We start from the raw sequence: 52,779 nt of genomic DNA on the forward strand, positions 1-52,779 counted from the left end.
TAGGAGTACCCGGGTACACCGTTGTCTCTCTTATCCTGTTCTTCGGCGCGGGCGGATCCCGACGGCGGCCCGGCGGAGCTCCGCCCGGGTCGCCACCGCGACGGTCTCGCCGCCGGCCGGGTCGTCGATCGCCACGGTGATCGATCCACCGGCCGGCGGGGACGCCAGTCCGAGCATCCCGAGGGACCCGAGCAGATCCCGGCACTGCGCGGCGGAGACCAGCCACCCGTCGAGCTCCGCCGGAGCGGCGCCGGGCGATGCGTCCGGAAGCAGGGCGGGCAGCGCCGCGTGGATGTGCAGGTGCGCGGTCACCGGCGGGCGGCTGGTGTCCCACGGCCGGAGGATCAGATCGAGTGCGCACGCCGAGCGCAGCACGCCCATCGGCCGCTCGTCGCCCTCGGCCCGCATCCAGCGGGCGTACTGGTCGACCGCGTCCCGCGCCGCGTGGACCGCGGGCAGCGGGCCCTCGATGACCAGCCGGCCGAGATCATCGGCGGTGCGCTCGACATGCACGTCGGCTCGGCGCTCGGCCTCCTTCCGGCGGCGCTCCTTGGCCTCGGCGTCGACCCGGTAGAGGTGGTAGCGCACCCGATCGCCCAGCCGTGACGGCGGGCAGTCCTCGGCACCGGGCAGCACCCGCGCCTGCACCTCGGCGGCAACGGCATCGGAGGCGTCACCCAGCAGGTCGAGCAGGATCCGGGCCTTCCGCATGGTCAGCCGCCCGGCGAAGAGCTCCGACCACGTCGCAGCCAGCTTGGTGGTGAGCAGGATCGACTCGACCGCCAGCCGGGAGGCCTCGGCCTCCGAGCAGAGGCGGATGGTGGCCAGTTCGGAGACGAAGTCGTCGGACACGTGCGCGAGCGCGGCGGGGCACCCCGCCCGCGAGCTCCGCCCCGGACCACCGCGCGGACCGAAGTCGGCGTCGCGCTCCACCGAGCGGCGGCGCGCCAGCTCCGCGATGACGGCGGCCTGCCGGGCGTACTCGCGGGCCATGTGCGCATCAGCGGACCAGATGTCGGCGACGAGTTCGAGTTCACTCGTCTCCTCCGACGTCACCTCCGAGGGCACGAACGGGATCGGCTCGCCATCCAACGGCGAGCCCGGCACCCCTTCGCTCCACATGCCTGCACGCTATGGGCGGGGTACGACAGTTTCCGCAGGTCAGGCACGACCCGGAGCGGCACCACCGCAACCTGTAGGGGGCGGCGTCCCCGGGGCGGTGGCAGGATCACCGCATGAGCCGACCACCGCACCCCCGGGTGGCCGCCGTCGCCCAGCTGCTCGCCGAGGCCGGTGCCACCGGCCAGGTGCGCGTCCTCCCGACCGAGGTCCGCACCGCCGCGGCCGCCGCCGCCGAGCTGGGCGTTCCCGTCGGCGCGATCGTCAACAGCCTGGTGTTCCTCGCCGACGGCTCACCCCTGCTGGTCCTCACCAGCGGCGCGCACCGAGTCGACGTCGACCAGGTCGCCGCCCTGCTCGGCGTCAGCTCGCTGATCCCGGCTCCGGCCGAGGAGGTCCGCCGGCACACCGGCCAGCCCGTCGGCGGCGTCGCCCCGCTGGGCCACCCCGCTCCCCTGGGCACGCTGGTCGACGTCGAGCTCGCCCGCCACGACCGGGTGTGGGCGGCCGCCGGTCACCCCGCCGCGGTGTTCCCGACCAGCTACGACGAGCTGCTGCGCCTCACCGACGGCACGCCCGTCGAGGTCGGCGCCGAGGTGGGCGCACCGTGACCGGCACCCGCCCCGCCACCCGCATCGTCGAGCTCCCCCCGCCGTGGATGCGCGAGCACATGCACGAGGTGCTGGCCATCTACGGGCTGGCCATGGGCTACGACTCCGGCGTCGTCGCCGGCCGGTACGGCTACGCCATCCAGCACACCGAGCGCCCCGGCTTCCGCGCCGTGGGCGCGTTCGCGCAGACACCCGAGGGCGAGCGGCTGGTCGGCTTCGGCTACGGCTACCTCATCGCCCCCGGGCAGTGGTGGCACGACCAGGTGCGCGCCGCGCTCGACCGGCGGACGGCGAAGAAGTGGCTGCCCGGCGCCTTCGAGGTGTGCGAGCTGCACGTCGACCCGGGCTCCCAGAGCCAGGGGCTGGGCCGGCAGTTGCTGCACGCGCTCGTCGACGTGCCGCACCCGGTCGCCCTGCTCTCCACGCCGGACGCCGACACGAAGGCCTTCCGCTTGTACCGGGCCGACGGCTTCGTCGACCTGGCCCGGAACTACCACTTCCCCGGCGACAGCCGCCCCTTCGCCATCCTCGGCATCCAGCTGCCGCTGCATCCGCGCGACGGGTCGCCGGCGAACTCCCGAGCGTGACCACTCCTCCTCCTGCACACGCCGACGTCGTCGTCATCGGCTCCGGTCACAACGGCCTGGTGGCCGCCTGCTACCTGGCCCGCGCCGGCCTCGCGGTGGAGGTGGTCGAGTCCGACGACGTGCTCGGCGGCGCTGTCTCGACCGTGGAGCGGTGGCCCGGCGTGCAGGTGGACCGCGGCTCCAGCGCGCACGTGATCATCCGGCACAGCGGCATCGTCGAGGAGCTGGACCTGGCCGCGCACGGGCTGCGCTACCTCGACTGCGACCCGTGGGGCTTCGCACCCGCACCGAAGCCGGGCGACGCCGGTCCCGACGGCCGCCCGCTGGTCCTCTCCGTCGACCTGGACGCCACCTGCGCCTCCATCGAGGCCGCCTGCGGTCCCGCCGACGCCGCCGCCTACCGCCGGTTCGTCGAGGTGTGGGGGCCGCGCAGCCGTGCCGTCGTCGCCTCCTTCGGCCGGGCTCCGAACGCCCGCGGCCTGATCGGCTCGTTCTGGCCGCTCGGCGCGCCCGCCGAGGGCCGTCCGCGCACTCCCGGCGGCGAGCTCGCGGTCGACTTCCTGGGCTCGGGCGACGCGCTGCTGGACAGGTGGTTCACCAGCGAGCGGCTCAAGGCGGCGCTGGCCTGGTTCGGCGCGCAGTCGGGACCGCCCATGTCCGAGCCCGGCACGGCGGCGATGGTCGGCTGGGTGGCGCTGCTGCACGATGTCCCGCCCGGGCACCCGGTGGGCGGCTCGGGCGGCCTGACCCGCGCGCTGCGCCGCCGGCTGGAGTCCGACGGCGGCCGGGTCACCCTCGGCGACGGCGCCGAGCGGCTGCTGGTCGAGGACGGCCGCGTCACCGGCGTCCGCACCCGGTCCGGGCGCACCGTCCGGGCCGGCGCCGTCGTCGCCGCCTGCCACATCGACGTCACCCGCCAGCTCGCCGGGGACGACGCCCCGCCGGTGCTCGCCGACGCCGCGCCGCCGATCGGCAACGGCTTCGGCCTCGTCGTGCGCGCCCTCACCGACGCTCTGCCCGCCTATCCCGGCGTCGCACCGGAGCAGGCGCTGCAGGGGCTGCAGCTGCTGTGCACCGACCGCGGGCAGCTGGCCTCCGCGCACGGCGACTGGCGTGCCGGCCGGGTTCCCCGCGAGCCGGTGCCGCTGGCGATGTCGTTCTCCGCGAGCGATCCCACCCTGGCCCCGCCCGGACGGCACGTGGTCACCATCTGGGGCCAGTGGTACCCCTACGCGATGGCCGACGGCGGCGACTGGGACGCGCTCGCCGATGCCGAGGCGCGCCGCCTGATCGAGGCGGTGGACCGCTACGCCCCCGGCTTCGCCGCCTCGGTGCAGGAGACCTACGTGCAGACCCCGCTGGAGCTGGAGCGGGAGCTGTCCCTGCCCCGTGGCAACGTGATGCACGTGGAGATGGGCCTGGCCAGCATGTTCATGCTGCGGCCGGCGCCCGCGCTGTCGGGCTACCGGGTCCCGGGACTGCCCGGGCTGTACCTGGCCGGGGCCTCCACGCACCCCGGAGGCGGGGTCTCGGGCAACTCCGGGCGGACGGCGGCCCGCGTGCTGCTGGCCGACCGGAAGGGCCCGCGCGCCGCGGCCGGCCGGGTGCTGGGCCGGCTCCGGGCGCTGCGCGGATGACCGCGACCGTCGTGCCGGCGACCACCCCTGGGCGGCTGCTCCCGCCGGTGCTGGCCGTCGCGCTCGTGGGCACCGCCATCGCCTATCCGCTCACCGACGGAGCAGCCCGGGACGTCGTCTCGTGGACGATCGTGCTGCTCGGCGCCACGCTGTCGGTGGCGCACGCCGCGATCAGCCGGGGACTGCGCACCGGCCTCGGGGTGCTGGGGGTCGTGGCCCTCACCGCCGTCGCGTTCGAGGCGGTCGGCCTGGCCACCGGCTATCCGTACGGCAGCTATACCTACAGCGACGCCCTGGGCCCCACGCTGCTCGGCGTGCCGTTCCTCGTGCCGCTGGCCTGGCTGATGATGGCCTGGCCCAGCTGGCTGCTCGCCGGGTACCTGGCCGACCGGCGAGCGGCGCGGATCGGCTGGGCGGCGGGGATCTTCGCGGCGTGGGACGTCGTCCTGGACCCGCAGATGGTGCAGGCCGGGTACTGGACCTGGGCGCACCCCACCCCGGGCCTGCCCGGCATCGACACCGTGCCGCTCACCAACCTGGCCGGCTGGCTGCTCGCCGGCGCGGTGCTGATGACGCTGCTCGACCTGCTGGTCGCGCGCACCGGGGAGCCGCCCCGGATCGGTCCGGCCGCCCCGCTGCTCGCCCTGGCCTGGATGACCCTCGGGGGCGCGCTGGCGCACGCCGGTTGGCTGGACCTGCCCGGCTCGGCCGCCTGGGGTGCGGTGCTGGCGGTGCCGGTCCTCGTCGTGCTGGTCCTCCGGCGGCGACGGGCATGAGCGGCCGCGCCGTGCGCGTCCTGTCCGCGCTCGCCGGGATCGGCGCCGCACACGCCGCGGTGAACACCGTCCTGCTGCGCCGGCCGCCCGACGATCCGCCGGCCAGCCCCTTCCCCGTCACCGTCGTGCTCCCCGTGCGCGACGAGGCGCACTCCGTGGGCGACTGCCTCGCCGCGCTCCTCGACCAGCGGGGCCTGGACCGGCTCCGGGTGGTCGTCGTGGACGACGGCTCCACCGACGGCACCGCCGACATCGTCCGCGCGGTGCACGACTCCCGGGTGCGGCTGGTGACCGCTCCTCCCCTGCCCGAGGGGTGGCTGGGCAAGCCGCACGCCTGCGCCGTCGGCGTCGCCGCTGCCGACCGCCGGCAGGACGAGGTGCTGGTCTTCGTCGACGCCGACGTCCGTCTCTTCCCCGACGCGATCACGTCCGCCGTCGCCCTGCTCGCCGCGTCCGGCCTGGACCTCGTCTCCCCGTGGCCGCGCCCGCTCGCGGCCGGTGCCGCCGAGCGCCTGGTGCAGCCGCTGGCGCCCTGGCTCTGGACGACGACGCTGCCGCTGCGGCTGGCCGAGCGCTCCCCCCGACCGTCCCTGGCCGCGGCCAACGGCCAGTTCCTGGTCGTGCGCCGGGACGCCTACGAGCGGGCCGGCGGTCACGCGGCCGTGCGGGGCGAGGTGCTGGAGGACATCGCGCTGCTGCGTGCGGTGAAGCGGGCCGGCGGGCGAGGAGGCCCGGTCGACGGTTCGCAGCTGGCCGCCTGCCGGATGTACGAGGGCTGGCCGCAGGTCCGCGAGGGCTACGCCAAGTCGCTGTGGGCCTCCGTCGGGAGCCGCCCGGCCGCCGGGGTGGCCGCCGCGGCGGCCCTGACCGCGGTCTACGTGGTCCCGCCGGTGGCCGCGCTCGGCGGGTCCCGCGCCGGGCTGGCGGGCTACCTGGCGGGAGTGGCGGGTCGGCTGCTCAGCGCACGGACGTCGGGCAGCCGGGCCTGGCCGGACGCTCTGGCGCACCCCGTCTCGGTGCTGCTGCTGGACCTGCTGATGCTGCGCTCGGTGCGTGGGCGGCGGCACGGGACCCTGCACTGGCGGGGGCGGCCGGTCGAGCCGGCCGCGCAGTCGTCGGCGACGATGGGGCGGTGACCGCTCCCGACCCGTCCCGGCCGCGCACCTCGTTCGACCCCGCGGAGATGGAGGTCGGCGCGTTCTACCGGGTGCTGAACTCCGTCGTCGTGCCGCGACCGATCGCGTGGGTGTGCAGCCGCTCGGCCGAGGGCGTGCACAACCTGGCGCCGCACTCCTTCTACACCGTCGCCTGCGTGGATCCGCCGATCGTGCAGTTCACCTCGGTGGGCCGGAAGGACTCGCTGCGCAACGTGGAGGCCACCGGCGAGTTCACCGTCAGCCTGACCCCCGAGGCGCTGTTCGAGCAGATCAACGCCACGGGCACCGACTTCCCGGCCGACCGGAGCGAGGCCGAGGAGGCCGGGGTGCGACTGGAGCCGGCGGAGAAGGTGGCCGCGATGCGGGTCGCCGACTCGCCGGTCACCCTCGAGTGCACGCTGCACTCGACGCTGCGCCTCGGCGACAGCACCGTCGTGTTCGGCCGGGTGGTGCACGTCAGTGCGTGGACCGAGGCGGTGCGGGACGGCCGACCGCGGATCGAGCACCTGCGGCCGCTGGCCCGCCTGGGCGGCAACGAGTGGGCGACGATCGGCGAGGTGCGGGAGATCCCCCGCATCCCCTACCGCGTGTGGGCCGAGGACCCCTCCATCGGGCAGCGTTTCCGAGGAGAGTGACAGCGGACCGGTCGCGGGGGCCGGAGGCCTTCCGACCGGAACGCACGGGCGCGCTCGACGCAGCAGGGGCACGGCACGTGGCCGCGGTGTCGTCCGGGGGACGACAGTGTCAGGGCAGGTGCGCCCCGATCTCGTCGGCCGCCTCGGCACCGAACGCCTCGGCGAAGCGGGCGAGGAAGCTCTCCCGCGGCAGGTCGTACTCCTGCGTACCGATCACCTCGACGGCCGCGGTGGCGACGGCGGAACCGAGCTGGGTGGCCCGCTCCAGGGACAGCCCCCACATGCGCCCGGCGATGAACCCGGCGCGCAGGGCGTCGCCGCCGCCGGTGGGCTCGACCGGCTTGGTCTCGGGCACCGCGATGACCTCGAGCGGCTCCTCACCGGCCCGGCGCACCAGCACGCCGTCGGCGGCACGGGTCGTCACCCAGGAGCCGACCCGGTCCAGCACCTCATCGGCGGTCCAGCCGGTCTTCTGCAGCAGCAGGGCCGCCTCGTACTCGTTGGTGAACAGCACCTCGGCGCCGGACACGAGGTCCATGATCATGTCTCCGCCGGCCCAGGCCAGCTGCTGGCTGGGGTCGGCGGCGAAGGCGTAACCGCGGTCCCGGCACTCCTGGGTGTGCCGCACCATCGCGGTCGGGTCGTTCGGGCCGACGACGACGAGGTCGGGGGAACCGACGCGGCCGACGACGGGCGCGAGCTCGATCCGCGAGGCCTCGGCCATCGCGCCCGAGTAGAACGACGCGATCTGGTTGTTCGCCTGGTCGGTGGTGCACACGAACCGCGCGGTGTGCTTGAGCTCCGACCAGTGGACGCTGCCGGTGTCGACCCCGTGCCGGGAGAGCCAGGCCTCGTAGTCGGCGAAGTCACTGCCCACCGCGCCGACGAGAACCGGCGTCAGGCCGAGCAGCCCGAGGCCGTAGGCCATGTTGGCGCCGGCGCCGCCGCGGTGCTGCACCAGGTCGTCGACCAGGAAGGACAGCGAGACGTTCTCCATCTGACCTTCGACGAACTGCTCGGTGAACAGACCGGGAAAGGTCATCAGGTGGTCGGTGGCGATGGAGCCGGTGACGACGACGGGCACGGTGGCGCTCCTGGAGAGGGTGGCTGGCGTCGGCGGCACGCGGCCGGCTGCGGGGGCCTGGGAGGGGTCGGGCACTGCACACCTTAGGAGCCGCCTGCGGCCCGGGCCCCGGCGAGGTGCGCGGTCGGCCGCTCAGTCGGGCGGAGGGACGTCCGCCTCGCCTGGCCCGCCGAGCTCCCCGCGGAGCCACACGCCGAGTTGGACGACGCCGACGGCACCCAGCAGGGCACCGACAGCGGCACCGCTCGTGACCACCACGCGGCCGGCCTCCAGCCCCGCGACCTCCAGTCCGGAGACCACGCCGGCGCCACTGAGGGTGAGGCCCGCCATGACCACCCGCGTGGGCCGCTCCCACAGCGAGATGGGGCCGGTCCGGTGTACGCCCGCCTGTCCGGCGCGCGCCCGCAGGTAGTCGGGCAGCCAGCAGAGCGCGCCGAAGCCGACGGCGAGCCAGCCCGGCGCACCGGCCGCCCAGAGGGCGGCGGCATAAGCGGCCTCCGTCAGCCGGTCGACGACGGAGTCCAGCACGTACCCGCGCTGCGAGGCCCGGCCGGTTCCGATGGCCAGGGCGCCGTCGAGGCTGTCCAGGAGTCCGGAGAGGCCGACCAGCAGCCCCGCCACCACCAGCCAGGCACCGCCGGAGGTGGCCGGGAGCACGGCCGCGGCCGCGACCAGCGCGCCGGCGGCCGTGGCCACCCACGGCGGAAGGGCGGCGAGCGGCCTGGCGAGCGTGTGCGCCAGCGTCAGCCAACCCCGGACCAGCGGCGCGCCGGTGTCGGCACCGCCGTGCCAGCGCGACCACGCGGCGAGGTACTCCTCCCGGTCGAGCACGGTGGGCCTCCTCTCTCGCGCCGCTCCGGCGCTCCAGCAGGCACAGTAGGGGTGTGTTCGCCGGTCTCTCGCCCGCCCGCCGTCGCGTCGTCCTCGGGCTGGCCGCGCTCCTGGTCCTCGTGGCGGCCGCCGTCGGGACGGCGGTCGTGCTCGGCAACCGGGACGAGCCCGCGAGTCCCGGCGCGTCGGCGCAGGAGCGCCCGGGCCCGGTGCTGCTCGTGCCCGGCTACGGCGGGAACACCGCCGTCCTGCGGCCGCTGGCCGACAGGCTGGCGCTCGAGGGCCGGGACGCCACCGTGGTGCAGGTGCCCGGCAGCGGAACCGGCGACCTGGCAGAGTCGGCCGTCGCGCTCGACGAGGCGGTGACGGCCGCGCTGGCGCGCACCGGCGCGGAGTCCGTCGACATCATCGGATACTCGGCGGGAGGGCTGATCGCCCGCCTGTGGGTGTCCGGCGCGGGTAGCGATCGGGTGCGCCGCGTGGTGACGCTCGGCTCCCCCCATCACGGCACCGACCTGGCGGGCCTCGCCGGCTCGGTCCTGCCCGGGCAGTGCCCCCTCGCCTGCCAGCAGATGGACCCCGCGAGCGACCTGCTGGCCGAACTCAACACCGATGACGAGACCCCGGACGCCGCCGGCTGGGTCTCCTTCTGGACCACGCAGGACCGGACGGTGACCCCTCCGGACTCCGCCCGGCTCGCCGGCGCGCTGAACGTGGCCGTGCAGTCGGTCTGCGCGGACGCCGTCGTGAGCCACAACGGGCTCCCCACCGATCCGCTGGTGCAGGCGATGGTGCTCGCCGAGCTGGGTGCCGGCGACGTCGTGGAACTGGGCCCCGACGACTGCGCCGATCTCCGGGACGGGGCTCCGGCCTAGCTGGTGATGTCCTTGGTGGTGAAGCTCGCCCACGCGGCCGACAGGAGCGCGCCCACGTAGACCCCCTGCAGCGCCAGCCCCCGGGTGACGTCGCGCCAGAGGATCGGTTCGCGGAAGAGGTCGACGAACGACAGCCAGTACCGGGTGGGCAGGTAGGGCGCCAGCGGCGAGGCGGCGTCGAGGGTGAACAGCAGAGAGGACGCCACGAGTACGGCCAACGCCCCCATCGTCGCGCCCAGGGGTGAGTCGGTGAGCGTGGAGAAGAAGAGCGCGAACGCCGCCACGCCCAGCATCGACACCGCCACGTAGCCGATCGCCAGCAGGGTCCTCCACGCAACCTCCTCCGGTGTCAGGGAGGTCCCGGACACGGAGGTGCCGCCGGCGACCGGCTGCGCCTCGAACAGCGTCGTCCCGATGACGTAGCCCACGGCGGCCACGACCAGCACCGTCACGAGCACGAACGCCAGGACGGCGACCAGCTTGGCCACCAGCAGCCGGGTGCGCCCGGCGGGGCGCGCCAGCAGGTAGCGCAGCGTGCCGGCCTGCGCCTCCCCGGCGATGGCGTCCCCAGCCACGACCGCGACCGCGATGGGCAGGAACAGCGGGAGGACGATCGCCAGCGCGGCCAGCGGGTACAGCGTGCCGTTGCTCAGCACGGCCGAGAGGAACGGCGGACCCTCGCCGGGCCGGGGCGCCAGGTCGGTCAGCACCAGGAGCACGGCGACGAGCACGGGCAGGGCGTTGAGCACCGCGATGGTCGCCCAGGTCCGCGGACGGCGGAACGTCTTGCGCAGCTCGACCAGGATCACGGGTGTGCCTCCACCCGGTCGGGGCTGGCGGCGGTCCTGGCCAGCACGACCTCCTCCAGGGTCGGCCGCTCGATGGCCAGCCCGGTGACCGGCACGCCGCCCCGCACGAGGAGCGCGTTGACCTCGGCCGGGTCGCTGCCGCGGACGACCAACCGGTCCCCGGTGACGGAGGTGAGCCGCCCGTCGAGCAGCGCCCGCGCCTGCTCGGGCGCAGGCGTCACCACGACCGTCGCCCCGGTCGGCGCGGTGAGGGTCGCGAGCTCGTCCTGCAGCACGAGGCGCCCGCGGTCGAGCACGCCCACCCGCGAGCACAGCTGCTCCACCTCGGCGAGCAGGTGGCTGGACAGGAAGATCGTCGTCCCGCCGCGGTGCAGGTCGATCAGGAGCGCGCGGATCTCCGAGATGCCCTGCGGGTCCAGCCCGTTGGTCGGCTCGTCGAGGACCAGCAGGTCGGGACGGCGGAGCAGCGCGCCGGCCAGCCCGAGACGCTGGCGCATGCCCAACGAGTAGGCCTTGACCGGACGACGGCCGACCCCGCCGAGCCCCACCTGCTCCAGCACCGCGGCGATGCGACGGGTGCGCGTCCGCCACGAGCCGCCAGGCCCGGACGCGTCGAGCAGCGCGAGGTTCTCCCGGCCGGAGAGGTGTCCGTAGGAGGCGGGGCCCTCGATGAGGGCGCCGACGCGGGGCAGCACCCGTTGCCGGGCCCGCGCCGTCCGTGCGCCGAGGAGCTCGATGTCGCCGCTGGTCGCCAGCACCAGACCGAGCAGCATCCGGACGGTGGTGGTCTTGCCCGATCCGTTGGCGCCGAGAAAGCCGTACACGTCACCGGCGCGGACGTCGAGGTCGATGCCGTCCACCGCCCGCAGCCGGCCGTAGCGCTTGACCAGGCCGCGGGTGGCGATGACCGCGCTCACGGCGCCGGCCGCAGGTCGGGCACCTCGGCGGCCGCAGTGGCGAGGGCGTCCACGGTGACCGTGCCGGTGAGCACGTACGGACCCTGGCCGGGCACGTCCACGACCATCAGCCCCACCGGTCCGGCCGCCACCCGGACGCTCGATCCGTCCACGACGGCGCCCGGGGCCTGCGCCAGCGTCGTCCGCAGCCCGCTCGCGAGGCGGCGGGGCAGGGGGGCCACGGTCAGCAGGGTCACGCCGCGGCCGTAGAGCCCGATGCCCGGCGGCACACCCTGGAGCGTGCGGCGCGGCAGACCGGCGAGCTGGGCGGGGAACGGGACGGTCCGGATCCGTCGCCCGGCCTCGAGCAGGACCTCGGCCTCCTGCGCCGACCGCACCCGGGCTCCCGGCGGCGGCGCGAAGGCGGTGGTGGCCGCCGCCGGGGTGCCCAGGTCCAGATCGAGGAAGCGGGTGTCCATGGCGGCGCGATCAGCCGCGTCGGCGAACAACTGGACCTGCAGGGGCAGCCCGGTTCCGCCGTCGACCCAGACGTCGACGTGGGATACGGAGGAGGCCGGCTGACCGGGCACGAGCCGCAGGCCCAGCGCGTTCCGGCCGGCCACCCGGCGGGCACCGATGCGGGTCACCTCCCGCTCGGTGGCCTCGGACAGCAGCCGCCGGCCCAGGGCGCTCGGCAGCAGGTCCGGCGGCGCGGGCAGCGCGAGGGGGCCGAGGACCGCCCGGGTAGCGGTCGCCCGCTCGTACTCCCAGGTCCACGTACCGGTCGCGTCCCGGCGGATGCCGGTCTCACCGCCGGCGGTGACGACGTCGACACGGTTGTCCGCGGGGCCGCGCCACCACACGCGCATCGTCGTCCGGTCGCTGAACAGGTCGGCCACCGACCCGAGCTGCTCGGTCACCGGCAGCGCCAGGCCGCCCGCTGACTCCGCATAGCCGGAGAACCCGACGTCCGCGCTGGCAAGGACGGCGGCCCGGAGCTCCACTGCGCCCACCGGCTCGTCGGCGGCCGGCAGCGCGCCGATGAGCGAGGGCAGCGCGACGAGCGCGCCCACCAGCGCGGCGACGACCGCCCAGCGCGCGACCGCGCCGCGTCCGCCTGCCGCCACGCCGCCCACGGTACGACGGCAGGCGGGACGGCCGGTCTACCGGACGCCCTCCCACAGCGTCCGCTGCTCGGCTCGCGGGTCGGTAACCACCCCGGTGAGCTGCCCGTACACCTGGACCGGGCGGGTGGCCAGGTCGTAGGCCGGCCATCCCGGGTCGCCGGTCCGCACGAACGCCACCCAAGCCGCGTGCATGGTGTCGGCCAGGTCCTGCGGCGCGGCCGGTCCGGCCAGCGGCTCCACTCCCTCGCTGGTCAGGGTGTCGAAGACGAAGGCGAGCTCCAGCGCGTGGCACGCCCCGAGGCGGCCGTCGAATTGCGGGCTCGGCCACGCGAACTCGTACATGAAGGTCCGCCCCGGTGCGCCGCTGCGCGCCTCGGCCAGCCGGACCGCAGGGATGCGGAAGAACCAGTCGGTGGCCGCCTTGACGAGCAGGTCGCCGGGGCCGGCCGAGGGCGCATCGGCCCGGTAGGCGTCGATCGTGGCATCCGCGGGCACGCCGTAGCCCGCGAGCGCCAGCCGCAACAGGTCCTCGCTGACGAAGTCGACCACCCCGTTCGGCACGAGGAACAGGGTGTGCTCGTCACTGTTGGTGCCGACCAGGACGTCGACGTCCGAGCCGGCGCCGGCCGCGACCGCGGTGATGGGCAGCGACGGCAGGACGTCGCCGTCGATCACCGGCTCCCAGACCATGGCGTTCACCGTGATCTCACCCCAGCGCGCCGGGTCCGGCACCGTGGCTGCCTCCTGCGACAGCGCCCGCTGAGCGGTCACCAGCTGCTGGATGGGCACCGCGGCCAGCGCCTCCCGGGTGAGCGGGACGCCGAGCCGCTCGGCGAGGTACCCGGCCACCCGTCGCGCCGTCCCGGACGACAGTGCGTGGTGCCCGGCTCCGCTCTGGGCCACCGCGCGGCCGAACAGCCCGGCCGCTCGCGGCATCGACAGCAGCGACGTCACGCTCATCGCGCCCGCCGATTCCCCGGCGATGGTCACCGTGCCCGGGTCGCCACCGAACGCCGCGATGTTGTCGCGCACCCATTCCAACGCTGCCACCTGGTCCAGCAGCCCGCGGTTGGCCGGGCCGTCGTCGTCGAAGTGCAGGAACCCGTCGACGCCCAGCCGGTAGTTGATCGTCACGAGCACCACGCCGTCCCGGGCGAACGCCGTTCCGTCGTACTGCGGCACCGCGCCGGAGCCGTTGACGAACGCCCCACCGTGGATCCACACCAGCACGGGGAGTCCGTCGGCAGCGGGGTCCGGTGTCCAGACGTTGAGGTTCAGCACGTCCTCGCCCGGCACCACCGGCTCGGGCAGCAGCAGGTCGACCGGAGCGGGATAGGGCGGTTTCGGCGCGGTGGGGCCGTAAGCGGTGCAGTCGCGGACGCCGTCCCACCGCGGGGCCGGCACCGGCGCGGCGAAGCGCAGGTCGCCGAAGGGTGGCGCGGCGTACGGGATGCCCTTGAAGGCGACGGCGGGGCCGACGGCGGTGCCGCGGACCGTTCCTGACGTGGTGACGACCTCGAGCTGCATGCCCGAGGTCTATCGGACCCAGCGCCCCCCGCGTCGACCCGGGGTCCTCCGGAGCTGCCGGTCTCGAGGCGGCAGGTCAGCCGGGGCCGGCGGGAGCGCTGCGGAGCACCAGGTCGGTCCAGAGCCGGAGCACCCGCCGGTCCAGGCCCACGTCCTCGCGCAGCACGCTGGTCAGGGCCAGACCCCGGTAGAGGGCGAGCAGTCCCTCGACGGCGGCGCGGTCGAGCCGGAAGCCGGGCACCAGCTCGGCCAGCAGCTCGCGCACCGCGGCGCCCACCCGGCGCTCCTCCGGCAGGAGCGCGTCACGGAGGACGGGCTCGGTGCGGGCGGCCGACCACAGCTCCAGCCCGGCGAGGAACAGCGGACCGGACATCACCTGGTGCAGCAGGTCCACCTCGTCGGTCGCCCTCCCGGAGACCGCCTCCTCCCGCACTCGTCGGATCTGACCGTCGGCCACGTGCGAGACGGCGGCGACCAGGAGGGCCTCCTTGGTGGCGAAGTGGTGGAGCAGCGCCCCGCGTGACACGCCGGCGCGGTCCTGCACCCGCTGTGTCGTCGTACTCGCGTAGCCGTGGTCGACCAGGCAGGCGATCGTGGCCGCCAGGAGGCGCCCGCGCGTGTCCGCGCGCCGCTGTTCCTGGGTGCGCCGCTGCTCCGTCACCGGTTCAGGGACGGCACGGGAAGGGCGTCTGAGCGCCGGCCGGGATCACGGCGCCGCGGGGGGCTCCGTGCCGGCCGGCTCGGGAGCCGGTCGGCGCAGGTCCGGCTCGAGGTAGATGACGGTGGCGATCGGGACGGCCTCCCGGATCCGGCGCTCGGCGTCGTCGATGGCCGTGGCCACCTCTTCGGCGGACGCGCCGGCACGGAACGCGACCTTCGCCGCCACGAGGACCTCCTCGGGTCCGAGGTGCAGCGTCCGCATGTGGATGATCGACTCGATGTGGCCGCCGGGCAGCGCCGCCTCGATCGCCCGCCGGTTCCTGGGGCTCACGCTCTCGCCGACGAGCAGCGAGTTCATCTCGACCGCGAGCACGACGGCGATCACCACGAGGAGCAGACCGATGACCGCCGATCCCGCGGCGTCCCAGCGGCCGTCCCCGGTGACCAGCGTGAGCGAGACCCCGGCCAACGCGAAGAGCAGACCGAGCAGCGCGCCGAAGTCCTCCAGGAGGACGACGGCCAGCTCCGGGGACTTCGTCGTCCGGACGAACTCCGGCCAGGAACGGTTCCCGCGGACCTTGTCCGACTCGCGGACGGCGGTTCGCAGCGAGTAGCCCTCCAGCGCGATCGCCACCAGCAGGACCGCGATCGGAACCCATCGCCACGAGGTGATGGGCTCCGGCTCGGCCCACTTGTGCCAGGCCTCGTAGAGGGCGAACAGCCCGCCGAGCGTGAACAGCACCACGGCCACGATGAAGCCGTAGACGTAGCGCGCGCGGCCGAAGCCGAACGGGTGTTCGCGGGTCGCCGCCCGCTTGGCGCGCTTGCCACCGATCAGGAGCAGCACCTGGTTGCCGGTGTCGGCCACGGAGTGCAGCGACTCGGCCAGCATCGACGAGGACGCGGTCAGCAGAAAGGCGACGAACTTGGTGACGGCGATGCCCAGGTTGCCGAACAGCGCGGTGACGACGGCGGTGGTGCCTCCCTCACTGGCCACGGACGGACCCTAGGCGCCCGGCGCTCTCCGGGCACGATGAGCAGACAGCAGCCAACCGCCCCGACGGCCGAGACCTGGAAGGCCGCGGCGCCGCAAGCACGACGACCGACAGTTCGACGCGGCGCGGCAGCAGCGCCCCGACGGCGACGAGCGCCGACCGCAGGCGTCCAGGAGTCCGATCCCTCCCCGGAGCCCGACCCGGCCGATCCAGGTACCGGTGCCGACCCGCCCGACCCGGGTACCGGTGCCGACGTGGCCGACCGGGTGACCACCACCGCCGACGGCACCGACGACGCGACCGGCACGCTCACCGCCACCACACCCGGCGGGCTTGTCGCGACCACCACGCCGCCGCCTCACTGAGTCCGCGGGTGTCACCCGCGACGGGACGGGATACCTGGCCCCGCATGGCTGCTCCCCTCTCCGACGCCGTGGTCGTCGACGTCCTGCGTCGGGTCGACCGGCTCCTGACCCCGCTGGCCACCCGGCTCGGCCGCCCGCCGACCCTGCCGCGCCGCGAACGCGACGAGTGGTGGGCCGACCGGGTGTCGCGTGTGGCGGCGGGGGTGTCCGCCGCACCGCGGTTCGCCGGCAAGCTCGCCGACCTGCTGCCGCTGCAGAACACCGTGGGGACGGCGGTCCAGTCGCTCGTCGTGCTCGGGGTCGCCGGCGAGCACGGGGTGGAGGCCCCGGCCGAGCGGGTGTCCCTGCTGGCGACGGTGCTGCTGGACCGGGACCTGCCGGCCGAGCGGGTGACGCCGCTGCTCGCCCGGGCGAAGGGCGCCTACGTCGAGGGGACCCTGGGCCCGCGCGAGGAGCGCACCGGCGTCTCGGGTGCGGCCAAGACGCTGTGGCGGGCCGCCCGGCTGCTCGCGCGCATCGACGACGCCCTCGACGCCCGGCCCAAGGGCCGGCTCGGCGCTCGCGTGCTCTCCAACCTGCCGGTCGTCGGCCTGGCCGGCGGCTACTTCGCCGAGCGGGAGGGGCTCCGGCGCGCTGCGGCCCGCGCGGCCGACGTGCTCGAGAACCCGGTCAGGGCGTGAGCGGGCCGGCGGCACCCACCAGGTTCGAGAACACCTCACGGGTCGCCGTCGACCGGTTCATGGTGATGAAGTGGATGCCGGGCACCCCCTCGTCGAGCAGGGTCCGGCACAGGTCGGTGGCCACCTCGACGCCGAGGTCGCGGACGGCGGCCTTGTCCTCGGGCCGGTCACCGTCGGCCGCCGCGAACCGGTCGGCCAGCTCGGGCGGGAACGCCTGACCGGAGAGCTGCACGATCCGGGTGATCTGCCGGACGTTGGTGACCGGCATGACCCCGGCGAGGATCGGCACCTCGCAGCCGCGTGCGGCCACCCGGTCGCGCAGCCGCAGGTAGTCCTCGGCGCGGAAGAACATCTGGGTGATCGCGAAGTCGGCGCCGGCCCGGCACTTGGCCACGAACTGCTCGATGTCGGAGTCGGGGTCCGGCGAGCGCGGGTGCTGCTCGGGGAACGCCGCGACGCCGACGGAGAAGTCGCCGATCGAGCGGATCAGCTCGACCAGCTCCGAGGCGTACTCCAGCCCCTCGGGGTGCGCGACCCACTCCGCCTGGGGATCGGCGCCGGGCGGATCGCCGCGCAGCGCGAGCACGTTGCGGACGCCGGCCGCCGCCAGCCGGCTCACGATGTGCCGCAACTCGGCGACGGTGTGGTCCACGGCCGTGAGGTGCGCCAGCGGGGTCATCGTCGTCTCGGCGGCGATCCGCTCGGTCACCGCGAGCGTGCCCTCCCGGGTCGATCCGCCGGCGCCGTAGGTCACCGACACGAACGACGGCCGCAGCCGCTCAAGCTCGCGCAGCGCCGTCCACAACTGGGCGTCCCCCTCGGCCGTCTTGGCGGGGAAGAACTCGAACGACATGGTCGACCGCTCGGTGGCCAGCAGCTCGCGCACGGTCCGGGTCACGGCACCCGAGGGTACGGAGGTGCTGCACCGGGCCGACGGGCAGCACCGGAATCCGCTGCATCCGGGCCGAGGTCCCCGGCGGAAGTAGGGCGAGGAGCAGGCAGGGCGCCCGAGGACGAGGAGACGGCGATGGACCGGAGCACGGCAGTTGTCCCGCTCGCAGGGTGGAGCCCCACCGTGCTGGGCGATACTGGCCGCATGACCGCCGGGGCGCAGGAGCGCGAGCCCGTCCGCCCCGCGTCGCCGCTGGCGGCCGCCGACCTCGCGCGGGTCAGGGCCGCCGTCGGGGAGGCGCTCACCGCCTTCCTCGACCAGCAGCGGGCCACCCTCGCCGCGATGGATCCCCGGCTGGCGCCGGTCGCCGACGAGGTGTGCGCCCTCGCCGAGGGCGGCAAGAAGCTCCGGCCGTCGTTCGCCTACTGGGGCTGGCGCGGTGCCCGCACCCAGGGCCAGGGCAGCGGGGAGGACGACGGGGATGTGCTGCGCGCGGTCGCGGCCCTGGAGTTCGTGCACGCCAGCGCGCTGGTGCACGACGACGTCATGGATGCGGCCGGCACCCGGCGCGGCCGGCCGACGACCCACATCGGCTTCGCCGACAAGCACACCGCCGAGGCGCTGGACGGCGACCGCGACCTGTTCGGCGTCGGCGCGGCCATCCTGGTGGGCGATCTGGCGTTGGTCTGGTCCGACGAGATGCTCCGCTGCTCCGGGATCTCCGAGGCCGCCCTGAGCCGGGCCCGCGCGATCTGGGACACGATGCGCACCGAGGTCACCGCCGGCCAGTACCTCGACCTGCTGCGGGCGGCCGGCGGGCTGCCCGGGCCCGACGGCGCGCTCACCGTCGCCCGCTACAAGAGCGCCGGCTACACGGTGCAGCGCCCGCTGCAGCTGGGCGTCGCCATCGCCGGCGGCGGGCCGGCCGTCGTGGAGGCGTGCAGCGCCATCGGCCTGCCGCTGGGCGAGGCATTCCAGCTGCGCGACGACCTCCTCGGGGTGTTCGGCGACCCGTCGGTCACCGGTAAGTCGGCCGACGACGACTTGCGCGAGGGCAAGCAGACCCTGCTCATCGCCCTGGCCGAGGAGGCCACCGACGACGCCGGCCGCCGGCTGCTGGGCGACCTGCTGGGCAACTCCGACGCCCGCACCGAGGACTTCGACGCGCTGCGCGGCCTGCTGGTGTCCACCGGCGCGCGCGACCGCGTCGAGGAGCGGATCGCCCTCCGCACCGCCGAGGCCCGGGCCGCGATCGCCGACGCCCCGATCGCCGACGACGCCCGGGCCGCGCTGGACGCGCTCGCCGTCGCGGCGACCACCCGCGCCGCCTGATGGTGCGCACCGTCCCGGGCCGGACCGACCGCGTCGTCGTCGTCGGCGCCGGTCTGGCCGGTCTCGCCGCCGCCCTCCGGCTGCGCGGCGCCGGCCGTGAGGTCACCGTGGTCGAGCGGGCCGACGGTCCCGGCGGCCGGGCCGGGCGGATCGAGCAGGACGGCTTCGCCCTCGACACCGGCCCGTCGGTCTTCACCGCCCCGGAGGTGCTGGCCGACACGCTCGCCGCCGTCGGGGAGGAGCTGGAGGACCGGCTGGAGCTGCGCCCGCTGGAGACCAGCTACCGGGCGCAGTACGCCGACGGCACGCACCTCGACGTGCACGCCGACCCGGCGGCCTTCGCCGACGAGGTGGCCGCGCTGTGCGGTCCGGCGGAGGCGGCGGCGCTGCGGCGCTACCTCGCCGACCTCGCCGAGCTCTACCGGCTGCAGCTCACGACGTTCATCGACCGCAACCTCGACTCGCCACTGGACCTGCTGGGCCCCGAGCTCGGGGCGCTCGCCCGACGCGGGGGCTTCGGCCGGCTGTCGCGACACGTGGAGAAGTACTTCGCCGACGACCGGCTGCGCCGGCTGTTCAGCTTCCAGGCCCTCTATGCCGGGGTGTCGCCGTTCCGCGCGATCGCCGCCTACGCGGTGATCGCCCAGCTCGACATCGGCGCCGGTGTCTGGCACCCGGTCGGCGGCATCGGCGCGGTACCCCTGGCGCTCGCCGGCGCAGCCGCCGACGCGGGCGTGACCTTCCGGTACGGCGGATCGGTCGCGGAGCTGGAGACCAGCGGCGGCCGGGTGGCCGCCGTCCGCCTGACCGACGGCGAGCGGCTGCCCGCCGACGCCGTCGTGGTCACCACCGACGCCCCGCACACGCTGGTGCCCGGCCTGCGCGGTCCGCGCCGGCCGGTCTACTCCCCCTCGTGCGTCGCGCTGCACCTCGGCGTACGCGCCGATGTGCCCGGCCAGGCGCACCACACGATCAGCTTCGGCGCGGCGTGGCAGGAGATCTTCGCGGAGCTGACGCGCGACGGACGCCCCATGAGCGATCCGAGCCTGCTGATCAGCATGCCGTCGGTGACCGACCGGTCCCTGGCCCCCGAGGGCGGCCAGGTCCTCAGCGTCGTGGCCCCCACCCCGAACCTGGACCGCCGCAGCGGGGGCAACCCCGACCTGGACTGGGACTCGCTGGCACCCCGCTACCGGGACGAGCTGCTGGAGACGCTGGAGGCGCGCGGTTTCACCGGCATCGACGGCGCGATCGCGGTCGAGCACCTGGACACCCCGCGCACCTGGGCCGCCCAGGGCATGGCCGCCGGCACCCCGTTCGCCCTGGCGCACACCTTCGGCCAGACCGGCCCGTTCCGGCCGAGCACGCTGCCCCGGCGCGGACCGGAGAACGTGGTGCTGGCCGGATCGTCGGTGCAGCCGGGTGTCGGCGTCCCGATGGTGCTGATCAGCGGCCGGCTGGCCGCGGAGAGGATCACGGGATGACCGCGGGCGACGACCGGCAGGCACAGCTCGCCGCCGCCTACCGGCACTGCGCCGCGATCGCCGCCGAGCACGGCAAGAGCTACCACCTGGCCACCCGCCTGCTCACCCCGGACCGGCGGCCCGCGGTGCACGCGCTCTACGCCGCCGCCCGGGTAGCTGACGACTTCGTCGACCACCCGGACGCCGACCCCGCCGGGGACCTCGCGGACTGGTCGCGCTCGCTGCTGGCCGAACTGGAGACCGGCTGGTCGGAGGACCCGGTGCGGCTGGCGCTGGTGCACACCTACCGGCGCTACGACATCCCGCTGGAGCACCTGGTCGACTTCCTGGCCGCCATGACCAGCGATCTGACGATCGCCGGCTATCCGACGATGGACGACCTGGACCGCTACATGTGGGGCTCGGCGTCGGTCATCGGGCTGCAGGTCCTGCCCGTGCTCGGCACCGCCCCCGGTGTGGCCCGTGAGGAGGCGGCTCCGCACGCCATCGCGCTGGGCGAGGCCTTCCAGCTGACGAACTTCCTGCGCGACGTCGGCGAGGACGTCGACCGCGGCCGGGTCTACCTGCCCGCCGACCTCATGGCCGCGCACGGCGTGACCCGCGAGCAGCTGGCGGAGAAGCGCTTCGACGACCGCTTCCGGCAGCTGATGCGCGAGATGGTGGCGATCGTCCGGCGCCGGTACGACGACGCCGCCCCGGGCACCCCCCTGCTGGCGCCGGAGTCGCGGGACTGCGTGCGCGCCGCGACCGACCTGTACGGCGGGATCCTGACCGAGATCGAGCGGGCCGACTACCGGGTGCTCGACCGCCGGGTGTCGGTGTCGAAGCCGCGGCGCCTGGCGGTGTTCGCCCGCCGGTTGACCGCCGCCCAGCTGGCCAGGGTGAGGGTGACCATGGCGAAGCCGAAGAGCAGGTCCTCAGCCGGCGCGTAGGCGATCCGCGGCCCCCAGATCGCGCGCTCGTCGTAGACGACGACGTCCAGGCCGGTCAGCACGCCGTTCATCAGCAGCTGGAACGTCACGATGATCGCGTAGGCCACCCAGAACACCGGCCGGGTGACCATGCGGGTGCGGTAGACCATCAGGTCCACGACCAGCACGGCGAGGACGGCGGTGACCGCCAGGGCGCTGTAGGTCACGCGTCCGCCTCCCTGCTCATGGGGCCGACTCCGCGCCCCGGTCCGCTCCTCGCTCGTTCCTCGCTGCGATGCTCCCGGGGCTGTCGTCGACCGGCGCCGGATAGCCGGCGTCCCATCCGGTGACACGGCGCACCGCCTCCAGCGCCAGGACCGAGCACAGCGGGACGACGAGGAAGAACAGCACCTCCTCGACCGGGATGCCGCCGGGCAGCCGGACGTCGAGGGTGCGGGTGGCGGAGTAGTCCCAGTGCCCCTGCGCGATGGCGTAGAGCACCCATCCGACGAAGACGGCGAACTCCGGGACGACGGCCACCAGCAGCCGGCGCCACCGGGCGTAGACGCGGACCCGCAGGATGAGCTCCAGCGGTGCGGTGACCACCAGGCAGCCGGCCAGCAGCCCGAGGTAGGTCAGCTGCTCCACGGCACCACCTTCGGCACCGGACCGCCGCGCGGATGCACCCGGGCTAGAGCGCCAGGGCCTGGGCCCGGCGGGTGACCTCGGTGTGCCGGTTGTCGCGCAGCGCCTGCACCGGCGTGCCGGGCAGCGACTCGTCCTCGCGGAAGAGCCAGTCGAAGGCCTCCTCGTCGGTGAAGCCGCCGTCCTGGAGGACGGTCAGCAGACCGGGGAGGTGCTTGAGGACGACGCCGTCCTGCAGGAAGTCGGCCGGGATCTTGCTGTTGCCGCTGCCCGGGACGGCCATCAGCTTGCGATCGCGCAGCAGCTGACGGACCCGGTTCGGCGAGGTGCCCAGCAGCTGGGCGACCTCCGCGGGGGTGAGCGTGTCCATAGGCTCTCAGCCTATGGCGAGCGACAGCGGGACCGACAGTCGGCTGCCGGGTCAGCGGCGGCGGACATCCGGCGAGGTCACCCCCGAGGACCCGGGAAGGGAGCCGCCGTTCCTCGACCTGGACCGGCTGGAGGCCCGGGCGCGGGAGCACCTGCCCGCCGACGTCTTCGACTACTACGCCGGTGGCGCCGAGACCGAGACGACGCTGCGCGAGGCCCCGGGCGCCTGGCGGTCCTGGCGGCTGCGGCCCCGTGTCCTGCGCGGCGTCTCGACCGTCCGGCTGGCCACCGAGCTCCTGGGCAGCCCCGTCCGGACCCCGATCGGCGTGGCGCCGTGGGCCTACCAGGGCATGGCGCACCCGGGGGGCGAGCTCGCCACGGCCCGGGGCGCCGTCGCCGCGGGCGCCCTCATGACCGCCTCGACCAGCGCCACCTCCACCCTCGAGGAGGTCGCCGTCGCGGCGGCCGGCACCCCCGCGTGGTTCCAGCTCTACCGGCTGCACTCCACCAGCCACACCGACGACCTCGCCCGCCGTGCCGGCGACGCCGGTTACCGGGCGCTGGTGCTCACCGTCGACCTGCCCCTCCTGGGCCGGCGGCACCGCGACCTGCGGCACGACTTCGCCCTCCCGGCCGACCTGCGCATGGCCAACCACCCGGCCACCGGCGACGAGCGGCCGACGCTGGACGACCTGGCCACGGCGACCTGGACGTTCGACGACATCGCCCGCTTCGGGGAGCTCTCGGGCCTGCCGGTCGTCGTCAAGGGCGTCCTCCGGGGTGACGACGCCGCGCGGTGCGTGCAGGCGGGGGCGTCGGCGGTGTGGGTCTCCACCCACGGCGGGCGCCAGGTCGATCCCGCCGTCGCCAGCGCGCACGCCCTGCCGGAGGTCGTCGACGCGGTCGCCGACGACGTCGAGGTCTACGCCGACGGCGGCATCCGGACCGGATCGGACGCGCTCATCGCCCTTGCCCTCGGAGCCACGGCGGTGTTCGTCGGCCGGCCCACGATCTGGGGGCTGGCCGCAGGCGGCGCCGAGGGCGTGGCCCGGGTGCTCACCGGCCTCACCGACGAGCTGGCCCACACCATGGCGTTGTGCGGCCTGGACGACGTCCGGTCGGTGCCCCGCGACTCGGTGGCGGCCGCGCGCTAACCTTGGCCCGGGCTGTGACTGGCGCGTCGAGGTGGGCCACCACCGGGGAGCGGCCCGCACCACCACCGCCGTGCGCCTGGGCACCGACCCGTCGACACGAGCTGGAGCCCTCATGACCGCCTTCCCCCGCACCGCCACCGGGTTCGACGCCACCACCGCCTCGGCCGCCTACCGCAGCGCGCTGGAGGTCATCGGCGCCGTCGAGCCCCGGGTGGCCGACGCCATCGGCGCCGAGCTCGCCGACCAGCGCTCCTCGCTCAAGCTGATCGCCAGCGAGAACTACGCCAGCCCCGCGGTGCTGCTCACCATGGGCAACTGGTTCAGCGACAAGTACGCCGAGGGCACGGTCGGCCACCGCTTCTACGCCGGCTGCCAGAACGTCGACACCGTCGAGGCGCTGGCCGCCGAGCACGCCCGCGAGCTGTTCGGCGCTCCGCACGCCTACGTGCAGCCGCACTCCGGCATCGACGCCAACCTGGTCGCGTTCTGGGCCGTGCTCGCCCAGCGCGTCGAGTTGCCGGCGCTGGAGAAGGCCGGCGTCCGGCACGTCAACGACCTCACCGACGAGGACTGGTCGACGCTGCGGCACGCCCTGGGCGACCAGCGGATGCTCGGCATGTCCCTGGATGCCGGCGGCCACCTCACCCACGGGTTCCGGCCGAACATCAGCGGCAAGATGTTCGAGCAGTCCTCCTACGGCACCGACCCGTCGACCGGCCTGCTGGACTACGACGTCGTCCGCGCCCGGGCCAAGGAGTTCCGCCCGCTCATCCTCATGGCCGGCTACTCCGCCTTCCCCCGCCGGATCAACTTCGCGACGATGCGCGAGATCGCCGACGAGGTGGGCGCCACGCTGATCGTGGACATGGCGCACTTCGCCGGGCTGGTCGCCGGCAAGGTGTTCAGCGGCGACTTCGACCCGGTTCCGCACGCGCACGTCGTCACCAGCACCAGTCACAAGTCGCTGCGCGGGCCGCGCGGCGGTTTCGTCCTGGCGCAGCCGGAGTTCGCCGACGCCGTCGACCGCGGCTGCCCGATGGTGCTCGGCGGACCGCTCCCGCACGTCATGGCCGCCAAGGCGGTCGCCTTCGCCGAGGCCCGCCGGCCGGAGTTCGCCGACTACGCGCAGCGCATCGTCGACAACGCCGCCGCGCTCGCCGAGGGGCTGAAGCGGCGCGGCGTGCGGCTGGTCACCGACGGCACCGACAACCACCTGGTGCTGCTCGACGTCAGTTCCTTCGGGCTCACCGGTCGGCAGGCGGAGTCCGCACTGCTGGACTCCGGCATCGTCACCAACCGGAACTCCGTGCCGGCCGACCCCAACGGCGCCTGGTACACCTCCGGCGTGCGGATCGGGACGCCGGCGCTGACCACCCGCGGCTTCGGGCAGGCGGAGTTCGACCGGGTCGCGGAGCTGATCGCCGACGTCCTGGGCGCCACCACGCCCACCGCCACGAGCGCCGGCGCCCCGTCCCAGGCGAAGTACACGATCGCCGACGGCGTGTCAGACCGGACCCGGTCCGCGGCAGCCGAGCTGCTGGCCGAGCACCCGCTGTACCCGGGCCTGGACCTGGGCTGATCCGGATGCGCGCGAGGACGGGCGGAACCCCCACCTCCGGTTCATCCGCACCACGGGTCACGCCGGTCCCCCGCGCCGCGTGGGAGGGCGCCCTCCGGCCCCGGCGCTCCTACACTCAGTCGTTGTGGACACCGCCGTGACCGACCCCGTGGTCGGACTCGTTCTCGAGGGGCGCTATCGCCTCGAGGAGCGGGTGGCCCGGGGCGGGATGTCCACCGTCTACGCCGCCACGGACCTCCGGCTGCACAAGACCGTCGCGGTCAAGGTCATGGCCGAGCACCTGGCCCACGACCCCACGTTCGTCGACCGGTTCACCCGCGAGGCGCGGGCCGCGGCCATGCTCAGCCACGCCAACGTCGTCGGCGTCAGCGACCAGGGCAGCGACCAGGGGCTGGTCTTCCTCGTCATGGAGCTCGTCCGCGGCCGCACCCTGCGCGACCTGCTCAGCGCCCGCGGACGGCTCACCGTCGCCGAGGCCTTCGCCGTCCTCGAGCCCGTCCTGGCCGGCCTGACCGCCGCGCACCGTGCCGGGATCGTGCACCGCGACATCAAGCCCGAGAACGTCCTCATCGGGGTCGACGGAGTGGTCAAGGTCGCCGACTTCGGCCTCGCCCGCGCGGTCGTCGGCACCGGGCAGACCAGCCAGACCGGCGGCGTGCTCATCGGCACCGTCGCCTACCTCTCGCCCGAGCAGCTCGAGCGCGGCCGCGCCGACGCCCGGTCCGACATCTACGCCGCCGGCATCGTGCTCTACGAGATGCTCACCGGGCAACCGCCCTATGGCGGCGACACGCCGCTGGCCGTGGCCTACCAGCACGTGCACCACGACGTCCCGGCGCCGTCGGTGGAGGTTCCCGGCCTCCCCTGGCAGGTCGACGAGCTCGTCGCCCGCACCACCCGGCGGGACCCGGCTGGCCGCCCCATCGACGCCGGGGCGTTCCTGGCCGAGCTGTCCGACGTGCGCCGCGACCTGGGGATCGACCCGGTCCCGGTGCCCACCGGCCAGAGCACCGCCGGCCCCGGCACGCTGCGACCGACCAACCGCCCCACCCGGCCGCGCCCGTCCGACCGGCACCCCAGCAACCCGGGCACCGAGGTGCTCGGCGGCCGGAACGCCCGTGGGGGCCGCACCAGCATGCTCCCGGGCATGGGCGCCGGTCCCACCACCGACGTGCAGGGCCGCCGCCCCGGACCGGCCCGCCCGCGTCCCGGCGTGCCCGACCACATCCGCAAGCGCCGCGCCCGGTTCGCCATCGCCGTCGTCCTGCTGCTGGCGGTCACCGCCGGCGCCATCGGCTGGTGGTTCGGCGAGGGGCGCTGGACGAGCACGCCGGAGCTGGTGGGCACCGAGCAGGCGGCGGCCCTCGATCTGCTGCGGGAGGCCGGCCTCGACCCGGACTGCTGCGAGGAGGTCTGGAGCGAGGACGTCCCTGCGGGCACCGTGCTGTCGACCGAGCCGGCGGCCGGCGCCGAGGCGATCCGCGGCACCGACGTGCGCCTCGTCGTCTCCAAGGGCAAGGAGCGCTACACGGTCTCCCCCGACCTCGTCGGCCTGCCCGTCGAGCAGGTGGAGACCGAGCTGGAGGACCTGCCGGTGCAGGTCACCCGCGGTGAGGACTACGACGACGAGGTCCCCGCCGGGCACGTGATCCGGTTCGACCCGGCAGCGGGCACCGAGCTCAAGCGCGACCAGGTGGTGACCGTGGTGGTCAGCCAGGGCCGCGCGCCGGTCGCCGTCCCCGACGTCACCGGCCAGAGCCCGGAGCAGGCGACCACAAACCTGGAGTCCCTCGGGTTCACCGTGGAGCGCGTCGGGGACGGGCGCAGCGACGCGGTGGACACGGGCGAGGTCATGGCCATCGACCCGGCTCCGGCCGCGGGGCCGGTTCCCTTCGGCAGCACCGTGCGGATCCAGGTGTCCGCGGGCCTGCCGCTGGTCGCCGTGCCCGACGTCGTCGGCAAGAGCGGCGACGAGGCGGCGCAGATCCTGCAGGCCGCGGGTCTCCAGGTGGAGGCCACCCGCTTCTTCGGCAACAGCGTGCTGCGGCAGACCCCGGCGGCCGGCGAGCAGGTCGAGCGCGGCACGTCGGTCACCATCCTCCTCACCTTCGGATAGGCACCCGCTCCCTTGTCGAATCCCGCACCCGGGATGCCGCCCGTCGGGGCGCACATCCAGATCAAGGGCGGCCTGGCCAAGGGTGGGCTCGCCTACACCGACGCCGTCGCCGCCCGCGCCGTCCAGGTCTTCGTCGGCAATCCGCGCGGTTGGAAGCTGACCGACGGCGACCCCGGGCAGGACGCGCTGTTCACCGCCGGCTGCTCCGAGCGGGGGGTCCCCTCGTTCATCCACACGCCGTTCCTGGTGAACGTCGGATCGCCCACCGAGGCCACGGTCGAGCAGTCGATCGCCTCCATCGCGCACAACCTGCGCCGCGGCGCCCAGCTCGGCTGCGACGGCGTGGTCGTGCACGCCGGGTCCGCCGTCGGCGAGGACCGGTACGAGGACGCCCTGCGGCAGTTGCACGAGCGGTTGCTGCCGGTCCTGGAGGCCGCCGCCCCCGACGGGCCCCGGCTGCTGATCGAGCCCACCGCGGGCGGGGGCAGGGCGCTGGCGGCCACGGTGGAGGACCTGGGCCCCTACTTCGCCGCGCTCGAGCAGCACCCGCTGCTGGGTGTCTGCTTCGACACCTGCCACGCCTGGGCGGCCGGTCACGACCTGGCCGTGCCCGGCGGGATGAGCGCCACCCTGGAGGCGCTGGAGGTGACGGTGGGGCCCGGCCGGCTCGGCCTGGTGCACGTCAACGACTCGCTGGACGCCTGCGGCTCCAAGCGTGACCGGCACACGACCATCGGCGCGGGCACGATCGGCTCGGGCCCCTACGGGACCGGCCCGTTCGCGGAGCTGCTGCGGCACCGCACCACGGCGGGGGTGGCCATGGTCGTGGAGACGCCGAGCCTCAGGGACGGCGACCCGTGCGGTGGCCACGCCGCCGACATCGCGCTGCTCAACTCGCTGATCGGCGACCCCGCCACCACCTGACGCGGTTGCGCCGCGAGTGCTACGTAGTCGTGGCCATCAGCCGCTGATCGCCACGACTACGTCGCACTCGACGCGACAGGAGGACAGGCACCCGCGAGCCGATCGTCACCGACGGCATCGCCCAGGGGACCGCCGCAGCCCGAGGGAGGCCCCAGGCGCCGCATGCGCCCCACCCTCGGCCCGGCGACTTGACCTGGGTGCGGAACGCCTCTTGGCTGCCGAGTTGCGTCCGCCGCCGGGCGGGTCCTGAGCGAGGAGAACCCCGTGCACATCCGCAGGAACCTGACCATGGCCGCCATCGCGGCACTGACCGTCACCTCGGTCAGTACCGGAACCGCCGGCGCCGCACCGCAGACCCCCGCGCTCGCCACCTACATCGTCACCGTCGCGCCCGGCGCCGCCCCTGCCGCCGTCGCAGCGCGCGCCGCACACGGCTTCGGGGGGCGGGTGGAGCACGTCTACACCGCAGCCCTGAACGGGTTCGCCATCCGGGTGGCCCCGGCCGCGGCCGACCGGCTGTCCAAGGTCCCCGGGGTCGTCGCCGTCGAGCCGGATCAGGTCGTTCAGGCGCGGCCGGTGAAGCAGCCGGCCCCGGTCGACTCCGGTGTCTCGTGGGGACTTGACCGGATCGACCAGCGGACGGGGACCGATGGCCTCTACACCCCCGAGGCCACCGGCACCGACGTGACGGCCTACGTCATCGACACCGGCATCGCGCTCGACCATCCCGACTTCGGAGGGCGCGCCGTCACCGGCTTCGACGCCGTCGACGGCGGATCGGCCGATGACTGCAACGGCCACGGCACCCACGTGGCCGGCACGATCGGCGGGACGACGTACGGCGTGGCCAAGAGCGTCTCGCTGGTCGCGGTCCGAGTGCTGAACTGCTCGGGCTCCGGCACCAACGCAGGCGTCATCGCCGGGATCGACTGGGTGACCGCCCACCACGTGGCGGGCACACCTGCGGTGGCGAACATGAGCCTCGGGGGCGGGGCCAGCACGGCGATCGACACCGCCGTCGCGAACTCCATCGGCGACGGCGTCAGCTATGCCGTGGCCGCCGGCAACGGCAACCAGGGCGGCAAGCCCCAGGACGCCTGCAACTACTCCCCCGCGCGGGTCCCGGGCGCGCTGACCGTCGGTGCCACCGACCGGAACGACGCGCCCGCCTCGTTCAGCAACTACGGCCCCTGCGTCGACCTGTTCGCACCAGGCGTCGGGATCACCAGCGACTGGTACACCGGCGGCACCAACACGATCAGCGGCACCTCGATGGCCACGCCGCACGTGGCTGGCGTGGCCGCGGTGTACCTGCAGACGGTGCCGACGGCCACTCCCACGGAGGTCAGCGCCGAGCTGCACCGGAACGCCAGCCCGCACGTCGTCAGCACGAGCAGGACGGCGAACAACGACCTGGTGTTCACCGACTACTGAGCTGCGGCTCCACCAGGGGCCGGGTCGTCCGCATCGCGGGCGGCCCGGCCCTTGGCTGTCAGCGGTCGAGCAGCTCCGCGAGGACGTCCGCGGCGCGCTCGACGGCGGCCCGGTCCACGTCGAGGTGGGTGACCAGCCGGACGCGGCTGGCGCTGACCTGGCTCACCAGCACGCCCTGCGCCTTGGCCGCCTCGGCGATCAGCGGCGCGGCCACGCCGTCGAGCACCACCATGTTGGTGTGCACGCCGGCCGGGTCGACGCCGAGCCGCTTCGCGAGCAGGCGGGCCAGCTCGTGGTCCTCGCCGAGGCGGGGCAGGTGGTGGTCCAGCGCGTAGGTGCACGCGGCTGCGAGCACGCCGACCTGGCGCATGCCGCCACCGAGCCGCTTGCGCCACAGCCGGCCGGCGGCGATCCGGTCGGCCGAGCCCACCAGGACCGACCCGACGGGTGTGCCCAGCCCCTTGGAGAAGCAGACGGAGGCGGTGTCGGCCAGCCGGCCGTAGGTGGCCAGGTCGATGCCGGAGGCAACCGAGGCGTTCCAGATGCGAGCGCCGTCGAGGTGCACGGCGACGCCGGCACCGCGGGACCAGTCCCACAGCGCCTGCAGCTCCTCCAGGGGCTGAACCAGGCCCCCGCCCCGGTTGTGGGTGTTCTCGACCGCGATCGCCGCGGTCGCGGTCAGGTGCCAGTCGCCGCGGGGCCGCACCTGGTCGATGAGCTGGGCGGCGTCCAGCCGACCGCCGGCGGAGACCACCGTGCGGGTCGAGATGCCGAAGATGGCGGCGGCGGCACCCATCTCGTAGGTGACGACGTGCGCGTCGGCGTCGCAGAGGATCTCCTGGCCCGGCTCGCAGACCAGGCGCATGCCGATCTGGTTGCCCATGGTCCCCGAGGGCACGAAGAGCGCCGCCTCGTGACCGAACATCGCCGCCACGCGCTCCTCGAGCGCGCGGACGGTGCGGTCCTCGCCGTAGACGTCGTCGCCGACCTCGGCGTCGGCCATGGCCCGGCGCATGTCCTCGGTCGGCCGGGTGACGGTGTCCGACCGCAGGTCGACCAGCTCAGCAACCCCGGTCATCCCCGCAGCATCTCCGCGACGAGGAAGGCCAGCTCCAGGGACTGCCCGGTGTTCAGCCGCGGGTCGCAGGCGGTCTCGTACCGGCTGTTGAGGTCCTCGTCGCTGATCTCCATGGCGCCGCCGAGGCACTCGGTGACGTCCTCCCCGGTGAGCTCGACGTGGATGCCGCCGGGCCAGGTGCCCAGGGCGCGGTGCACGTCGAAGAAGCCGAGCACCTCGTCGACGACCCGGTCGAAGTGCCGGGTCTTGTAGCCGGTGGAGGACTCGTGGGTGTTGCCGTGCATGGGGTCGCACTGCCAGACCACCTGGTGGCCGCTGGCGGTCACCTTCTCCACGATGCCGGGCAGCACGTCGCGGATCTTGCCGTTGCCCATGCGGCTGATCAGCGTCAGCTTGCCGGGCAGGCCGTCGGGGTCGAGCCGCTCGACGAGCTCGGTCGCCTGCTCGGGCGTCGTCGTCGGGCCGATCTTCACGCCGATCGGGTTGGCCAGCTTCGAGACGAACTCGATGTGCGCGCCGTCCATCTGCCGGGTGCGCTCCCCCACCCACACGAAGTGGGCACTCAGCGCGTAGGGGCGGCCCTCGTGCATGCGCAGCAGGGCGCGCTCGTAGTCGAGGATCAGCGCCTCGTGGGAGTTGTAGAGCTCCACCCCGCGCAGGGCGTCGGAATCGATGCCGCAGGCCTTCATGAACGCCAGTGCCCGGTCGATCTCCCGGGCGATGACCTCGTACCGGACGCCGGCCGGTGAGCTGGCGACGAAGTCCTTGTTCCAGTCGTGGACGGCGTGCAGGTCGGCCAGACCGCCGCGGGCGTAGGCGCGGATCATGTTCATGGCCGCCGCGGAGTTCGCGTAGGCGCGGACCAGCCGGTACGGGTCGGGGATCCGCTTCTCCAGCACCGGCTCGAGGTCGTTGACCATGTCGCCGCGGTAGGAGGGCAGGCCGAGGGCATCGGTGTCGGAGGACCGGGGCTTGGCGTACTGGCCGGCGACCCGACCCACCTTGACCACCGGCACGCTGGCGCCGTAGGTCAGGACGACGGCCATCTGCAGCAGCGTCCGGGTGGTGCTCTGCAGGTGCGGCTCGGTGTTGAGGTCGAAGGTCTCGGCGCAGTCGCCGCCCTGGAGCAGGAAGGCCTTGCCCTGGGCGACGTCGGCCAGCTGGGCGCGCAGCGTGTCGACCTCGGTGGGCGCGACGATGGGCGGGACCGTCGAGAGCGTCTGCAGCACCGCGTCGAGCGCCGCCCGGTCCGGCCACTTCGGCTGCTGGGCGATCGGCAGTTCCCGCCAGCGGTCGAGGCCGGGCACCGGCTGGGCGGATTCGAGAAGACTCACGCCCCGAGGGTACGGCGCGCCCATCCCATCGAGAGAGACGCGTCCCACTTCCTGGACCGCGGTGGTGGTCGGAACGCCTCGCCGGGGTGGAGCCACTCCACCGTTGCGCCCCGCCTGTCACAAGACGTGTCGAACCGGTCACGAACCGTTCGGTTCGGGTTCCGCCACCGCTCTCACCTGCCGAGAGCTGTGGGAGCAGCGGCGTCCGACCGCTGCACACGAGCGGAGGCCGAAGAATGCGCTGGACTGTCCTGCCCTCCTGGGCGGCGCCCTCGAACTGGGGCATCCGCACCAAGGTGGTCGCGCTGGCGGTGACCAGCGTCGCGGTGACCGGCACGGCCATGGGCGTCGTGAGCGCCTGGCAGAGCAGTGGCTTCGCCGACGACGCCGGCCGTGACATGGACGCCCTCGTCGAGGAGGACATCACCCGCACGGCGACCGGGATCTACGACGTCGTCGCCACGCAGGGCGCCTCCACCTCGGCGAAGGTCGACAGCGACCTCGGCGTCGCCCAGTACGTCGTCGGCCAGTCCGGTGGTCTCCGGCTGGACCCGCGCGGCATGGTGGCCTGGGAGGCCAAGAACCAGCTGACCAGCGAGGTCACCCCGGTCGTGGTCCCCCGCATGCTGGCCGGCAACGAGTGGCTCGGCCAGAACAAGGACGTCGCGGTGCCCACGCCCGTCGTCGACACGATCAAGTCGATGGTCGGCGGCACCGCCACCATCTTCCAGAAGCTCCCCAGCGGCGACATGCTGCGCGTGGCCACGAACGTCGTCGCCGCCGGCGGTTCACGGGCCATCGGCACGTACATCCCGGCCACGACGCCGGAGGGCAAGCCCAACCCCGTCGTCGCCACCGTCACCGGCGGGCAGACCTACCGCGGCAACGCCCTGGTGGTCGACTCCTGGTACGTCTCGGCCTACTCGCCGATCTTCGGCCCCGCGGGCGACGTCGTCGGCATGCTCTACGTCGGCCAGAAGCAGCAGAACCTCCCGGCCCTGCGGGAGAGCCTGGAGGCCACCGAGGTCGGCGAGACCGGGCACGTCGAGGTCTACGGCGGCAGCGGTGACATCGCCGGCTCGGTGATCATCAGCCCCGAGGGGGTCCGCGACGGCGAGTCCATGCTGGAGGTGACCGACGCCGACGGCCGGGCCTACGTCGAGGAGATCGTCGAGGCGGCCGTCGCGCTCCAGCCCGGCGAGCAGGCCACCGTCCGCTACGACGACCCCGAGGCCGGGGCCACCACGGTGCGTGTCTCCTACTACCAGCCCTGGGACTGGGTGATCGCCACCGTCGCCCGCGACGCCGACTTCACCGGCCCCAAGGAGGCCCTGGCCGAAGGCCGGTCCTCGATGGGGTGGGCGCTCGTCGTCGCCGTCGTCGTGATCGCCCTGCTCGGTGGCCTCATCGCCCAGCTGGTGGGCCGCCGGCTCACCGCGCCCCTCACCTCCCTGCGCGACCGCATGGCCGAGATCGCCGACGGCGAGGGGGACCTCACCCAGCGCATGGACGACTCGCGCAACGACGAGGTGGGCCAGCTGTCCGGCGCGTTCAACCGGTTCGTCGAGAAGGTGGCCGCCACCGTCCGGGACATCCACCGGTGCGCCCTCGAAGTGGCCTCGTCCGCCGCGGGCGTCTCGGCCGTGGCCGACGGCCTGGCCACCCGCGCCGCCCGGAGCCGGGACCAGGCGCAGGGCGCCCACCACGTCGCCGCGGACATCAGCGCCAGCGTCTCCTCGGCCGCCGCCGGCGCCGAGGAGATGGGTGCCTCCATCACCGAGATCGCCCGCAGCGCCGCCGAGGCGGCGGAGGTCGGCCGGCAGGCCGCCTCCCTCGCCGAGACGACCGAGACGACGATCGCGGCGCTCGGCGCCAGCTCCGCCGAGATCGGCGACGTCGTCAAGGTGATCTCCGGCGTGGCCGAGCAGACCAACCTGCTCGCGCTCAACGCCACGATCGAGGCCGCCCGCGCCGGTGACGCGGGCAAGGGCTTCGCCGTCGTCGCCAACGAGGTCAAGGAGCTCGCGCAGGAGGCCGCCAAGGCCAGCGAGGAGATCGCGCAGCGGGTCCAGGGCATCCAGTCCGAGACCACCGCCGCGGTGCGCTCCATCGCCCAGATCGCCGAGGTCGTCCGCTCCATCAACGACCACCAGACGACGATCGCCAGCGCCGTCGAGGAGCAGACCGCCACCACCCGGGAGCTCAGCCGCAGCGTGGCCACGGCCGCCGAGGGTGCCGGCACGGTGACCACCACGCTCACCGCGGTGCGGCAGGACGCCGACGACAGCGCGACCGACGTCGACCGCGCCCGATCCGCCGCCCAGGAGCTCGACGGCCTGTCCACCGAGCTCAACCGGCTGCTGTCGGTCTTCACCGTCTGAGGAAGGACCCCGTCCCCACCCCTCCGCACGCTCAGGGCGGGGCCCGGGACGGGGGCCACGATGGAGGCCGCCTGCGGTTCAGCCGCGGGCGGCCTCCATCGCGTTCCAGCGCACGAGGTTGAAGCGGGCGTCGACCAGCGCGTCGTGGGTGCCCTGCGGCTTGGGCGGCAGCTCCGGCTGTCCCCGGTCGTCCCAGCGCTGGCGCAGCTCGCGGGTGAACCGCGGGATCGGGCGGGGCAGCGCGGGCATCGCGCCCCAGAGCTGGCACAGCGCCACGTGGTCGTAGGCGCCGAACCAGGCCCAGAGCTCGATCTCCTCGCCCGGGGCGGTGAGGAAGGACAACAGGTCCTCGCGGATCCGCTGCCGGCTCCGCCACGACTTGTCCGCCGGCGGGGGCAGCTGGTCCAGCACGTTGCGCCGCACCCAGGGGATGGCCTTGCGCTCGTCGAACTCGGTGCTCACCGCGTAGAACTCCCGGCCGGTCTCGTCGACGACGCCGATGGAGACGAGGTCGATCGTGCTGCCGTCCTCGATGAACTCGGTGTCGTAGAAGAAGCGCCGGACCGTCATCCGTCCAACGTAGCCGCGTCGTCCGGCGGCCCCGGCTCCTGCCAGGTGTCCCGGGCGGCCACCGCGTCGACCTCCACCAGCTGGTCGGGGTGGGTCAGCACGGTGACGCCGACGACCGTGCTCGGCGCGAGGTGCGTGCCCAGCGCCTCGCGCACGACATCCGCCGCGGCCACCAGGTCGGCGCGGTCGGTGGTGACCACGTGGACCGTGGTCCTGACCACGTCGCCCAGCTCCGCCCCGGCCGCCTCGAGCGCGGTCGCGAGGTTCGCCATGGCCTGCCGCATCTGGCCGGGGACGTCGCCGACCGCCACCGTGCCGCCGTCGGCGTCGAGCGGGCCGGCACCGGCGGTGAAGACCATCCGCGCCGGGTCGGTCACCGCCGCGAGGGCGTGCGGCGCGGAATCGGTCAGGCCCGGCGGGCGCACCAGCTCGATCGTCACCGGCCGATTCTGGGCCACCGGCGGGTCGGTGTCGCCCGGAACCGCTCAGACGGGGGTGACCGGAGCCTGCGCCTCCGAACCGTGCAGCGCCCGCGCCCGTCGCTCGCGCAACCGGTCCAGCCTGTGGATGACCGGGCCGGCCGTGGCGCCGTGCAGGACCACCGAACCGACCACGACCAGGACGGTGACCCGCCACAGCTGCTCGGCCCCGGCGATGTCGGCCTCGCTCAGGCCGTAGGCGAGGTAGTACAGCGAGCCGATGCCGCGCACGCCGAAGAACGAGACGACCCACCGCTCGCGGCGCCCGGTCGGGCTGCCGACGAAGGCCAGCCACCCCGCCAGCGGCCGGACCCCCAGCAGGAAGACGGCGGCCAGCACGAACTCCCGCCAGCCGACATCGTCCAGGACGCCCCGGGCCACCGCTCCTCCGACGAGCAGCAGCAGGACGACGGTGAGCAGCCGCTCGAGCTGCTCCACCTGGGCGTGCAGGACCTGGTGCCGGTCGTGCGCCCGCTCGGCCGCCCGGATCGTCAACGCGCACACGAAGACGGCGATGAACCCGTAGCCCTCGATCAGCTCGGCGACCCCGTAGGCCAGGAAGATGGCGCTGAGGGCGACGAACCCCTCGGCGCGCTCGGCCAGGTGCGCCCGCTCGCCCGAGCGGGAGAAGAAGAGGCTGCGCAGGACCCAGCCCATGGCTGCCCCGGCACCCACGCCCGCGGCGATCCGCCAGACGACGTCGACCAGCAGCCACTCCCCCAGCCAGCCCGACGGCGCCAGACCCGCGGTCGCGACGGCGATCGCGGCGTAGGTGAAGGGGAACGCCAACCCGTCGTTGAGCCCGGCCTCGGAGGTGAGGGCGAACCGCGCCTCGTCCTCGCTCTCCTCGTCGTCAGTGGGCTCACCGACCTGGACCTCGGTGGCCAGCACCGGGTCGGTGGGCGCCAGCGCGGCGCCGAGCAGCATCGCGGCGGCCGCGCCGAGGCCGAGCAGCCAGGTGCCCAGCAGGGCCGCGGCGAGGACGGTCAGCGGCATGGTCACCGCCAGCAGGCGCCAGGTCGAGCGCCAGCTCCGCCATCCCGGCGGGCGGTCCAGCGCCAGGCCCGCCCCCATGAGGCTCACCAGCACGACCAGCTCGGTGAGGTGCACCGCCGTCGTCCCGTGCTCGACCGGGTCGGGCGACGGCAGATGGGGCACCAGCGCGAACGCGAGGACGCCGAGCCCGACGAAGACCATGGGCATCGACAGCGGCGCCCGGCTCACCAGCCGGGGCAGGAGTGCCGCCAGCAGCGCCGCCGCCCCCGCGGCCGCGTACGCGACCCCGGTGGGTTCCATGCCTCAGCACTGCCCGGGAACGGTCATCCGCTCAGTGTCGGGGACGCGGCCCGCCGCCGCCCGGGCGGCGAGGCGTGCGGAACCGGGTCAGGCGGCGCCCTCGGCCCGGCCGCCGACGGAGTTCGCGCCGAACTCACGCCCGTTCAGGGCCTCGATGTCGCGCTCCAGCTGCGGCACCCGCTTGGCCGCGATCGCCATGGTCAGCTTCTCGGCGACGACGCCGGTGACGAGCTGGCGCAGCGCCGCGACCGTGCCGACCGAGCGCGGCACGAACACCCGGCGGCCCCGGGTCTCGAGGTTCTCCACCAGCGCCTCGGCGCACGCCTCGACCGAGGTGAAGGCACCCAGCGGACCGGGCAGCGACTGCCGCGTCTCCTTGAAGGTGGGCAGCGCGGCCTCGGTGTCGCGGACCATGTCGGTGTCGATCCAGGTCGGGTGGGCGCTGGCCACGGTGACGCCGCGGTGGGCGACCTCGAGCCGGAGCGCGTCCCCGAAGCGCTCGACGCCGGCCTTGGACGCGCAGTAGGCGCTCATGCCCGGCAGCACGGTGAAGGCGGCGGCGGAGCTGATCAGCAGCACGTGACCCTTGCGCTTGGCGATCTCGGGCAGGGCCGCGTGCGCGGTGAGCATCGTGCCGATCAGGTTGACCTCGATCGTGCGCGCCAGGGCGTGGGCCGAGCTGGTCATGACCGTGGTCAGCGGCGCGATGCCCGCGTTCGCCACGACGGCGTCGAGCCCGCCGAAGGTGTCGACGGTGCGCTGCACGGCGGCGGCGAGCGCCTCGGGGTCGGTGACGTCGGCCTCCACCCACAGGTGCTCAGGGCCCAGCTCGTCGGCCACCGTCGCCAGCTCCTGCGGCTCCAGCCCGACGAGAGCCACCCGCGCGCCGCGGGCGGCCGCCTTGCGGGCGAGCGCGGCACCGATCCCCCGGGCCGCGCCGGTGATGAGGACCGACCTGCCGACCAGGGACGTTCGCGTGCGCTTGCCGGATCCAGACGCCATCGGAACTGCTCCTCGGGAGGTCGTCGCGCTCGAATTGAGCGCTGCTTCCCCGCCGTTGTAGCTTGTTGAGCGTTGCTCAGCAAGCCGGAGGAGAGGAGCAGACCGAGGTGACCAGCACGATCGAGACACAGGCCGTTCCCTCCCTGGGAGCGGGCGGCCGGCCCACCCGCGACGTGCGCGTGGCGGTGATCGGCTCGGGATTCGCGGGCCTGGCCATGGGCATCACCCTGCGCCAGCGCGGCGAGACCGACTTCGTGCTCCTGGAACGGGCCGAGGACGTCGGCGGCACGTGGCGCGACAACGTCTACCCGGGCGCGGCCTGCGACGTGCAGTCGCACCTGTACTCCTACTCCTTCGCGCCGAACCCGGACTGGGGCCGCTCCTACTCCGAACAGCCCGAGATCCAGGCCTACCTGCAGCGGACCGCCGCCCGCTACGGCGTCCGCGAGCACTGCGTGTTCGGTGCCGACGTCACCGCCGCGCGCTGGGACGACGACGAGCGCCGATGGCACGTGACGACGACCGCCGGCGACTTCCGCGCCCGGGTGCTGGTCTCCGCGGCCGGCGCCCTCGCCGACCCGACCTATCCCGCGATCCCCGGCATCGAGACGTTCGAGGGCACCGTCATGCACTCGGCGCGCTGGGACTCCTCGCACGACATCAGCGGCGAGAAGGTCGCCGTCATCGGCACCGGCGCCTCGGCCATCCAGGTGGTCCCGGCGATCCAGCCGCAGGTGGAGAGCCTCACCGTCTACCAGCGCACGCCGGCCTGGGTGGTTCCCCGCACCGACCACCCGGTGAAGCCCTGGGCGCGCCGGCTGTACCGGATGGTGCCCGGGCTGCAGCGGGCCATCCGCGGGTTGCTCTACACGTCCCGCGAGTTCCTGGTGCTCGGCATGGCCAAGCGCCGGGCCTTCCTCAAGCCGGTGGGCCGACTGGCCAAGGCACACCTCGAGCGCCAGGTCCGCGATCCGAAGCTGCGGAAGGCGCTGACGCCGGACTACACCATCGGCTGCAAGCGGATCCTGATCAGCAACGACTACTTCCCGGCGGTCGCGGCCCCCAACGCCGAGCTCGTCACCGCCGGCATCGCCGAGATCCGGCCGCGCTCGATCGTCTCGAAGGACGGCATCGAGCGACCCACCGACACGCTGATCCTGGCCACCGGTTTCCACGTCACCGACCTGCCGATCGCCGAGAAGATCCGTGGTCGCGGCGGTCGCACCCTGGCCGAGGTCTGGGAGGACGGCATGGTGACCAACCGCAGCGCCGCCGTCGCCGGTTTCCCGAACCTGTTCCTGCTGGTCGGGCCCAACGTGGGGGTCGGACACACGTCGATGGTCTACATGATCGAGTCCCAGGTCGCCTACGTCGACGACGCGCTGCGCACCATGGAGACCGAGGGCCTCGCCGTGCTCGAGACGACGCCGGAGGCCCAGGCGGCCTGGCGGGAGCTCATCGCCGAGAAGTCCAAGGGCACCGTGTGGCTCGCCGGCGGTTGCGCGAGCTGGTACCTGGACGAGCACGGGCACAACAGCACGCTGTGGCCGGACTTCACGTTCCGGTTCCGCAAGCTCACCAGGTCCCTGGATCGCGAGAACTACGTCGGCGTCCCGGCCGGGGCGCCCGCCGGAACGGAGGAGGCGGCATGACCGCGACGCTTCCCCGCACCATCTGCAAGCGCACCGTTGCCGTTCCCACCTCCGACGGCGCCCAGCTGCACGCGACCGTCGAGGGGTCGGAGAACGCGCCGGTCACCCTCGTCCTCGCGCACGGCTGGACCCTGTCGCAGGCGGCGTGGGACGACGTCTCCACCCTGCTGGCCGACCGGGTGGCCGACGGCGCGCTGCGGCTGGTGCGCTACGACCAGCGCGGACACGGCCGCTCGACGTGGGGCGACGCCGCGATCACCATCGACCAGCTGGGTGAGGACCTGGCCGAGGTGCTCGACCAGCTGGTGCCGAGCGGACCGATCGTGCTCGGCGGCCACTCCATGGGCGGCATGACCATCATGTGCCTGGCCGCCGCCCGACCGGAGCTCTTCGGCGACCGGGTCCTCGGCGTCGCCCTGGTCGCGACGTCGGCCGGTGACCTCACCTCCGACCCGAGGTCCGCCGGCGGCCGGATGGCCAAGGTCCGGCCGGGGATGCTGTCGGCCCTGCTCGCCGGTGCCCGCGTGCTCGAGAAGCTGCGCAACCTCGCGCCCCCCACCTCCTCGCGGCACCAGAAGATGGTCCGCGGGCTCCTCTACGGGGCCGACGCCACCGACGAGATGGTGCTCGAGGGCGCGAAGATCATGCACGCCTCGACGCTGCGTTCCTTCCTGGAGTTCATGCCCGCGCTCGGCGACCACGACAAGCGCGAGGAGCTCGCGGCGCTGTCCCGCGTGCCGGTCGAGATCTTCGTCGGCGACCAGGACAAGCTCACGCCGAAGCGGCACTCCCTCCACCTGGCCGAGGCGCTGCCCGAGGCCCGGCTGCACCAGGCGGAGCGGACCGGCCACATGTTCCCGCAGGAACGACCGCAGCTGGTGGTCGAGGGCCTGCTGCGGCTGGTGGACGGCGCCACCGGCGGCCGGAGCGCGAGCTGAGGGCCACACCGTGACGGCGTCGTCGCGCCCCACCCATCCCCGGGAGCGGCGCACGGCGGGCGACCGCCGCGCCCAGCTCGTGCAGATCGGCCTCGAGCTCCTCCCGACGACGCCGGTGCAGGAGCTCACGATCGACGAGGTGGCGCGGCGGGCCGGGATCAGCCGGAGCCTGCTGTTCCACTACTTCGCCAACAAGCGGGAGTACTACACCGCCGTCACGCGCGCCGCGGCCGACCTGATGTGGGAGCACCTGCTCCCCGCGCCCGGCACCCCGCCGGAGGAGCAGGTCGCCGGGATGCTCGACCGGTACGTCGGCTGGGTCGAGACGTTCCGGGAGACCCACCTGGCGTTCGTCCGGGGAGCCGCCGGCGGTGATCCGTGGGTGTCGGAGGTCTACCAGGAGACCCGCAGCCGTCTCGTGGACGTCGCGCTGGCGGCGCTGGAGCTGCCCGACGACGCGCTGCGTCGCCAGCTCCTGCTGGCCTGGTTCGCCTTCACCGAGGACCTGGTGGGCTCGTGGGCCGACGAGCCGACGATGACCCGCCCGGAGCTGCTGGACCTCCTGCGCGACGTCCTGGCGCGGGTGGCCGCCCGATCCTGAGGGACGTTCAGCCCGCCAGCGACGTGGGCGCGCGGTCGGCGGCCTCGGCGGCCGGCGGCTGGAGGGTGGCGATGACCTCGTTGGCGCTGGCCCCGGTGGCGTCCATCGACTTCTTCACGGTCGCGCCGTAGACGTCGACGTACTCCTGGCCCGACAGGGTCATGATCTCGTACAGGATCTCGTCGGTGATCGACCGCTCGACGAAGCGGTCACCGGCCATGCCCTCGTAGCGGGAGAAGTCCAGAGGCGCACCGAAGCGGACCCGGACCCGGGTGATCTTCTTGCCGAACGGGAGTCTCCGGGAGCGGTAGACCATGGCGACCGGGACCACGGGGACGCCGGTCTCCAGCGCCATCCGTGCCACGCCGATCTTGCCGCGGTAGAGCCGGCCGTCGGGCGAACGGGTGCCCTCGGGGTAGATGCCGAGGAGCTTGCCGTCCCGCAGCGCGCGGATGCCGGTCTGGATGGCGTCCTCCGCCGCGGAGGCGCTGGAGCGGTCGATGGGGACCTGGCCGGCGCCGGTGAAGAACGCCCGCTGCAGGAAACCCTTCACGCCCGTGCCCGTGAAGTACTCGGCCTTGGCCAGGAACGTGACCCGCCGCTTCAGCTGCAGCGGCATGAAGATCCAGTCGGCCGCGGACAGGTGGTTGCTGGCCAGGATCGCCGCACCCGTCGCAGGCACGTGCTCGGCGCCTTCGGCCTTCGGACGGAAGACCAGCTGGACCACCGGGCCGATCGCGACGAACTTCAGGAACCAGTAGAACAACACGCCTCCCTCGGGGACTGCCAGACTAGGGAGCCTGGGGTCCGAATCACAATCGGGGCCCCACCGTGAGCTACCTGACACCGGCGCCCCGCCGGACGCCGAGGAGGAGCACCGTGCCCGGAACGACCCCCGCTCCCGAGGTCATGCCCGGTGCCGAGGCCTTCGAGTTCCCCGGCGGGGACGGCCCCGACGGGCGCACCGGCGTGCTGTTGGTGCACGGGTTCACCGGCACCCCGATGAGCATGCGCCCTTGGGGGGAGCACCTCGCCGCGGAGGGCTTCGCGGTCAGCTGCCCGCTGCTGCCGGGCCACGGCACCCGCTGGCAGGACTGCAACGCCAGCTCCTCCGACCAGTGGACCGCCGCGGTGGAGAACGCGCTGGACGCCCTGGCCGCGCGGTGCGACCGCGTCTTCGTGGCCGGCCTGTCGATGGGCGGCACCCTCGCCACCCGGCTGGCCCAGGTCCGCCCCGCCGACGTCGCCGGGCTGCTGCTGATCAACCCGGCGCTGCTCACCCAGCGTCTGGACGCCAAGCTGCTGCCCCTGATCGCGAGGCTCACCGGCAGCTGGGCGCCCATCGCCAGCGACATCAAGAAGCCCGGCGTCACCGAGCTGGCCTATCCCAGGCTGCCGACCCGGGCGATGATGCAGCTGCGCGGCCTCTGGGCCCTCACCCGCGCCGACCTGGGCCGCGTCACCGCCCCGGTCATCGTCTTCCACAGCACCGAGGACCACGTCGTCGAGCCGGTCAACAGCACGATCCTGCTGGCGGGGATCGCCAGTGCGGACAAGGAGGAGGTCGTGCTCGAGAACAGCTACCACGTGGCGACCCTCGACAACGACGCCCCGATGATCTTCGCCCGCTCGGCGGAGTGGATCCGCGCCCACGTGCGCGCCGGCGAGCGCGACACCCCGCCGGCCGAGCACCGATGACCGACCGGCGCGGACGCGGCCGCCGCGACAACGGCCTCGACGCGGCGCTCTGGTTCCCCCTGCGCGACGTCGACCCGCGCGTCGGCGAGCACCTGCTCGACGTGCTGGAGACAGTGGGCATCGCGGCGTACCTGGAGCCGTCCGCTGACGTCGACTCCTACACCCGGTCGGTGTCCCTGCCCAGCCCGCCCTCGGACCGGCTCTTCGTCGACCGGTCGCGGCGCGAAGAGGCCCGCGGGCTGGTCGACCAGCACGCTGACGAGCACCCCGACCCGCCGCGACCGGTCGCCCGGACGCCGCGCCCCGAGGTCGACGAGGACGCCGAGTGGCAGCGGATCGTCACCGCGTTCGAGGCCGAGCACGGCCGCACCGTCGTCGACGAGTCGCCGTCGACCGCTCCCCCGCCGGTGCCGCACGAGGTGCCGGTCCTCGACCGGCCCGACGAGCACTACGAGCCGCCGGCGCCGCCGCCGCTCCCGGTGCCCGCGCCGGCCGCCCTGTACGCCGTCCTGCTGGTGGCCGCCGGCGTCCTGCTCATCGGCGCACCGGCGGTGCTGGGGCTCTCCGCCGACGTCGGCCTCGTCCTCGGGGTCGCCGTGGTGGCCGGCGGGGTGGCGATGCTGGTGGCGCGCATGCGCGACCGCGCCGAGGACGGGGACGACGGCGCCGTCGTCTGACCCCTGCTCGGCGTCGACCGGCGAGGGTCAGGCCTCGCCCTCGGCCACGGCCTTCCGCACGAGGTCGGCTGCACCGACGATCCCGGCCTGCGCGCCCAGCGCCGCCGCGACCACCCGAGGGCCCGGCCGGAAGCCACGCCCGGGCAGAGCGCGGTCGAGCCGCTCCCGCGCCGGCCGCAGCACCATCTCGCCGAGCACGCTGACGCCGCCGCCGATCACCACGACCTCGGGGTCGAGCACCGCGGCCAGGTCGGCGATGCCCTGCCCGAGCCAGTAGCCGACCTCGGTCACCAGCTCCAGGGCCAGCGGATCGCCGTCGTGGGCAGCCCGGGCCACGTGCTCACCGGTGAGCCGGTCGGGCTCGCAGTCCACCCGCTCGAGCAGCAGGGCCGCGGCGGCCGGGGACGTGCGGGCCACCTCGCGCGCGGTCTGCCCCAGGGCGGTGCCGCTGGCGTACTGCTCCCAGCAGCCGCGGTTGCCACAGGCGCACAGCCGGCCGTCGGGGACGACGCGCATGTGCCCCCACTCCCCCGCCACCCCGTGGGAGCCGCGGCGAAGCCGGCCGTCCAGCACGATCCCGCCGCCGATGCCGGTCCCCAGCGTGATCATCAGGGCCAGGTCCGTCTCCCGCGCCGCGCCGTAGCGGTACTCGGCCCAGGCCGCCGCGTCGGCGTCGTTGCCCACCCACAGCGGCCGCTGCAGGCGGGCACCCAGGTCCTTGCGGAGGGTCGAGTTCCGCCAGGCGAGGTGCGGGCTGAACAGCACGGTGTCGCCGGTCCGGTCGAACCAGCCGGCCGCGCCCACCCCCACACCCACGACCTCACCGGCGTGGCCGTGCGCGAGCTCCTCCACCACCGCGGCGATGGCGTCCTCGGTGTCGGTGACCGACGCTCCGGGCGTGGCCCGGCGGGCGGTCGCCAGGACGGTGCCGTCGGGGGCGACCAGCCCTCCGGCCACCTTGGTGCCGCCGATGTCGATCCCGAGCGCGGGCAGGCTCCCCACGTCGTCGGTCACGCGATGTCGATCCTCTGGACCTCGGGCCCGTCGGCCGGCGGTGCGCTCGGGTCCTCGGCCGCCGGCGCCCGGCCGGCGGCCCCGTCCTCCGCGAACGTCCGGAGCGCGGCTGCCGCCGTCGTCAGCAGGTCCGCCACGGCCTCGGTGACCTCCGGTCGTTCCCCGCGGAGCACCGACGCGGCCTGGCACACCGGGCACCACCGGCAGTCGGGGGCGTGCTCGCCCTCGCCGGCGGCGGAGGCGGTCCCGGGGCCTCGGACGACGTCGAGCAGACGGCGGGCCTGGTCGAGCCAGTCGGCACCGGTGGTCATGAGGTCCTCCCCTCGGCCGCCAGGAGGTCGGCCGGCCACTGCTGCGGATCCGGACGGAAGCTGACCTCGAGCCGCGCGGCGGCGGTGCCGGGGTCGGCGAGCCGGCCCCCGGTCACCTCGCACCGGCGCAGCAGCGAGTCCAGCCGCAGCGAGCGCCGATCCTCCCCTACGGCGATCACGAGGTCATCGCCCCACCGGGTCAGGCCGACCGCGTCACGCTCGGCGAAGGGCAGCGGCACGGTCAGCTCCCAGCCGCCCTGGCCGCGGCGCGGTTCGGGAGCAACCGGTCCACCGGTGTCCGGCAGGTCGAGCCCGTCGAGCAGGGCGAGCGCGGCCGTCGGCGCCGCGGGCGCCTCCGGGGCTTCGGGAACGACGTGCACGGGAGCAAGCTCCGCCAGCGCGGCCAGCGCCTCCTGCTGCGCGGCGGCACGGGCGCGCCACCACTCGCCCGGCCCGTCGGCCGGCAGCACCCGCGCGACGACGGCGGCCGGAGCCAGCCCGTGGAGGCCGAGCACCGTCGCCGCCCGGCGCAGTGCCGTCACGGCCGCGCCCCGTGCCTCACCGGTCAGCCAGACGGCGGTCGCGGTCGGATCGGCCAGCCGGTCGGTGCCCAGCAGCCGTTCCACGGCCGGCAGGGCACCGAGGACGGCGTCGACGGGGCCGGGGCGGACCACCCCGGCCGAGACGCCCGCGGTCCGGACCGCGGCCAGCGCACGGACCGACGGCGGCAGCGCCTGGTCCAGCCACCAGCGCAGGGTGCCCGGGAGGGCGGCCAGGGCGAGACCGTCCTCGAGCGGACCCGCGTCGACCACGACCACGTCGGCGTCGGCGTCGCCGAGGGCGGCCACGAGGGCCAGGTCGTCGGCGCCGGGCAGCGGCACGACGGATGTCGCCGGCGGCAGGGACAGGTGCGGGACCAGGCCGGCCAGCGTCTCCGCGTGCGCGGCCCACAGCTCCCCGGCCGCTGCCGGCCCGCCCACCCGGCGGACCGTGAGGCGCGGCTCCCCCGGTGTGGCCACCGGCGGAGTGCGGCGGGTCAGCAGCAGCGTGTCCCGCCCGGACCGGGCCGATCGCAGTGCCGCCGCGGCCGCGACCGTGGAGGTACCGGCCCCGCCGGGGCCGGTCACGAGCAGGGTGCGCACGCCGGTCAGCTCTCGACGCGCTTCTTGAGCTCCTTGAGCGCGGTGTCCAGGATGACCTTCTCGGCCTTGCGCTTGATCATCCCGAGCATCGGGATGGAGAGGTCGATGGTGATCGAGTACGTCACCTCGGTGCGCCCGTCGTTCTCGCGCAGCGTGTACGAGCCCTCCTGGCGCTTCTGCATCTGACCCGTGACGAGGGTCCAGGAGACGCGGCGGTCGCCGTCCCAGGTGTACTCCAGGACGTAGTCGTCCTTGACCGCACCGGCGTCGAGCACGAAGTGCACGCGGCGGGCCCGGCCGTCCTGCCCGGTCTCGGTGACCTCCACCTTCTTGGCGGCGGCGACCCACTGCGGGTAGGAGGGGAAGTCGGCGATCACGGCCATGACCTCGGCCGCGGGCGCCTCGACGACGATCGACTGGGTGGACTGGTCCGCCATGGCCAGCAGGCTAGCCGCTCGTGCCCCGGCCAGGTGCCCGGAGCGTGATCTCCGGCTACTCCCCAGTAGGGATAGCCGCTAGATTGACGCCGACGTCCCCAGGTCGGGGTCGCGGGCGACGGTGCCCTGCGACGGCCGGGGAGGAGAGGACCGGGCGTGCGCGAGTTCAGCGTTCCAGCGACCTACGAGGTGGGGGCCGACGAGGCCCTGACCGACATGCTCACCGCCAACGTCGCCGGGCACGGCGACGAGGTGGGGCTGCGGCGTCAGGTGGACGGGCGGTGGACCGACGTCACCTGGAAGCAGTTCGGCGACGAGGTGCGCGGCGCCGCCAAGGGGCTCATCGCCTCGGGGGTGGCTGCCGGTGACCGCGTCGCCCTGCAGGCCAAGACCCGGTACGAGTGGACGGTCCTGGACTTCGCCATCTGGACCGCGGGCGGCGTCGTCGTCCCGATCTACGAGACCTCCAGCGCCGACCAGGTCGCCTGGATCCTCTCCGACTCCGGCGCCACCGCCGCCGTCGTGGAGCGCGACGAGCACGCCGAGGCGATCGCCTCCGTGCGCGACCAGGCACCCCACCTGAAGACCGTGCACGTCATCGACGACGGCGCGCTCGAGCAGCTGACCGCCGCCGGGGCGGACGTCCCGGACAGCGAGCTGGAGGCGCGTCGCGCCACGCTGAACGCCGAGAGCCTCGCCACGCTGATCTACACCAGCGGCACCACGGGCCGGCCCAAGGGCTGCGAGCTCACGCACGGGAACTTCCTGTTCGAGATCGGCAACGGCATCACCCTGCTCGACCGCTTCATGAGCGTGCAGGGCTCGCTGCTGCTGTTCATCCCGCTGGCCCACGTGCTGGCCCGGGTCCTGCAGGTCGGTGCCGTCAAGAACCGCACGGTCATCGGGCACACCCCGGACGTCAAGAACCTCGTCGAGGACCTCGGCGAGTTCAAGCCGACCTTCGTCCTGGCCGTGCCGCGCGTGTTCGAGAAGGTCTTCAACCAGGCCAAGGCCAAGGCCGAGGGCGACGGCAAGGGCAAGATCTTCGACAAGGCCGCGCAGGTGGCCATCGACTGGTCCCGCGCCCAGGACACCGGCGGTGCGGGGCTGGGCCTGAAGCTCCAGCACGCGCTGTTCGACAAGCTCGTCTACGGCAAGCTGCGCGCCGCCCTCGGTGGCCGCTGCCTCGGCGCCATCTCCGGCGGAGCGCCGCTGGGCGAGCGGCTCGGCCACTTCTACCGCGGCATCGGCGTGACCGTCTTCGAGGGCTACGGCCTGACCGAGACCACCGCCGCCGCGTCGGTCAACCACGACGAGGCCCTGCGCATCGGCACCGTGGGGCGCCCGCTGCCCGGGGTCGAGTTCCGGATCGGCGAGGACGGCGAGGTGCTCATCAAGGGCGGCATCGTCATGCGCGGGTACTGGAAGAACGAGGAGGCCACCAAGGAGTCCATCGACTCCGAGGGCTTCTTCCACACCGGTGACATCGGTGAGCTGGACAAGGACGGCTTCCTCACGATCACCGGCCGCAAGAAGGAGATCATCGTGACGGCGGGTGGCAAGAACGTCGCCCCCGCCGTGCTCGAGGACCGGATCCGCGCCCACCGCCTGGTCAGCCAGTGCATCGTCGTCGGTGACCAGAAGCCCTTCATCGGCGCGCTGATCACCCTCGACGAGGAGGCCCTGCCGCAGTGGCTCGAGGGCAAGGGCAAGGACAAGGGGCTCACCGCCGAGCAGCTGCGCGAGGACCCCGACGTGCTCGCCGAGCTGGACGCCGCGGTGAAGGAGGCCAACAAGGCCGTCTCCCAGGCCGAGGCGATCAAGAAGTTCACCGTGCTGGGCGCGGACTTCACCGAGGACAACGGGATGCTGACCCCGAGCCTCAAGCTCAAGCGCAACGTCGTCATGAAGGAGTTCGGCCCCGAGGTCGAGAAGCTCTACGCGCGCTGACCGACGGAGCTCGCCGAGCCCCCTCCCGCGATCCGCGGGAGGGGGCTCAGTGCCCTCCGGGCTCCAGCAGCTCGGCGAAGGTCTCGGCGATGCAGGTCCAGGACCACCGTTGCTCCACCCAGGCCCGGCCGGCCGTCCCCATGGCGCGGGCCCGAGCGGGGTCGTCGAGCAGGGCTGACAGCGCCGTCGCCACGGCCGCGGGTGACCGCGGGTCCACGACGGAACCGGTGACGCCGTCGCGCACCGCCTCCGGCGCGCCTCCGGAGGTGCCGGCCACGACCGGGCGCCCGGTGGCCGCCGCCTCGAGGAACACCATGCCCAGGCCCTCGACGTCCAGTCCGGCACGCCGGGTGCGGCAGGGCATCGCGAAGACGTCGCCGGCCGCGTAGTGGGCGGGCAGCTCCTCGTGCGCCACCGCGCCGGTCAGCACCACCGAGTCCCGCAGGCCATGCGCGGCCACCGCGCGGCGCAGCTCCTTCTCGGCCGGTCCCCCGCCCACCAGGAGCAGCCGGGCTCCCGGGTGCCGGGCCAGCACCTGCGGCCAGCCGGCCACGAGCACGTCCTGTCCCTTGCGGGCGACCAGGCGGGAGACGCAGACGACGACCGGGGCATCGCCCAGCCCCCAGCGCCGGCGCACCTCGCTGCCGTCGACCCCCGGGGTGAACCGCTCGACGTCCACTCCCGGCGACAGCTGGGCCAGCCGGGTGCGGCCGGACAGCGCCGGCGCGAGCCGGTCGCGGGTGTACTCGCTGATGTAGGTGAGGACGTCGAGCCCCGAGGCGATCCGCTGCATGACCTGCCGGCTGCCCGGCAGCGCCACCCAGCCGGTCTCGTGCCCGTGGGTGGCCCCCACCAGGTGCCGGACGCCGGCCGCTCGCAGCGTCGGCGCGAGCAGCCCCAACGGCGCCGCGGCGCCGAAGAACGCGGTGTCGCAGCCGTACCGCTCCACCAGCTCCGCGGCCGCCCGCGCGGTCGCCCGGGTGGGCAGCAGCATGCCGGTCGGTCGCCGGACCACCGGGTACGGCAGCGCGGCGTCGTGCTCGGCCGAGCCCGGTGAGTCCGACGCCAGCACCACCAGGGACTCCGGCGGTCGGCGCTGGAGCAGCGCGGCGACGAACGTCTGGATGCCGCCCTGCCGCGGGGGGAAGTCGTTGGTGACCACCAGGGTCCGGCTCACCTCCGGCCCTCCAGGCGCTGCCAGTCCTCGGCCATCGCGATCCGCTGCGCGGTCGTGGGGTGGCTGCCGAAGAACCAGTGCCAGGCGACCGGCGGGTCGGGGTCCCCGAGGTTGGTGGAGGCCAGCCGGCGCTGCATGGCGATGAAGGCCTCCGGGTCGCGGGTGAGGTCGAGCGCGTGCAGGTCCGCGCGCGCCTCGATCTGCCGGGAGACGACGTTCTGCACCGGGGTGCCGACCAGACCGCCGGCCGTGACGAGGAAGAGCGCCAGCGCGACGACCCGCGGATCACCGGGCGACCCGGCACCGGCCCGGCGGAGCAGCGGCGCCCAGGACAGCAGCCAGCCGGCCAGGGCTGTCGCCGCCCCGGCGCCCAGCGCACCCATCAGCGTGCCGGTGAGCACGTCGTCGGTGGCCACGTGCCCGAGCTCGTGGGCAACGATCGACTCGATCTCCTCGTCGGGCAGCCGGTCGAGCAGCGTGTCGTAGAGGACGACCCGCCGGGTCGACCCGAACCCCGAGACGTAGGCGTTGAGCGCGGTGGTGCGGCGCGAGGCGTCGGAGACGAGCACGTCCTGGACCGGGGTCCCGTTCACCTCGGCGAGGGCGAGCAGATCGGTGCGGAGCGCGCCGGCCGGCAGCGACTCGAACCGGTTGAATGCCGGCTCGATGACGACCGGGTACAGGAACGACCCCACGACCACCAGCACCACGGCGGCCAGCCCCGACCACGCCCACCAGGTGCGCGGCGCACGACGGACGAGCCACAGCACGGAGAGGACGATCAGTGCGGTCAGTGCAGCGCTGATCGCGACGGAGACGGCCACGTCGCGCAGCCACAGACCCCAGCCCCGCGTCGACAGCCCGAACCGGTGACGGATCATCTCGGCGTAGGCGGCGACCGGCAGGGTGACCAGCCGCCCCGCCAGGATCAGGGCCGGAACGCCGAGCAGGACCTGCACCCACCACCGCCCACCCACCCGGTCGCCCACGGAGCCCACGACCCGGCTCCCGAGCCGGGTGAGCCCGAGCAGCGCGGAGACCGCCAGCCCCAGCAGCAGCGAGAGCAGGGACGCCGGGCGCAGCGCGGCGGCGAAGGCTTCCGCCCGGTCGAGCTGGACGGCGGAGAGACCGGCGGCCGGATCGGGTTCGGTGTACCCGCCGGCCGGCTCCGGGAGCAGCGTCCACGGCGTGCGGACGGCGACGACGACCAGCGCCGCGATGCCGAGCACGGCCGCCACCGCGAGGGCGGCGCGAGCAGTCGGTCGTGCTCCCGTGCTCACCCGGCGATCCTAGAAGGAGGCGTCACGGGCCCTCCGGCACGACGGCAGGCCGGCGGCCCCGGAGGGACCACCGGCCTGCCGTCGGTCGCGCTCAGCCGGCGATGCGGCGGGCGTGCGTGAAGTCGCCCTTCATCGCGTTGAAGCTGGCGACCTTGACCGGCTGGGTGGAGGTCGAGGCGTGCACCATCTGGCCGTTGCCGATGTACATGGCGACGTGACTGGTCGGCGAGTAGAAGAACAGCAGATCACCTGGCTGCAACTGGTCCACCGGAACACTCTGGCCCATCTGCGCCTGCGACCGGCTGGAGTGCGGCAGGCTCACGCCGGCCGCTGCGTAGGCGTAGGCGGTCAGGCCCGAGCAGTCGAAGGCGTTGGGTCCGCCGGCGCCCCACACGTAGGGGTCCCCGACCTGCGCCAGGGCCGTGTCGACGGCCACCTGCGCCGCCCCGCTCGCAGCGACGACCTGGGTGGGCATCGGCTGGCTGTCGGCCCCGCCGTGCGCTTGCGCCACGACCGCCTGCTGCGGGGCGCTGAGTGCATCGTACTGGCGCTGGTAGTCGGCGATCCTCGCCTCGAGATCCGCTTGCTGCGCGGCGATCTCGTCGATGGCACGCTCCGCCTCCGACGCCGCCGCATCCGCGGCCTCCCGCGACTCCTCGGCGTTCTCGGCGGCCAGGGCGACCTCGCCGAGGACCTTGCTGGTGTGCCCGGCGATGGCGTCGAGCGTGCCGATGGAGGAGACCATGTCCTCGACGGAGGTACTGGTCAGCAGCACGTCGAGCTCGGACATCCGGCTACCCGTGTAGGCGCTGCGGGCGACCTGTCGGATGTGGCCGTCGAGCTCGTCGAGCCGGCCCTCGGCCGCGGCGGAGTCCTCGGCTGCCGCGCGGGCAGCATCCTGGTGCTCGGCGAGCACGACCTTCGCCTCGTTGAGCTGCTCGGCGACGACCTCGAGCTGGTGCTCGGCCTCGGCCACCTGTGCGGCGGCCTGGTCGGCGGTGGTCGCGTTCCCCGGGACGGCGGATGCGGTGCCGGGGAGGACGGTGAAGGTCAGGGCAGCGGTGGCGCCGACCAGCAGGCTCGTGCGCAGCGGCCCGAAGCGGCGTCCAGGAGCGGAGCCGGCCAGGCGATCGGTATGGAGCTGTCCACGGGCGTGCGTCAGTACGTGAGGGGTCGCCACGAGCGGCGGCTCTCCATTTCTTCCTCTGCAACCGCCTACCGAGTTAGCTGACGGGTTCGGGCTGGGAAGACTGGCCCTATCCCCCGGACCGGCGAGCCGGCCGCAGGGGAACTCACCCCAGAACTGCGGTGGGTCCCCGGTTCACTCGGGCGCCGGTGCTGCGCGCCGTCCGTGATTAGGCGGTGTCCGATCGAGGTCACCCCTCTGCGGGCGACGACCGCTCGGCCGAACGGCGACGACCCTACGACCGTGATGTGCTCGTGACAAACGGGGCCCCTGTTCTTCGTGTGACGCAGATCCCGCCCGCATGGGCGCGCCTGCGTCGTGGTGGGCCGCTCCGGGTGTAGGCGGCGGGGCCCCGGCGACGTGCTCGGATCAGCCGATCCGGCGGTCCCGCGAGCCGTCGCCGGCGCCGTGGTGGTGCCGCAGCGGAGGCACCAGCCCGCCCTCGGCGAGTGCCCGGACGGCGCGGCGCTCGACGTCGTCGAACTCCACGACGACGCCGGGCGGGGGGACGACGACGTCCTCCGCGGTGATCTCCGCCGGGCCGCCGCGCGGGCGGCCGGCCATCGGCACCACCACCGGGTCGACCCCCTTCCATCCCGGGGGTGCCCCGAGCAGGACGGTGACCACGCAGTCGGCGCAGCCGGTCCCCCGGACGGTGCAGGTGTCGCAGTCGATGAGCATCGCTTCTTCTCCTCCGTGAGTCGTCCCGCACGGTAGGAGGGGCCACCGACAATTCCCCGGGCCCGCGAGCCGGTCGCCTCCGATCAGGTGCCGGCGTACTCCCAGTGCCAGGGCTCCTCGCGACCATTGCCGGGATCGGCCCAGGTGGGGTGGAGGAACCCGAAACGACCGGCGTTGGCGACCATCCACGCGTACTGCGGGGACCCGAAGGTCTCGATCCCCCCGCACAGGTCCACGGCAAGCCCCCAGCCGTGGTTGCTGGTGCCCGGCACGGCGGCCAGCGCCGGCTTCTCGCCGTAGAGCCGCACCTGGCTGCCGTACGTCCGGTAGGAGTCGGTGATGCAGATCGGACCGCCGAGGTCGGCGGCGAACGCCTGCGACATCGCCCGGTAGGCCGCCGCGGCGTCGCACCGCAGGCTGTGCCCGGCCACCCCGAGCGGGCACATCGCGCTGGGCGGGATCAGGCCGTTCGGGTAGCCCCCCCACGCACGGGCGCCGTCGTAGCTCGGGGGGTAGACGGTGTTGCCGCACTCCATCCGCAGCGCGCCACCGGCCGGCCCGGGCACCGCCACGGCGGCCCGGCCCGGCAGGCTCGGCCGCCCGATGCCCAGCACCTGGTCCCCCGGCAGCGTCCGCACCACGACCGCGCCCGCCCGCCCGTCGGCAGCCAGCATCGTGCGCGGG

51 protein-coding genes, 1 pseudogene and 2 riboswitches are annotated in these 52,779 nt (G+C 74.3%); of the genes and pseudogenes, 23 read left to right on the forward strand and 29 right to left on the reverse strand.

Going from position 1 to position 52,779, the window contains the following annotated elements:
• Window positions 1–30 precede the first annotated feature (30 nt).
• The gene (locus tag C5508_RS06795; RefSeq protein ID WP_157944018.1) at window positions 31–1,122 is read right to left on the reverse strand and encodes a hypothetical protein; all 1,092 of its coding nucleotides are present in this window, start codon (window positions 1,120–1,122) and stop codon (window positions 31–33) included.
• Window positions 1,123–1,235: 113 nt separating this feature from the next.
• Here C5508_RS06795 and C5508_RS06800 point away from each other — a divergent pair, with 113 nt between their 5' ends.
• The 6 genes from C5508_RS06800 to C5508_RS06825 are packed head-to-tail and all read left to right on the forward strand — an operon-like array spanning window position 1,236 to window position 6,522.
• Window positions 1,236–1,730, forward strand: coding sequence for a YbaK/EbsC family protein (locus C5508_RS06800; protein WP_104524191.1), 495 nt, complete (start codon window positions 1,236–1,238; stop codon window positions 1,728–1,730).
• Window positions 1,727–2,317 (forward strand): GNAT family N-acetyltransferase, encoded by a 591-nt coding sequence (locus tag C5508_RS06805; RefSeq protein ID WP_104524192.1) that lies wholly within the window; start codon window positions 1,727–1,729, stop codon window positions 2,315–2,317. Before C5508_RS06800 ends, C5508_RS06805 begins: the two co-directional genes overlap by 4 nt.
• Complete coding sequence (locus C5508_RS06810) at window positions 2,314–3,954, forward strand: phytoene desaturase family protein (protein ID WP_104524193.1); 1,641 nt, start codon at window positions 2,314–2,316, stop codon at window positions 3,952–3,954. The genes C5508_RS06805 and C5508_RS06810 overlap by 4 nt, the downstream gene beginning before the upstream one ends.
• On the forward strand, window positions 3,951–4,730 hold the full coding sequence (locus C5508_RS06815) for a carotenoid biosynthesis protein (RefSeq protein WP_104524194.1): 780 nt from the start codon (window positions 3,951–3,953) through the stop codon (window positions 4,728–4,730). Before C5508_RS06810 ends, C5508_RS06815 begins: the two co-directional genes overlap by 4 nt.
• On the forward strand, window positions 4,727–5,866 hold the full coding sequence (locus C5508_RS06820; RefSeq protein ID WP_104524195.1) for a glycosyltransferase: 1,140 nt from the start codon (window positions 4,727–4,729) through the stop codon (window positions 5,864–5,866). Before C5508_RS06815 ends, C5508_RS06820 begins: the two co-directional genes overlap by 4 nt.
• A complete protein-coding gene (locus C5508_RS06825; protein WP_198597935.1) occupies window positions 5,863–6,522 on the forward strand; it encodes a flavin reductase family protein in 660 nt (219 codons plus the stop codon). The genes C5508_RS06820 and C5508_RS06825 overlap by 4 nt, the downstream gene beginning before the upstream one ends.
• A 109-nt stretch (window positions 6,523–6,631) precedes the next feature.
• Here C5508_RS06825 and C5508_RS06830 read toward each other — a convergent pair whose 3' ends face one another.
• On the reverse strand, window positions 6,632–7,606 hold the full coding sequence (locus C5508_RS06830) for a carbohydrate kinase family protein (protein WP_104524196.1): 975 nt from the start codon (window positions 7,604–7,606) through the stop codon (window positions 6,632–6,634).
• A 132-nt stretch (window positions 7,607–7,738) separates the two neighbouring features.
• Window positions 7,739–8,437 carry a CDP-alcohol phosphatidyltransferase family protein gene (locus C5508_RS06835; RefSeq protein WP_104524197.1) on the reverse strand — a complete coding sequence of 233 codons (699 nt, stop codon included), beginning with the start codon at window positions 8,435–8,437 and terminating at the stop codon, window positions 7,739–7,741.
• Window positions 8,438–8,490: 53 nt separating this feature from the next.
• Between C5508_RS06835 and C5508_RS06840 the strand changes: the two genes are divergently transcribed.
• On the forward strand, window positions 8,491–9,312 hold the full coding sequence (locus tag C5508_RS06840; protein WP_104524198.1) for a lipase family alpha/beta hydrolase: 822 nt from the start codon (window positions 8,491–8,493) through the stop codon (window positions 9,310–9,312).
• Here the strand turns inward: C5508_RS06840 and C5508_RS06845 are convergent.
• From C5508_RS06845 to C5508_RS06870, 6 genes are all read right to left on the reverse strand, one after another.
• Window positions 9,309–10,121: an ABC transporter permease gene (locus C5508_RS06845; RefSeq protein WP_104524199.1), complete on the reverse strand. Its 813-nt coding sequence runs from the start codon at window positions 10,119–10,121 to the stop codon at window positions 9,309–9,311. The genes C5508_RS06840 and C5508_RS06845 overlap by 4 nt on opposite strands.
• Window positions 10,118–11,038 (reverse strand): ABC transporter ATP-binding protein, encoded by a 921-nt coding sequence (locus C5508_RS06850; protein ID WP_104524200.1) that lies wholly within the window; start codon window positions 11,036–11,038, stop codon window positions 10,118–10,120. The genes C5508_RS06845 and C5508_RS06850 overlap by 4 nt, the downstream gene beginning before the upstream one ends.
• A complete protein-coding gene (locus tag C5508_RS06855; protein WP_232796968.1) occupies window positions 11,035–12,144 on the reverse strand; it encodes a LolA-like protein in 1,110 nt (369 codons plus the stop codon). Before C5508_RS06855 ends, C5508_RS06850 begins: the two co-directional genes overlap by 4 nt.
• Before the next feature lie 36 nt (window positions 12,145–12,180).
• Window positions 12,181–13,671 (reverse strand): carboxylesterase/lipase family protein, encoded by a 1,491-nt coding sequence (locus C5508_RS06860; RefSeq protein ID WP_104524201.1) that lies wholly within the window; start codon window positions 13,669–13,671, stop codon window positions 12,181–12,183.
• Between the two features lie 76 nt (window positions 13,672–13,747).
• Entirely contained in the window at window positions 13,748–14,332 is a 585-nt protein-coding gene (locus C5508_RS06865) for a TetR/AcrR family transcriptional regulator (protein WP_104524202.1), read from the reverse strand.
• A gap of 45 nt (window positions 14,333–14,377) precedes the next feature.
• Window positions 14,378–15,328, reverse strand: a complete 951-nt coding sequence (locus C5508_RS06870) for a cation diffusion facilitator family transporter (protein ID WP_104524203.1) — start codon at window positions 15,326–15,328, stop codon at window positions 14,378–14,380.
• Between the two features lie 407 nt (window positions 15,329–15,735).
• Between C5508_RS06870 and C5508_RS06875 the strand changes: the two genes are divergently transcribed.
• On the forward strand, window positions 15,736–16,371 hold the full coding sequence (locus C5508_RS06875) for a hypothetical protein (RefSeq protein ID WP_104524204.1): 636 nt from the start codon (window positions 15,736–15,738) through the stop codon (window positions 16,369–16,371).
• On the opposite strand, the gene metF is transcribed toward C5508_RS06875, so the two are convergent.
• Entirely contained in the window at window positions 16,361–17,269 is a 909-nt protein-coding gene (gene metF / locus C5508_RS06880; protein WP_104524205.1) for a methylenetetrahydrofolate reductase [NAD(P)H], read from the reverse strand. The genes C5508_RS06875 and metF overlap by 11 nt on opposite strands.
• Window positions 17,270–17,467: 198 nt before the next feature.
• On the opposite strand from metF, the gene C5508_RS06885 reads away from it, so the two are divergent.
• The 3 genes from C5508_RS06885 to C5508_RS06895 are packed head-to-tail and all read left to right on the forward strand — an operon-like array spanning window position 17,468 to window position 21,011.
• The gene (locus C5508_RS06885; protein ID WP_104524206.1) at window positions 17,468–18,595 is read left to right on the forward strand and encodes a polyprenyl synthetase family protein; all 1,128 of its coding nucleotides are present in this window, start codon (window positions 17,468–17,470) and stop codon (window positions 18,593–18,595) included.
• Window positions 18,595–20,079, forward strand: coding sequence for a phytoene desaturase family protein (gene crtI, locus C5508_RS06890; protein ID WP_104524207.1), 1,485 nt, complete (start codon window positions 18,595–18,597; stop codon window positions 20,077–20,079). Before C5508_RS06885 ends, crtI begins: the two co-directional genes overlap by 1 nt.
• On the forward strand, window positions 20,076–21,011 hold the full coding sequence (locus C5508_RS06895; RefSeq protein ID WP_198597936.1) for a phytoene/squalene synthase family protein: 936 nt from the start codon (window positions 20,076–20,078) through the stop codon (window positions 21,009–21,011). Before crtI ends, C5508_RS06895 begins: the two co-directional genes overlap by 4 nt.
• On the opposite strand, the pseudogene C5508_RS20230 reads toward C5508_RS06895, so the two are convergent.
• The 3 genes and pseudogenes from C5508_RS20230 to C5508_RS06910 all read right to left on the reverse strand — a co-directional run.
• A pseudogene (locus C5508_RS20230) lies at window positions 21,008–21,160 on the reverse strand (lycopene cyclase domain-containing protein); the annotation flags it as partial. The gene C5508_RS06895 and the pseudogene C5508_RS20230 sit on opposite strands and share 4 nt — an antisense overlap.
• 73 nt (window positions 21,161–21,233) lie before the next feature.
• Window positions 21,234–21,638 (reverse strand): lycopene cyclase domain-containing protein, encoded by a 405-nt coding sequence (locus C5508_RS06905; protein ID WP_232796969.1) that lies wholly within the window; start codon window positions 21,636–21,638, stop codon window positions 21,234–21,236.
• A 43-nt stretch (window positions 21,639–21,681) separates the two neighbouring features.
• Complete coding sequence (locus C5508_RS06910) at window positions 21,682–22,005, reverse strand: Rv2175c family DNA-binding protein (RefSeq protein WP_104524209.1); 324 nt, start codon at window positions 22,003–22,005, stop codon at window positions 21,682–21,684.
• A gap of 13 nt (window positions 22,006–22,018) precedes the next feature.
• On the opposite strand from C5508_RS06910, the gene C5508_RS06915 reads away from it, so the two are divergent.
• From C5508_RS06915 to C5508_RS06935, 5 genes are all read left to right on the forward strand, one after another.
• Window positions 22,019–23,158 (forward strand): alpha-hydroxy acid oxidase, encoded by a 1,140-nt coding sequence (locus tag C5508_RS06915; RefSeq protein WP_104524210.1) that lies wholly within the window; start codon window positions 22,019–22,021, stop codon window positions 23,156–23,158.
• 4 nt (window positions 23,159–23,162) lie between these two features.
• Window positions 23,163–23,247, forward strand: a riboswitch (ZMP/ZTP riboswitch).
• Between the two features lie 23 nt (window positions 23,248–23,270).
• A complete protein-coding gene (locus tag C5508_RS06920) occupies window positions 23,271–24,737 on the forward strand; it encodes a glycine hydroxymethyltransferase (protein WP_104524211.1) in 1,467 nt (488 codons plus the stop codon).
• 124 nt (window positions 24,738–24,861) lie between these two features.
• Complete coding sequence (gene pknB, locus C5508_RS06925) at window positions 24,862–26,853, forward strand: Stk1 family PASTA domain-containing Ser/Thr kinase (RefSeq protein ID WP_104524212.1); 1,992 nt, start codon at window positions 24,862–24,864, stop codon at window positions 26,851–26,853.
• Between the two features lie 33 nt (window positions 26,854–26,886).
• Window positions 26,887–27,777: a deoxyribonuclease IV gene (locus C5508_RS06930; protein WP_104524213.1), complete on the forward strand. Its 891-nt coding sequence runs from the start codon at window positions 26,887–26,889 to the stop codon at window positions 27,775–27,777.
• Window positions 27,778–28,041: 264 nt separating this feature from the next.
• Window positions 28,042–29,211, forward strand: a complete 1,170-nt coding sequence (locus C5508_RS06935; RefSeq protein ID WP_232796970.1) for a S8 family peptidase — start codon at window positions 28,042–28,044, stop codon at window positions 29,209–29,211.
• 58 nt (window positions 29,212–29,269) lie between these two features.
• Here C5508_RS06935 and C5508_RS06940 read toward each other — a convergent pair whose 3' ends face one another.
• Both C5508_RS06940 and C5508_RS06945 read right to left on the reverse strand, forming a co-directional pair.
• Window positions 29,270–30,289, reverse strand: a complete 1,020-nt coding sequence (locus C5508_RS06940; RefSeq protein WP_104524214.1) for a threonine aldolase family protein — start codon at window positions 30,287–30,289, stop codon at window positions 29,270–29,272.
• Complete coding sequence (locus tag C5508_RS06945; protein ID WP_198597937.1) at window positions 30,286–31,623, reverse strand: class II 3-deoxy-7-phosphoheptulonate synthase; 1,338 nt, start codon at window positions 31,621–31,623, stop codon at window positions 30,286–30,288. The genes C5508_RS06940 and C5508_RS06945 overlap by 4 nt, the downstream gene beginning before the upstream one ends.
• A gap of 236 nt (window positions 31,624–31,859) precedes the next feature.
• On the opposite strand from C5508_RS06945, the gene C5508_RS06950 reads away from it, so the two are divergent.
• Window positions 31,860–34,004: a methyl-accepting chemotaxis protein gene (locus C5508_RS06950; RefSeq protein ID WP_104524216.1), complete on the forward strand. Its 2,145-nt coding sequence runs from the start codon at window positions 31,860–31,862 to the stop codon at window positions 34,002–34,004.
• A gap of 78 nt (window positions 34,005–34,082) precedes the next feature.
• On the opposite strand, the gene C5508_RS06955 is transcribed toward C5508_RS06950, so the two are convergent.
• The 4 genes from C5508_RS06955 to C5508_RS06970 form a co-directional block, all read right to left on the reverse strand.
• Entirely contained in the window at window positions 34,083–34,574 is a 492-nt protein-coding gene (locus C5508_RS06955) for a polyadenylate-specific 3'-exoribonuclease AS (protein WP_104524217.1), read from the reverse strand.
• Window positions 34,571–35,014 carry a RidA family protein gene (locus tag C5508_RS06960; protein WP_198597938.1) on the reverse strand — a complete coding sequence of 148 codons (444 nt, stop codon included), beginning with the start codon at window positions 35,012–35,014 and terminating at the stop codon, window positions 34,571–34,573. The genes C5508_RS06955 and C5508_RS06960 overlap by 4 nt, the downstream gene beginning before the upstream one ends.
• A gap of 45 nt (window positions 35,015–35,059) precedes the next feature.
• Entirely contained in the window at window positions 35,060–36,349 is a 1,290-nt protein-coding gene (locus C5508_RS06965; RefSeq protein ID WP_104524218.1) for a cation:proton antiporter domain-containing protein, read from the reverse strand.
• Between the two features lie 87 nt (window positions 36,350–36,436).
• Window positions 36,437–37,351, reverse strand: coding sequence for an SDR family oxidoreductase (locus C5508_RS06970; protein WP_104524219.1), 915 nt, complete (start codon window positions 37,349–37,351; stop codon window positions 36,437–36,439).
• Window positions 37,352–37,458: 107 nt separating this feature from the next.
• On the opposite strand from C5508_RS06970, the gene C5508_RS06975 reads away from it, so the two are divergent.
• From C5508_RS06975 to C5508_RS06985, 3 genes are read left to right on the forward strand one after another with little or no spacing between them, the layout of a single operon-like run.
• Entirely contained in the window at window positions 37,459–39,003 is a 1,545-nt protein-coding gene (locus C5508_RS06975; RefSeq protein ID WP_104524220.1) for a flavin-containing monooxygenase, read from the forward strand.
• The gene (locus C5508_RS06980) at window positions 39,000–39,941 is read left to right on the forward strand and encodes an alpha/beta fold hydrolase (RefSeq protein ID WP_104524221.1); all 942 of its coding nucleotides are present in this window, start codon (window positions 39,000–39,002) and stop codon (window positions 39,939–39,941) included. Before C5508_RS06975 ends, C5508_RS06980 begins: the two co-directional genes overlap by 4 nt.
• A gap of 10 nt (window positions 39,942–39,951) precedes the next feature.
• Window positions 39,952–40,542 (forward strand): TetR/AcrR family transcriptional regulator, encoded by a 591-nt coding sequence (locus tag C5508_RS06985; RefSeq protein WP_104524222.1) that lies wholly within the window; start codon window positions 39,952–39,954, stop codon window positions 40,540–40,542.
• A gap of 7 nt (window positions 40,543–40,549) precedes the next feature.
• Here C5508_RS06985 and C5508_RS06990 read toward each other — a convergent pair whose 3' ends face one another.
• Window positions 40,550–41,311 (reverse strand): lysophospholipid acyltransferase family protein, encoded by a 762-nt coding sequence (locus C5508_RS06990; RefSeq protein WP_232796971.1) that lies wholly within the window; start codon window positions 41,309–41,311, stop codon window positions 40,550–40,552.
• Window positions 41,312–41,421: 110 nt separating this feature from the next.
• Between C5508_RS06990 and C5508_RS06995 the strand changes: the two genes are divergently transcribed.
• Entirely contained in the window at window positions 41,422–42,240 is an 819-nt protein-coding gene (locus C5508_RS06995; protein ID WP_104524223.1) for an alpha/beta hydrolase, read from the forward strand.
• Window positions 42,237–42,917, forward strand: coding sequence for a hypothetical protein (locus tag C5508_RS07000; RefSeq protein ID WP_104524224.1), 681 nt, complete (start codon window positions 42,237–42,239; stop codon window positions 42,915–42,917). Before C5508_RS06995 ends, C5508_RS07000 begins: the two co-directional genes overlap by 4 nt.
• A 27-nt stretch (window positions 42,918–42,944) precedes the next feature.
• Here C5508_RS07000 and C5508_RS07005 read toward each other — a convergent pair whose 3' ends face one another.
• The 4 genes from C5508_RS07005 to C5508_RS07020 are packed head-to-tail and all read right to left on the reverse strand — an operon-like array spanning window position 42,945 to window position 45,821.
• Window positions 42,945–43,931 (reverse strand): ROK family glucokinase, encoded by a 987-nt coding sequence (locus tag C5508_RS07005; protein WP_104524225.1) that lies wholly within the window; start codon window positions 43,929–43,931, stop codon window positions 42,945–42,947.
• The gene (locus tag C5508_RS07010; RefSeq protein WP_104524226.1) at window positions 43,928–44,242 is read right to left on the reverse strand and encodes a hypothetical protein; all 315 of its coding nucleotides are present in this window, start codon (window positions 44,240–44,242) and stop codon (window positions 43,928–43,930) included. Before C5508_RS07010 ends, C5508_RS07005 begins: the two co-directional genes overlap by 4 nt.
• Window positions 44,239–45,384 (reverse strand): ArsA family ATPase, encoded by a 1,146-nt coding sequence (locus tag C5508_RS07015; protein WP_104524227.1) that lies wholly within the window; start codon window positions 45,382–45,384, stop codon window positions 44,239–44,241. Before C5508_RS07015 ends, C5508_RS07010 begins: the two co-directional genes overlap by 4 nt.
• A gap of 5 nt (window positions 45,385–45,389) precedes the next feature.
• Window positions 45,390–45,821 carry an SRPBCC family protein gene (locus tag C5508_RS07020; protein ID WP_104524228.1) on the reverse strand — a complete coding sequence of 144 codons (432 nt, stop codon included), beginning with the start codon at window positions 45,819–45,821 and terminating at the stop codon, window positions 45,390–45,392.
• A 156-nt stretch (window positions 45,822–45,977) separates the two neighbouring features.
• On the opposite strand from C5508_RS07020, the gene C5508_RS07025 reads away from it, so the two are divergent.
• A complete protein-coding gene (locus C5508_RS07025) occupies window positions 45,978–47,771 on the forward strand; it encodes an AMP-dependent synthetase/ligase (protein ID WP_104524229.1) in 1,794 nt (597 codons plus the stop codon).
• A gap of 46 nt (window positions 47,772–47,817) precedes the next feature.
• Here C5508_RS07025 and C5508_RS07030 read toward each other — a convergent pair whose 3' ends face one another.
• The 5 genes from C5508_RS07030 to C5508_RS07050 form a co-directional block, all read right to left on the reverse strand.
• Entirely contained in the window at window positions 47,818–48,948 is a 1,131-nt protein-coding gene (locus C5508_RS07030) for a glycosyltransferase family 4 protein (protein WP_104524230.1), read from the reverse strand.
• The gene (locus C5508_RS07035; RefSeq protein WP_104524231.1) at window positions 48,945–50,228 is read right to left on the reverse strand and encodes a M48 family metallopeptidase; all 1,284 of its coding nucleotides are present in this window, start codon (window positions 50,226–50,228) and stop codon (window positions 48,945–48,947) included. The genes C5508_RS07030 and C5508_RS07035 overlap by 4 nt, the downstream gene beginning before the upstream one ends.
• Window positions 50,229–50,319: 91 nt before the next feature.
• Window positions 50,320–51,408, reverse strand: coding sequence for a C40 family peptidase (locus tag C5508_RS07040; protein WP_104524232.1), 1,089 nt, complete (start codon window positions 51,406–51,408; stop codon window positions 50,320–50,322).
• Window positions 51,409–51,425: 17 nt separating this feature from the next.
• Window positions 51,426–51,600, reverse strand: a riboswitch (cyclic di-AMP (ydaO/yuaA leader).
• Between the two features lie 183 nt (window positions 51,601–51,783).
• Window positions 51,784–52,095, reverse strand: coding sequence for a hypothetical protein (locus C5508_RS07045; RefSeq protein ID WP_104524233.1), 312 nt, complete (start codon window positions 52,093–52,095; stop codon window positions 51,784–51,786).
• An 83-nt stretch (window positions 52,096–52,178) separates the two neighbouring features.
• The coding region (locus C5508_RS07050; protein WP_198597939.1) for a M15 family metallopeptidase at window positions 52,179–52,779 on the reverse strand (601 nt) is incomplete at its 5' end.

The sequence above is a fragment of the Blastococcus atacamensis genome, assembly GCF_002938425.1.
In the GTDB taxonomy this organism is placed as follows: Bacteria; Actinomycetota; Actinomycetes; order Mycobacteriales; family Geodermatophilaceae; genus Blastococcus; species Blastococcus atacamensis.

Excerpts from the sequence above, each read along its gene's own strand:
- C5508_RS06970 (WP_104524219.1), bottom strand. The coding sequence starts at position 37,351 with ATGGCGTCTGGATCCGGCAAGCGCACGCGAACGTCCCTGGTCGGCAGG.
- C5508_RS06955 (WP_104524217.1), bottom strand. The coding sequence starts at position 34,574 with ATGACGGTCCGGCGCTTCTTCTACGACACCGAGTTCATCGAGGACGGC.
- crtI (WP_104524207.1), top strand. The coding sequence starts at position 18,595 with ATGGTGCGCACCGTCCCGGGCCGGACCGACCGCGTCGTCGTCGTCGGC.
- C5508_RS07000 (WP_104524224.1), top strand. The coding sequence starts at position 42,237 with ATGACCGACCGGCGCGGACGCGGCCGCCGCGACAACGGCCTCGACGCG.
- C5508_RS06875 (WP_104524204.1), top strand. The coding sequence starts at position 15,736 with ATGGCTGCTCCCCTCTCCGACGCCGTGGTCGTCGACGTCCTGCGTCGG.
- C5508_RS06815 (WP_104524194.1), top strand. The coding sequence starts at position 3,951 with ATGACCGCGACCGTCGTGCCGGCGACCACCCCTGGGCGGCTGCTCCCG.
- C5508_RS06930 (WP_104524213.1), top strand. The coding sequence starts at position 26,887 with ATGCCGCCCGTCGGGGCGCACATCCAGATCAAGGGCGGCCTGGCCAAG.
- C5508_RS07045 (WP_104524233.1), bottom strand. The coding sequence starts at position 52,095 with ATGCTCATCGACTGCGACACCTGCACCGTCCGGGGGACCGGCTGCGCC.
- C5508_RS06940 (WP_104524214.1), bottom strand. The coding sequence starts at position 30,289 with ATGACCGGGGTTGCTGAGCTGGTCGACCTGCGGTCGGACACCGTCACC.
- C5508_RS06820 (WP_104524195.1), top strand. The coding sequence starts at position 4,727 with ATGAGCGGCCGCGCCGTGCGCGTCCTGTCCGCGCTCGCCGGGATCGGC.
- C5508_RS06965 (WP_104524218.1), bottom strand. The coding sequence starts at position 36,349 with ATGGAACCCACCGGGGTCGCGTACGCGGCCGCGGGGGCGGCGGCGCTG.
- C5508_RS07020 (WP_104524228.1), bottom strand. The coding sequence starts at position 45,821 with ATGGCGGACCAGTCCACCCAGTCGATCGTCGTCGAGGCGCCCGCGGCC.
- C5508_RS06915 (WP_104524210.1), top strand. The coding sequence starts at position 22,019 with ATGGCGAGCGACAGCGGGACCGACAGTCGGCTGCCGGGTCAGCGGCGG.
- C5508_RS06920 (WP_104524211.1), top strand. The coding sequence starts at position 23,271 with ATGACCGCCTTCCCCCGCACCGCCACCGGGTTCGACGCCACCACCGCC.
- C5508_RS06980 (WP_104524221.1), top strand. The coding sequence starts at position 39,000 with ATGACCGCGACGCTTCCCCGCACCATCTGCAAGCGCACCGTTGCCGTT.
- C5508_RS06885 (WP_104524206.1), top strand. The coding sequence starts at position 17,468 with ATGACCGCCGGGGCGCAGGAGCGCGAGCCCGTCCGCCCCGCGTCGCCG.
- C5508_RS06895 (WP_198597936.1), top strand. The coding sequence starts at position 20,076 with ATGACCGCGGGCGACGACCGGCAGGCACAGCTCGCCGCCGCCTACCGG.
- C5508_RS06950 (WP_104524216.1), top strand. The coding sequence starts at position 31,860 with ATGCGCTGGACTGTCCTGCCCTCCTGGGCGGCGCCCTCGAACTGGGGC.
- C5508_RS06910 (WP_104524209.1), bottom strand. The coding sequence starts at position 22,005 with ATGGACACGCTCACCCCCGCGGAGGTCGCCCAGCTGCTGGGCACCTCG.
- C5508_RS06795 (WP_157944018.1), bottom strand. The coding sequence starts at position 1,122 with ATGTGGAGCGAAGGGGTGCCGGGCTCGCCGTTGGATGGCGAGCCGATC.
- C5508_RS06800 (WP_104524191.1), top strand. The coding sequence starts at position 1,236 with ATGAGCCGACCACCGCACCCCCGGGTGGCCGCCGTCGCCCAGCTGCTC.
- C5508_RS06860 (WP_104524201.1), bottom strand. The coding sequence starts at position 13,671 with ATGCAGCTCGAGGTCGTCACCACGTCAGGAACGGTCCGCGGCACCGCC.
- C5508_RS07010 (WP_104524226.1), bottom strand. The coding sequence starts at position 44,242 with ATGACCACCGGTGCCGACTGGCTCGACCAGGCCCGCCGTCTGCTCGAC.